The organism is Corallococcus aberystwythensis (assembly GCF_003612165.1).
Taxonomy (GTDB): Bacteria; Myxococcota; Myxococcia; order Myxococcales; family Myxococcaceae; genus Corallococcus; species Corallococcus aberystwythensis.
In genome coordinates this window covers 1-43,959 of record NZ_RAWK01000046.1, presented here as the reverse complement: position 1 = coordinate 43,959, position 43,959 = coordinate 1, and the positions used below count along the sequence as shown (strand labels likewise).

30 protein-coding genes and 2 pseudogenes are annotated in these 43,959 nt (G+C 69.3%); 15 read left to right on the top strand and 17 right to left on the bottom strand.

Going from position 1 to position 43,959, the window contains the following annotated elements; all coding sequences use genetic code 11:
- The 3 genes from D7W81_RS09980 to D7W81_RS09970 all read right to left on the bottom strand — a co-directional run.
- Positions 1-773: glycosyltransferase (locus D7W81_RS09980; protein ID WP_147445414.1), on the bottom strand; the 773-nt coding region annotated here is incomplete at its 3' end.
- Complete coding sequence (locus D7W81_RS09975) at positions 758-1,987, bottom strand: alkaline phosphatase family protein (RefSeq protein WP_120555106.1); 1,230 nt, start codon at positions 1,985-1,987, stop codon at positions 758-760. The genes D7W81_RS09975 and D7W81_RS09980, both read right to left, overlap by 16 nt.
- A 9-nt stretch (positions 1,988-1,996) precedes the next feature.
- Positions 1,997-3,010 (bottom strand): SLBB domain-containing protein, encoded by a 1,014-nt coding sequence (locus D7W81_RS09970; RefSeq protein WP_158621526.1) that lies wholly within the window; start codon positions 3,008-3,010, stop codon positions 1,997-1,999.
- 12 nt (positions 3,011-3,022) lie between these two features.
- Between D7W81_RS09970 and D7W81_RS09965 the strand changes: the two genes are divergently transcribed.
- The 4 genes from D7W81_RS09965 to D7W81_RS09950 are packed head-to-tail and all read left to right on the top strand — an operon-like array spanning position 3,023 to position 6,983.
- A complete protein-coding gene (locus D7W81_RS09965) occupies positions 3,023-3,406 on the top strand; it encodes an STAS domain-containing protein (protein ID WP_158621524.1) in 384 nt (127 codons plus the stop codon).
- A gap of 14 nt (positions 3,407-3,420) precedes the next feature.
- Entirely contained in the window at positions 3,421-5,268 is a 1,848-nt protein-coding gene (locus D7W81_RS09960) for a GumC family protein (RefSeq protein WP_120555103.1), read from the top strand.
- 15 nt (positions 5,269-5,283) lie between these two features.
- Positions 5,284-6,039: a sugar transferase gene (locus D7W81_RS09955; protein ID WP_120555102.1), complete on the top strand. Its 756-nt coding sequence runs from the start codon at positions 5,284-5,286 to the stop codon at positions 6,037-6,039.
- 14 nt (positions 6,040-6,053) lie between these two features.
- Entirely contained in the window at positions 6,054-6,983 is a 930-nt protein-coding gene (locus D7W81_RS09950; protein ID WP_120555101.1) for a nucleotidyltransferase family protein, read from the top strand.
- A 14-nt stretch (positions 6,984-6,997) separates the two neighbouring features.
- Here the strand turns inward: D7W81_RS09950 and D7W81_RS09945 are convergent, their stop codons facing one another.
- Positions 6,998-8,455, bottom strand: coding sequence for a sigma-54-dependent transcriptional regulator (locus tag D7W81_RS09945; RefSeq protein WP_158621522.1), 1,458 nt, complete (start codon positions 8,453-8,455; stop codon positions 6,998-7,000).
- Positions 8,456-8,747: 292 nt separating this feature from the next.
- On the opposite strand from D7W81_RS09945, the gene D7W81_RS09940 reads away from it, so the two are divergent.
- From D7W81_RS09940 to D7W81_RS09930, 3 genes are read left to right on the top strand one after another with little or no spacing between them, the layout of a single operon-like run.
- Complete coding sequence (locus D7W81_RS09940) at positions 8,748-9,302, top strand: acyltransferase (RefSeq protein ID WP_158621520.1); 555 nt, start codon at positions 8,748-8,750, stop codon at positions 9,300-9,302.
- The gene (locus D7W81_RS09935; RefSeq protein ID WP_120555099.1) at positions 9,299-10,441 is read left to right on the top strand and encodes a glycosyltransferase family 4 protein; all 1,143 of its coding nucleotides are present in this window, start codon (positions 9,299-9,301) and stop codon (positions 10,439-10,441) included. The genes D7W81_RS09940 and D7W81_RS09935 overlap by 4 nt, the downstream gene beginning before the upstream one ends.
- Positions 10,438-11,430, top strand: coding sequence for a WecB/TagA/CpsF family glycosyltransferase (locus tag D7W81_RS09930; RefSeq protein WP_120555098.1), 993 nt, complete (start codon positions 10,438-10,440; stop codon positions 11,428-11,430). Before D7W81_RS09935 ends, D7W81_RS09930 begins: the two co-directional genes overlap by 4 nt.
- Here D7W81_RS09930 and D7W81_RS09925 read toward each other — a convergent pair.
- From D7W81_RS09925 to D7W81_RS09915, 3 genes are read right to left on the bottom strand one after another with little or no spacing between them, the layout of a single operon-like run.
- On the bottom strand, positions 11,396-12,883 hold the full coding sequence (locus D7W81_RS09925) for a lipopolysaccharide biosynthesis protein (protein WP_120555097.1): 1,488 nt from the start codon (positions 12,881-12,883) through the stop codon (positions 11,396-11,398). The two genes, D7W81_RS09930 and D7W81_RS09925, sit on opposite strands and share 35 nt — an antisense overlap.
- A 30-nt stretch (positions 12,884-12,913) precedes the next feature.
- Positions 12,914-13,621 (bottom strand): class I SAM-dependent methyltransferase, encoded by a 708-nt coding sequence (locus tag D7W81_RS09920; protein ID WP_208721240.1) that lies wholly within the window; start codon positions 13,619-13,621, stop codon positions 12,914-12,916.
- A gap of 52 nt (positions 13,622-13,673) precedes the next feature.
- On the bottom strand, positions 13,674-14,537 hold the full coding sequence (locus tag D7W81_RS09915) for a class I SAM-dependent methyltransferase (protein ID WP_120555095.1): 864 nt from the start codon (positions 14,535-14,537) through the stop codon (positions 13,674-13,676).
- A 203-nt stretch (positions 14,538-14,740) separates the two neighbouring features.
- Between D7W81_RS09915 and D7W81_RS09910 the strand changes: the two genes are divergently transcribed.
- Positions 14,741-15,814, top strand: a complete 1,074-nt coding sequence (locus D7W81_RS09910) for a glycosyltransferase family 4 protein (RefSeq protein WP_120555094.1) — start codon at positions 14,741-14,743, stop codon at positions 15,812-15,814.
- Here D7W81_RS09910 and D7W81_RS09905 read toward each other — a convergent pair.
- A complete protein-coding gene (locus tag D7W81_RS09905) occupies positions 15,780-16,475 on the bottom strand; it encodes a class I SAM-dependent methyltransferase (RefSeq protein WP_158621518.1) in 696 nt (231 codons plus the stop codon). The genes D7W81_RS09910 and D7W81_RS09905 overlap by 35 nt on opposite strands.
- Before the next feature lie 315 nt (positions 16,476-16,790).
- Here D7W81_RS09905 and D7W81_RS09900 point away from each other — a divergent pair, with 315 nt between their 5' ends.
- From D7W81_RS09900 to D7W81_RS43345, 3 genes and pseudogenes are all read left to right on the top strand, one after another.
- Positions 16,791-20,069 carry a Kelch repeat-containing protein gene (locus tag D7W81_RS09900; RefSeq protein WP_147445413.1) on the top strand — a complete coding sequence of 1,093 codons (3,279 nt, stop codon included), beginning with the start codon at positions 16,791-16,793 and terminating at the stop codon, positions 20,067-20,069.
- 357 nt (positions 20,070-20,426) lie between these two features.
- Positions 20,427-24,731: a Kelch repeat-containing protein gene (locus tag D7W81_RS09895; RefSeq protein ID WP_158621516.1), complete on the top strand. Its 4,305-nt coding sequence runs from the start codon at positions 20,427-20,429 to the stop codon at positions 24,729-24,731.
- A gap of 212 nt (positions 24,732-24,943) precedes the next feature.
- Positions 24,944-25,036: pseudogene (locus tag D7W81_RS43345) on the top strand (MotA/TolQ/ExbB proton channel family protein); the annotation flags it as partial.
- Here D7W81_RS43345 and D7W81_RS09885 read toward each other — a convergent pair.
- Positions 25,035-26,450 carry an FAD-dependent oxidoreductase gene (locus D7W81_RS09885; RefSeq protein ID WP_208721242.1) on the bottom strand — a complete coding sequence of 472 codons (1,416 nt, stop codon included), beginning with the start codon at positions 26,448-26,450 and terminating at the stop codon, positions 25,035-25,037. The pseudogene D7W81_RS43345 and the gene D7W81_RS09885 overlap by 2 nt on opposite strands.
- Before the next feature lie 223 nt (positions 26,451-26,673).
- On the opposite strand from D7W81_RS09885, the gene D7W81_RS09880 reads away from it, so the two are divergent.
- The gene (locus tag D7W81_RS09880; protein WP_158621514.1) at positions 26,674-28,101 is read left to right on the top strand and encodes a Kelch repeat-containing protein; all 1,428 of its coding nucleotides are present in this window, start codon (positions 26,674-26,676) and stop codon (positions 28,099-28,101) included.
- A 260-nt stretch (positions 28,102-28,361) separates the two neighbouring features.
- On the opposite strand, the gene D7W81_RS09875 is transcribed toward D7W81_RS09880, so the two are convergent.
- From D7W81_RS09875 to D7W81_RS09855, 5 genes are all read right to left on the bottom strand, one after another.
- Complete coding sequence (locus D7W81_RS09875; protein ID WP_208721238.1) at positions 28,362-29,942, bottom strand: DUF1501 domain-containing protein; 1,581 nt, start codon at positions 29,940-29,942, stop codon at positions 28,362-28,364.
- 11 nt (positions 29,943-29,953) lie between these two features.
- Positions 29,954-31,000, bottom strand: coding sequence for a hypothetical protein (locus D7W81_RS09870; protein ID WP_120555088.1), 1,047 nt, complete (start codon positions 30,998-31,000; stop codon positions 29,954-29,956).
- Positions 31,000-32,700, bottom strand: coding sequence for a hypothetical protein (locus D7W81_RS09865; protein WP_244227107.1), 1,701 nt, complete (start codon positions 32,698-32,700; stop codon positions 31,000-31,002). Before D7W81_RS09865 ends, D7W81_RS09870 begins: the two co-directional genes overlap by 1 nt.
- Positions 32,701-33,097: 397 nt before the next feature.
- On the bottom strand, positions 33,098-33,517 hold the full coding sequence (locus tag D7W81_RS09860) for an MgtC/SapB family protein (protein WP_244227106.1): 420 nt from the start codon (positions 33,515-33,517) through the stop codon (positions 33,098-33,100).
- Positions 33,518-33,526: 9 nt separating this feature from the next.
- Complete coding sequence (locus D7W81_RS09855) at positions 33,527-35,896, bottom strand: arylsulfatase (protein ID WP_120555086.1); 2,370 nt, start codon at positions 35,894-35,896, stop codon at positions 33,527-33,529.
- 183 nt (positions 35,897-36,079) lie between these two features.
- Between D7W81_RS09855 and D7W81_RS09850 the strand changes: the two genes are divergently transcribed.
- Both D7W81_RS09850 and D7W81_RS09845 read left to right on the top strand, forming a co-directional pair.
- Positions 36,080-36,961, top strand: a complete 882-nt coding sequence (locus D7W81_RS09850) for a bile acid:sodium symporter family protein (protein WP_208721236.1) — start codon at positions 36,080-36,082, stop codon at positions 36,959-36,961.
- A 184-nt stretch (positions 36,962-37,145) separates the two neighbouring features.
- Complete coding sequence (locus tag D7W81_RS09845; RefSeq protein WP_120555085.1) at positions 37,146-39,413, top strand: zinc-dependent metalloprotease; 2,268 nt, start codon at positions 37,146-37,148, stop codon at positions 39,411-39,413.
- A gap of 71 nt (positions 39,414-39,484) precedes the next feature.
- On the opposite strand, the gene D7W81_RS09840 is transcribed toward D7W81_RS09845, so the two are convergent.
- Positions 39,485-40,765, bottom strand: a complete 1,281-nt coding sequence (locus D7W81_RS09840; RefSeq protein ID WP_120555084.1) for a carboxypeptidase-like regulatory domain-containing protein — start codon at positions 40,763-40,765, stop codon at positions 39,485-39,487.
- 238 nt (positions 40,766-41,003) lie between these two features.
- Between D7W81_RS09840 and D7W81_RS09835 the strand changes: the two genes are divergently transcribed.
- Entirely contained in the window at positions 41,004-42,206 is a 1,203-nt protein-coding gene (locus tag D7W81_RS09835) for a matrixin family metalloprotease (protein WP_147445412.1), read from the top strand.
- Between the two features lie 25 nt (positions 42,207-42,231).
- On the opposite strand, the gene D7W81_RS09830 is transcribed toward D7W81_RS09835, so the two are convergent.
- Positions 42,232-43,515, bottom strand: coding sequence for a hypothetical protein (locus D7W81_RS09830; RefSeq protein WP_120555082.1), 1,284 nt, complete (start codon positions 43,513-43,515; stop codon positions 42,232-42,234).
- Between the two features lies 1 nt (position 43,516).
- A pseudogene (locus tag D7W81_RS09825) lies at positions 43,517-43,959 on the bottom strand (TonB-dependent receptor domain-containing protein); the annotation flags it as partial.

The following is a 43,959-nucleotide window of genomic DNA, read 5'->3' as shown; positions in this document are numbered from 1 at the left end:
ATCGCGCGCAGCCCCGCCTCCTGCCGCCCCTGGCCCACCACCGCCAGCCGGCATGGCCGCGTGGTGCGCGCCAGCGCCTGGAACAGCACGTCCAGGCCCTTGCCCGCCGTCAGCTGCCCGGCGAAGAGGAGCAGGTCCTCCTCGCGCGTCACGGGCGGTTGTGGCGCGGGCGGGACTTGCGCGTACAGCGGGATGACGTGCACCCGCTCGCGCTCGAAGCCATGCGCCACCACGTGCCCCGCCATGTACCGCGAGCCCACCACGAACGCGTGATGGCGCCGGGACAGCGCCTGCTCCGCCCGCAGGCTCCGCAGCGAGGCCAGCTTCACCCCGGGCCACGACTCCGAGCGCCCCACGAAGCCGAGGCACGGGTAACAGACCGCGCCCACTGGCTTCGTGCACGGCTCCTTCCCCAGCACCGTGTACTTGTGCTCGCGCAGGCAGAACAGCCGGTGGTCGTGGAAGAAGCGCACCACGGGCGCGGGCGAGTCCAGCAGCGCGCGCTGCGCGGACAGGCTCGCCAGCTGGTGGACGTAGACGACGTCCGGCGCCAGCTCCCGCAGCTGGCGCGCCAGGTCCACGATGGGAAACACGCCCCCGAACGGCGCCTGCATCACCGGATGCGGATCCGGCGTGACGTTCACGTCATAGAAGAGCAGCGACTCCACGCCCCTCGCGCCCAGCTCCCGCGCGGTCTCCCGCACATAGCGCTCGGCTCCGCCCACAGGGGTGGCGCCCTCGTTGAGCCACGCAACCCTCAAGCCCCTGCCCATGGCGTCCTCCCGCCCAGCCCGAGCATCGCGCCCACCCACCCGGCCACGTCCATCAGCGCGCCGCAGCCCTCGGGCAGCACCGTGTCCGAGGCGATGGCGGCGTACGCGGAGGGGCTGTCCACGTCGTAACCGTGCATCCCTTGCATCGCGCCTCCCACGAAGCTGGGCGCGAACAGCGCTCCCTCCCCCAGAACAAAGAGCGCTCGCCCATAGGGCGCGCCACGCACCGGCGCTCGCCGCTCCATCAGCGCCCCTTCGTCCAGCCACCGCCCCCGCAGCCCGTGCGCCGCCACCCGCTCGCGCGCCCGCGCCAGCGCACGGTCTTCTCCCCAGAAACGCATCATCGTGCTGTCCACGAACAGCCGCGTCCCCCGCAGCTCCCGGAGCAGCCGGCGCGGGTCCACCACGTCGCGGATGTCCGCCATCCCGTGGTCTCCCACGACCACCGTCGTCACCTCGCCGCCCCCAGCGCGCATCGCATCCACCGCCCGCTGGATCCGCTCGGAGACGCGGCCGGCCGCCGCCCGCGCTTCCCGGCTGCCATTGCCTGCCCGGTGCAGCGCTCCGTCCAGCTCCGTGGCGTACGCGAACGCCAGGTCCGGCTTCCGTGCCCGCAGCACCTCGCAGGTATGGGCCCAGCGCTGCTCCTCCGGCAGCTGCCACGGCGCCGCGAACACCCGCAGGCCCGCGCGCCTCGCCTCCGACAGGAACGTCTCCTCCCCGCCGATGCGCTCCGCGTTGAACAGGTCCTCCCGCTCCGGCAGGTCGAGCCAGCGGAACAGCTCCGGCGGCACCCGGTACAGGTCCACGTACCCCGTCAGCCCCGCCGTCTTCCTCAACACCTTCGCCGCCGCGCGCCGCAGCCTGCTGCGCTCGTGCACCAGCCGCGGCAACAGCCCCAGCCATTTCAGCGGCGCCAGCACTCCATCCCCTTCGTTCTCCGCGTGGGAGAAGAGGCACATCCGTCCATGCCGCTCCGGCGGCGTCCCGGTGAGGAGCGTCGGCAGCGCGCCGCACGAATAGCCGAGGATGCCGCGGAGGCGGCCCCGGTGGGGGAGCCCGCCCAGCCCTCCGAACGACTCCAGCTGGGACGGGCCCAGCGCATCGACGAAGATGACGAGGACGCGGCGCTGACCGGAGGGACGCGCCGGGACAGGCCCGCTCGCCCGCGCCTCGGTGGCGTCTCCGTATGGACACATCTCATTCCGGGACATGGGGTTGTCTCACTGCGAGAGGGGCGCCGCGTTCAGCTCCATGACCGTGACCGCGGCCGCCCCGACCGCCAGGAGCGGCGTCAGACGTTGCAAGACATCCGCCATGGTCGCGAACCAGTGCCGGGTGACGAAGACGATGTCCCCCCGCTCCAGCACCACGTCCGGAGCCCGGCCCGCCACCACGTCCGCGAAGCTCGCCTGATAGAGCCTCGGTTTGGAGAGCGGACCGCGCACCACCCGGATGTCCGCGGAGTCCGCGTCCACCGTCATGCCTCCCGCGCGCGTGAGCGCATCCGACAGCCGCAGGCCCGAGCGCCAGGAGAGGGCGCGGGCCGACTTCACCTCGCCCAGGATGCGCACCGAGGCCCCTTGCAGCGCCGGGATGAAGAGCAGGTCCCCCGGCGCCACCGGGATGTTGTGCCTCGCGTCTCCCGCGAGCGCACGCACCACGCTGATGGGCAGGGGCGTGCCCTCGCGGAGCAGCCGCGCGGCCTCCAGGTCCGCCAACTCCGCCAGCTCCGCGTCACCCGTCATCACCTTGAGGCCGCCCACCAGCGCGAGGAGCTCCGCGACGCGCGTCGTGCCACCTCCGAGGACGTAGGCGCCCGGCCGCTCCACCGCGCCGAGCACGCTCACCCGGTGTCCCGCCGGCTCCGTCACTGACAGGGAGACGAGGCCGAACCGGTCGTACCGGCGCAGCCGCTCCTGGATGCGCTCCTGGGCCTCCTCCATGCGCAGCCCCGCCACCGGCACCGCGCCGACCAGCGGCGCGTGGAGCAGCCCCGCTTCGTCCACCACGAGGCGCGGCACGTTCAGCGGCGCCGGGGAGATGGTGCCCAGCGAGAGCACGTCCCCGGGCTGAAGCTCGAAGGGCCTGGGTGCCGCGGCGTCCATCCCGGGAGGCTCGGGCACGGGCTCCGCCGTGAAGTCCGGGTCGTCCGAGGGACGCGTGGGCGCATGCGGAGCGTGGGCGCACGCGGACAACGTCAGGCCCACGAGCGCGAGGAAGAGGAGGCGCTTCATGCGGAGGCGCACTTGCCAGAAGCACGCCAGAAGGAGTGCTGGCATTCACCGTGCACCGGGCCCGTCCCCATGGAGCACTCCAACGCCACGGTTCGAACCCTCACCCTCACGGAGAGCGAGCTCACGGGCGTCGGAGTCCTCATTCTGCTCGGGGAGGCCCAGCGGGCCTTCGCCGCGGGAGTCACCACCTTGCTCATTGACCTGCGCCGCGTCTCAAGGCTGGACGCGCGCGCCGCGGACACCCTGGTGCGGCTGGCGCGGCGGGCGCCCGGGCACGTCCGCCTCGTGCTGCTGAGCCCCGCTCCCTCCGCGCGGTTCATCCTCCAGGCACTGAGGCTCGAGGAGATTTTCGAGATCCACGAGGACTCCGCAGAGGTCCTGAGGGCCGCAAGCTGACGGAGCCGTCCAAGATGTTCTCACTGGAAGAAGGCGCGGAGCATGGCGCTCCAGCGCCGCTCGTGCGGCAGGAGCCAGGGCGCTCCGGCCACCCCATCGACCCCCTGCGCATCGCCCGGGTGCTGCGGCGCCGCTGGCGCGTCATCGCTGGCGTCTTCCTGGCGGGCACCCTCTTGAGCGTCGCGCTGGCCAAGACGGTGGTGCCCCGCGAGTTCACCGCGCACACCATCCTGCTGTGGGAACCCGTGCACGTCTCCGCGGTGACGACCGCCGAACGGGAGATCCAGACGTTGATGGACACACTCAAGCTCCCCAACAACCTGGAGGAGCTGCGCAAGCGGACGCGCCTGCCGCTCACGCTCGATGCGCTGGCGCGGCGGCTGGACATCGCCGTGGCCCGCGACTCCAACATCCTCACCCTCTCGGCCATCGCGGACAGCCCCGAGGAGGCCGCGCGGCTCGCGGACACGATGACGCGGGTGTTCCTCGACGGCCGGCGGGACTCGGAGCGGACCCGGGCCGAGCAGCAGCTCCAGGCCGTCACCTCGGAAGTGGACAAGGTCCACGCCCAGCTGGAGGAGGCCCGGGCGCAGTACGACCGCTTCCGCGGGGAAGCCGGCATCGCGGACCTCACGCTCGACAGGCAGGCCGCCATCGAGGAGGCGGCGCAGCTGCGCACCGAGATGAACCGCTTCCGGATTGAAGCGGAGTCCTCGGAAGCCAAGGCCGCCCTGCTCAAGCAGGCGGCCCGCGGGCAGCCCGGCAAGGTGGTGCTTTCGGAGACGGAGAGCCACTACGAGCAGCGCAAGCTGGCCGAGCTGCGCGCCGAACTCACCGCCCGCAAGGCCAGCCTCTCCGAGGAGCACCCGGAGGTGCTGGGGCTCTCCAGCGCCGTCCAGGCCCTGGAGTCCTCGCCGGGCGAAGGCGCCATCTCCGACCGCGTGGTGGGGACCAACCCCGCGTGGACGTTCCTCCAGAACAGCCTGATTGACGTCGACACGCAGCGGGAGGCGGCCCAGAAGAAGTGGCGCTCCTACGCCGAGGTGGAGTCCTCGGTGCGCGACCGCATCACCCGGCTGTCCTCCATCGAGGGCCAGGCCAGCGTGCTGCTCGCGCAGGTCCACATCACCGAGGCGCGCCTGGCCGACCTCAAGGCGCGCCAGAAGGTGGTGGAGAGCGAGGTGCGCCAGCCGGAGGTGGAGCTGCGCGTCCTCACCCCCGCCGCCCCGCCGCTGCTCCCCTCGAAGTCCTACCGCCGCATGGTGGCCCTCCTCCTGCCGCCCCTCTTCGCGCTGCTGGCCGCGGTGGCCCTCGCCGCCTCCGCGCTGCGCGGCCTCAAGTTGTGGACGCCGGCCGAGTTCTCGTTCTGGGCCCACGGCCCGGTGGTGGCCGCCACCACGTGGCCCGCAACCTCCGAGGGCCTGGATGAGCTCGCCGCGGACCTCCGCGCCGCGCTGGACGAGGCGCGGGGCACCACGCTGCTGTTGCCCCTGGCGGCGTCACAAGACGGACGGGCGAAGGAGCTGCTGTCCCGTCTCGGGGCGGGGAACGTCCCGGCCCGGGATGGCATCCCGGAGCGGGATGCGCCGGGGGTGCTGTGGGCGGAGACGGAGCGCCCCATGGCGCTGCGCCGCGCGGCCCGCCAGTGCGACCGGGTGCTCGTGCTCGTGGAGTCGGGCGCGCACTCGCTCTTCGAGGTGGTGGCGCTGCGGCGGTTGCTCGGGAGCGAGGAGCGCATCGGACTGGTGGTGGTGGGGCTCGGCACCGACCTTGCTACCGCTCCGGATCGCGTGGGCGAGGTGGCGGGCTTCTGGTCCGGGCCCGGAGCGTCGAAGGGCGCCGCGAGGTCCCGCGCCGCTTAAGGGAGCCGCAATCACATGAAGACGACCTCTCTCTCCCTCATCACCGAGCCGCCCTCCATCCCCCGGAACTGGGAGGCCCTGCCCCCCGCCCTGCGCGGCCGGACGGCGCGCATGCGGGCTCGGGTGCGGCGCGCGAGCAGGGCGCTGGAGCAGCTGTCCGTCGAGCTGGGTCCCGTCCTGCGGCGGCTCATCGACATCCTGGCGGTGGGCCTTGGCCTGGTGCTCGTCTCCCCGCTGCTGCTGGTGACAGCCCTCGCCATCAAGCTCGACAGCCGCGGCCCCGTCCTCTTCCGCCAGGAGCGGGTGGGCCAGCACGGGCGCCCCTTCCAGATATTGAAGCTGCGCACCATGCGCGTGGGCGCGGACGCGGAGAAGGCGCGGCTGGCCACCCAGGTGCCGGGCGCGGTGGACGGCGGGCGCTTCAAGCTGCGCGTGGACCCGCGCACCACCCGGGTGGGCCGCGTGCTGCGCAAGTACAGCATCGACGAGCTGCCCCAGCTGTGGAACGTGGTGCGAGGAGACATGACGCTGGTGGGCCCGCGCCCGACGCTGTGGATCGAGGTGGCGAAGTACCGCGCCCGCGAACTGCGCCGGCTGGAGGTGCGGCCCGGACTGACGTGCCTGTGGCAGGTGGAGGGCCGCAGCGACCTCTCCTTCGAGCAGCAGGTGTCGCTGGACCTCGAGTACATCGACCGCGTCACACCGCGGCAGGAGCTGCACATCCTGGCCAGGACGATTCCCGCGGTACTCACCGGCCGAGGGGCCTACTAGGGAGTGACACCACCTTGTTCGCCGTCATCCAGCGGAGCGCCGCCACTCCCGGCGCGGGTTTGTTGTCCGTGGCCGGGCACCCGCTCGTCACCCGCCAGCTGCAGTGGCTGCGCGGAGCGGGCTTCGAGAAGGTGGCCATCGACATCGGCTCCGACGCCCGGGACAAGGAGCTGCGGCACGTCGTCTCCCAGCAGGAGGCGCTGGCCCGGAACGTGGTGTTCGTCCCCACGCCCTCGCTGCTCCAGCCGGGCGTCATCGCGGACTCGGCGGGCTTTCCCGCCGACGCGCCCTTCCTCGTGCTGCCGGACGCCGTCCTCGGCAACGCGGACCTGGCGGCCTTCTACCGCCGGGCGCCGGACCGGGGCGTGCGCGTGGGCCGCCTGGCGCCCCCTCCCGCCGTGGAGCCCTTCGCGCCGGCCGAGGTGCACCTGTTCACCGCCACCACCGGCCCTGTCGAGCTGGAGGACCTGCCCGGGTGGGGCACCCGCCTGGATACGCCCGGCGCGGCGCTGCGGCTCGCGTGCAAGGCGTTGCTGGGGCGGCTGCCGCAGCCGGAGGGGACGTCCTCCCTCCTCATCCACGCGGCCGAGCGCGAGCCGGGCGTCTGGGTGGCGCGCGGCGCCCGCCTCCAGCCCGGCGCCGAGGTGTCCGCGCCGGTGCTCATCGGCCCCGGCGCGCTGGTGCTCCGCGGGGCGCGCATCGGCCCGGGTGCCCTTATCGGACGGCGGTCCATCATCGAGCGCGGCGCGACCATCGTGAACGCGGTGGTGGAGGCGGAGACCGTGGTGGGCGAGGGCCTGGAGGTTCGCGGCGCCATCGCCGCCCCGGACGGGCTGGCTCCGCTGGATGGCACCGGCCCCCTGCTCCCGCTGGGAGACCCCTTGCTGCTGGCGCAGCGGTGGCTGCTCGCCCAGAGGGTGCTGCGCCTGCTTGGGCTCACCTGATGACGGGCGCCGCTTCAGGAATGCGGCCGGCTGGAGACCCGGGAGAGCCGCTCCTCGGCCCCAGGCTCCGGCGAGATGCGCAGCTCGGCGAGCCGGCGGTAGAGCGTGGCCCGGCCCAGCCCCAGCAGCTTGGCTGCCTGGGTGACGCTGCCCTTCGTCACCGTCAGGGCCTTGAGGATTTCCCGGCGCTCCAGCTCGCGCAGCGGCACCACCGCGTCGGGCGGAAAAGACGGGCCCGCGGAGACGGCGCTCCCGGGCGTGTGCGCGGGCGCGGCGGGGATGGGCGGAAGCACCAGGACGCGAAGCTCCGGGGGCAGGTCCGCGAGCTCGATGTGCGTGCCGTCACAGGACAGGACGGCACGCTGGACGACGTTCTGCAGCTCGCGCACGTTGCCGGGCCAGCGGTGGCACAGGAGCGCCTCGCGCACCTCGTCATTCAAGCTGAGCGCCGAGCCGCCGAACTTCTCCAGGAAGTGGTCGACGAGCGGCAGGATGTCCGAGGTCCGCTCCCGCAAGGGAGGCACCTGCACCGGGTACACCGTCAGCCGGTAGTACAGGTCCTCGCGGAAGCGCCCCGCCTTCACATCGGCCATCAGGTCCCGGTGGGTGGCGGCGATGATGCGCACGTCCACGCGCACCTCCGTGGTGCTGCCCACCCGGCGCAGCACCCGCTCCTGAAGGATGCGCAGCAGGCGCACCTGGACGGCGGGGCTCATCTCCCCCACCTCGTCCAGGAACAAGGTCCCGCCCTGCGCCTGCTCGAAACAGCCGCGGTGCGTGGACAGCGCGCCAGTGAAGGCGCCGCGCTCGTGACCGAAGAGCTCCGACTCCAGGAGTGACTCGGAGAAGGCCGCGCAGTTGACGGCGACGAAGGGCCCCCGGGCCCGCATGCCCTGTTCATGGACGGCATGCGCGACCAGCTCCTTGCCCGTCCCCGTCTCGCCCAGGATGCACACCGGCACGTCGGACTGGAGGATGCGCTCAAGCTGGCGCGCCAGCGCCCGCATGGGTGCACTGCGCCCCACGAGACCGCCAATGAAGGGCCCCTCGCCGCCCTCCTTGGCGCGCCGCAGCGCCAGCCCGCGCATGCGGCGGGCTTTCGAGGCATTCTGCAGCGTCAGCTCGAGCCGGGCCGCGGCCACGGACTTGTCGAGGAAGGCGAACGCTCCCAGCCGGGTGGCCTCCACCGCGGTGTCGAGCAGCAGGTTGCGCGTGAGGACAATGACGGGGAGCGTGGCGTCGCGCGCGCGCAGGTGCCGGAGCACGTCCATGCCCGCCATGTCGTCGAGGTCCAGCTCCAGGCAGACCGCCATCCACTCGGCGCTGTCCTCCTCCAGCGCCCCGCACCCCATGGCGTACTCGCGCACCGCGTAGCCCGCGGCTTCGACGCAGGCCCTCAGACTGCGTCTGGCGAGGTCATCCCTATCAATTATCACCACAGGGGACTGCCGGTTGAAATCCACGACGTTCACGGTAGCGGGTCTCCTGATGCGTGGTGATGCGCAAGCGGCACATCCAACACGTCTGTTTGCACACGCCATTCCTGCACGCTGAGACGCCCGGTTCTCTGTTCCCGTCAACGCCCCCCCGGCACATGCCAATTCCTGACGTTTCTTGTGCCTGAAATACCTCAACATTCTCAACCTGAGACATCTCAACTTGAGACATCTCAATCCGAGACAACCAAGCGCTCCCAGGCCCCCGCGCATGGCGATACCAGGCGCACGTGAGCAGTGGTTTCCGCATTGCAAGGGAAGGCAACCCATGCCCTTGCTTTCAGAATCAGTGCACGCGTGTCTGGAGCCGCTGCGCTTCCTGCGTTCGGATGGGGGCCGCGTCGTGGACGCCGTGCGGGCCCGCGGAGCGCGCTTCCCCAAGGCCTCGGCGTTGGCGGACCCTTCCTTGTGGGTGGTGGGCCTGCTGCGGACGGCCGCCGCGCTGCGCAGGGGCCTGGGCACGTCGCTGGGCCTGTCCACGGTGCTGCGCCTGGGCTTCCACATCGACGTGTGGACGGACGACATCGGCCCCGGCCTGCGGCTGCCGCACCCCTTCAACATCGTCATCGGTGACGGGGTGGAGATTGGCCCCGGGTGCACCATCCTCCACGGCGTCACCGTCCAGCGGGGCGCGGGCACGCGCATCGGCCGGGGGGCGGTGCTGGCCAATGGGACGACGGTGCTGGCCGGCTCGACGGTGGGCGATGGGTGCCTGGTGGGCGCGGCCAGCGTGGTGCGCGGCAGGATTCCGGCGGCGTCCGTGGCGGTGGGAGCGCCCGCACGCGTCGTGCGGGCGTCCCGGCCCGGGGAGGCGGCGCCATGAGGCTGGCCGTCGCGCTGGGGGGGACGGACTGGGGGCGCTCGGGCATCGGCACATACGTGCGCGCCGTGGTGCCGCGGCTGGCGCGCGGGCTGGCGAAGACGGGGGGCCGGCTGGTGGCGCTCGGCACGGCCAGGGACTTCGCGGCCTATGCCGGCGAGCTGGGGGAGGCGGAGCGCGCCGCCATCCTGGACGTGGTCGACCGGCCGGCGCTGGGTGCGTCGTGGTACCTCGCCCGCTCCGGTGCACGCGCGCGCGCGGCCGGCGCGGACGTGCTGCTGCTTCCCGCCGCCAACCGCCGCGTCGCGCTGCGCCCGAGCCTGCCCACGGTGGGGGTGGTGCACGACCTCGCCCCATTCACCGTGCCGGACAAGTACGACCGGCTTCGCACCGCGTACGTGCGGTGGCTGCTGCCCAAGGCGTTGAGGTCCTTCGCGGCGCTCACCGCCGTGAGTCACGCCACGCGCAAGGACATGGCGAGCTTCCTCTCCTGTGCGCCCGAGCGGATCCACGTCATCCCCAACGGCGTGGACGCGGACCGCTTCGCGCTCGCGGATGACGGCCGCGCCAGCGCGGCGCGCGAGCGCCTGGGCCTGACCACGCCATACCTGCTGTACCTGTCACGGCTGGAGCACCCGGGGAAGAACCACCTGCGGCTCCTGCGGGCCTTCGCCGCGTCTCCGGTGCGGCACAGCCATTCACTGGTGTTTGCCGGCGCGGACTGGGGCGCCGGGGGACTCATCCAGGAGGAGCTTCAGCGCCTGGGCCTCCAGGAGCGCGTGCGGGTGCTGGGCTACGTGGAGGACGCCGCCGTCCCAGCACTGGTGGCAGGGGCGCGGGCCGTCATCGCGGTGGGGCTGTGCGAGGGCTTCGGCCTGCCCGCGTTGGAGGCCATCGCCGCGGGCAAGCCCGTGCTGGCGGCCCGGGCGGGCGCACTGCCCGAGGTGGTGGGTGAGCTGGGAGTGCTGTGCGACCCGCTCGACGAACAGGACATGGCGGCGGCGCTGACGCGGGTGGTGGGTGACGAGCCCCTGGCCGCGCGCGTGCGTCGAGAGGGCCCCGGGTACGCCCGGCAGCGCAGCTGGGACCGCGCGTGTGACGAGTTGCTGGCCCTGTGCCGCTCCGTGGGAGGGGGACGATGAAGCCCCCCCTGCCACGTGCACTGCTGCGCGATGTCCTGCGTGGGCGGGCCCCTCTGGTCGGAGCCCGCTTCAATGAGGCACTGCCACGCGGCTACCTCTCGCCGGTGGAGGCGCGCTGGCTGCTTGGCGTGCCCTATGGAGACCTCCCCGCCGATGAGGCGCGCTACCTCGCGGTCCGCACGCCAGCCAGGGACTTCGGCGTGATGGTGCGCGCCTCGGTGGCCCGCGCCCTGGCGCCGCCCAGGGGCGCCGAGCCCAAGCTGCGCCCGTGGATTGTCTCCGCGCACGTGGACAACCTCACCATCGAGCAAGCGGTGGAGCAGATCTTCACGCCCGCGGAAGGCCGCCGGGCGAAGCTGGTGCCCTTCGTGCACCCGCACGCGCTGAACCTGGCGGCCCGCGACAAGGCGCTCTCGAAGACGCTGGCCGAGGCGGACCTCGTCTTGCCGGACGGCATCGGCATCCGGCTGGGCGCGGCGGTGCTCGGGGTGGCCATGCGCCACAACCTCAACGGCACGGACCTGCTCCCGGTGCTGTGCAAGGAGGCACGGGCGCGCGGGTGGCCCATGGTGCTGGTGGGGTCCGCCCCCGGCGTGGCGGACACCTGCGCGGAGAAGCTGAAGGAGGCCCATCCCGGGCTCGCGCTGCCCATCGTCTCGCACGGGTTCCTCCCCGACGCCGAGTCCCGCGCCCTGGCGGACTCCATCTCACGGCTGGGTCGCTGCCTGGTGCTGGTGGGAATGGGCAGCCCGCTGCAGGAGCTGTGGGCGCGCGAATACCTCTCCGGGGTCGCGAACGCCGTCGTCCTCACCGTGGGCGGGCTGTTCGACTTCTACTCGGGCCGGATGCCGCGCGCGCCCATCGCCTGGCGCGAGCTGGGCCTGGAGTGGCTCTACCGCCTCCTGCAGGAACCCCGGCGGATGGCCCGCCGCTACCTCTTCGGCAACCTGCTCTTCATGCTCCGTATCCTCTTGCAGAAGCGGCGCTGAGCGCGGGGGACGCCCTCCCCCGCCACCAGAGCAGGAGCGCCATGCTGGTCCCGAGCAGCGTGACGAGCGAACAGATGAGCGCGCTCATCAGCGGGCCCCGGGCGGCGAGCGGCGCGAGGCTCCAGCCCGCGGCGAGCGACACGAGCACCGCCGCTCCGGCCGGGGCCAGCGTCCGGAGCACTTCCCGGAAGGGCCACTGGAGCAGCGCGCCCAGCTTGCGCCACACCATCACCGCGATGAGCGCGTTCCCGCAGACCGTGCCTCCGGCCACCGCCCAGACACCGGCATACCCCACCCCGAGGACGGACACGGCGACGTTCAGCGCGTGGCCGAGCATCACGGGGTTGGCCACGTCCCACGGCGTCGCGCCGCTCACGGTCAGGGTCACGGACGCGGCCTCCTCGGTGGCCGCGATAATGGCCGCCACTCCCAGCAGGCCCACCGCGAGCACGATGACCCGCTCATGCGCGAGGCCTCCCACCCAGGCCTCCAGCAGGGCGGTGCCGTCGAAGGCCAGTGCGATGACTCCGCTCGACACCAGCGCGCCCATCACGGCCGTCCCCAGCCGCAGCGCCTCCGCGCGATGCTCGGGGTTTCCGAGCCGGTGGAGAAGCCATCCGCTCATCAGCTTCCCGCCAGCGAGGATCTGCTCCACGGCCCGGGATGCCACCTGATACGCGCCCACCATGCTCAGGCTGGCGGAGGTGGTCAGGATGAAGACGTCCGCGCGCACGGCGGCGGCGACCCCGATGTTCATGGCCAGGGCTCCGGCCCCCTCCCGGAAGGCGTCACGCACCTGGGCCCTGTCCGCCGGCCAGCCCGGCCGGAAATCCACGCGCGGATCCACGCGCCTGGAGGCCACCGCGAGCAGCAGCAGCTCCGCCGCGGCGCTCACGAGCACCCCCATCGCCGGAGCGAACAACGAGCGCGAGCTGCTCAGGAGCGCCACGGTCAGCCCGACCTGGATGGCGGCCGAGAGGGCTCGCGCCCAGGCGAGCGCGGTGAAGGCCCCGCGCATCAGCAGGAACGAGCGGAAGGGAGAAGCGAGCGAGCCCACCCACCCGGCGGCGAGCACCGGAAGCGCGGCACGGGCGATGTCCGCGCGGAGCGCCTCGGTCGCGGACGGGAGCTGGAGGAGGAACGCGTAGGCACCCACGCCCAGGCACGGACAGACGACGGTCACCACCAACACCGTGAGGCGGAGGATCCGGCGTGTGGCGTCGTCATCCGGCCGGGCCGCCGTGCGCTGCACGACGACGCCGAGGCCCAGGTCCGACAACCCGAGCAGGAAGCCCGTGGTGCCCAGGACGGTCCAGGCCCCGAGGCTCTCCGGGCCCAGCATGCGGACCACGAGCGCGACCGTCACCAGCCCCGCCGCGATCTGCGTGACATGCCGGGCGCACGTCGAGAGCAGATCCACCATCATCCTCAGGGGCGACCGCGCGTGCGTCATCGCGCCCACCGGTGCAGCATGTATGCCGCTTCACCGTGACTTCACGGCGCGGACGCCGGTGGTGACCTCGTAGTGCGGATCATGAAGGTCCAGGTCCGCGGCCCGCAGGTCCTCCCGGGCCAGGCCATGCAGGGCCGCGACGGCGGCGCGAACGTTCCCGAAGGACTCCACCCGCACGTTGCCGGTGCCGAAGGACTCTTCGAAGAGCCGGTGGACGGACTGGGAGGTGAACCGCCAGCAGTCCGGCCAGCGCTCCATCGCGCCCCGGTCGACCTTGATGATGCCCGGGACCGTCACGAGCGCCACGCCGCCCGGTTCGAGGATGCGGTGCATCTGGCTCACGGCGGCCCGGACGTCGAAGACGTACTGCAGCACCTGGGTGAAGAGGAGGCAGGCGAACGCGTCATCCGGGATGCCGGGCGCCTGGGCGATGTCGCCCACGAAGGTGGCGGCCGGGTTTCCAGGAAGCGCGTGGAGGATGTCGGACCGGGTGACGCGGCTGGCGCCGAACTGCTGCGTGTACCGGGCATCCCCGACCTCCAGGACCCGGCCCTGGATGTCGGCCGCGTGCTTCGCGAGGAAACGCTCGATGTAGTAGCGATCGACGGGCTGGCCGCGGTCGTGCCCCCACTGCGCGCTGATGGGCGTCGTGCGGGCCAGACTGCCCCAACGCACCCAGCCCCTGGCGACCCGCCGCTGGTGCTGGGACAGCCATTGGTACAGGCCCTCGGGCACCACGGTGCGGAGGAGTCTCTTTGCCCCTGCGGGATTCATTGTCGCCCCTTTCCTCTCAGGCCCGAGCCGGACGCGCGCAAGCGGAGAGCCAGTCCTTGCGCTGTCCCGTCCTCGCGGTAGGGCTCAGGTGGACCTTCACGATCCTTCCCAGCAGCGCCAGGGTCCTCGGGAGGGGCTCCCTTGCCTTGCCCCGGTGCATCAGCAGACGCCGGGTGTCCCCGACCAGCTCCCGGAGGTTGACGGTCCAGTCCACGTTGACGGGGGTGATGGACTCGATGTCGAAGCCTGTCGTCTGGAGCAGCCGCCGCATCGTGGCCTCCGAAAAGAAGTACAGGTGGCGAGGGACGTCGGTGACGCGACTCACCGGCATGAGCTCGCGGAACTTCGCCCCGTCCGCGTTGGGGACGAGGAGCTCCATCCGGCCGCCGGGCGCGAGCTTGCGGCGCACCTCCCGCATCATCCCGGTGGGCGAGGACGCGTGCTCCAGCACGTGGGACAGCCGGACCCGCTCGAAGTAGCCGTCCGGCAGCTCGTGGAACTCCCGCACGGCGCGCAGTCCGTGGGCCCTGGCCGCCTCCACGGCTCGCGCATCCGCGTCCAGCCCCCACACCTCGTGTCCCTGGAGCTGCTGGTGGAAGAGCCACTCGCCGGAGCCACACCCGACGTCGAGGACCTTCTCGGGCCGCTCGGCGCGCGCCTGCCCGTGCTGGGCCGGCCGGGTGTCATAGGGACGGAAGCTGTAGTAGCCGTCCGTGTAGTAGTCCGTGGCGGCGCCCACCCGGCTCATGTCGGTGAAGATGCAGTCGCACCCCCGGCACTGCCGCAGTTCATACGGATGGCCATCCGCGCGCTGCGCGACGTTGTAACTGATACCCAGCAGCTGGGAGTCGGTACCACCACAGAGGTCACAAGGCGTCATGAGATGACGGATGGGCTAGGCAAGCACCATGCCGCCCGGATGCATGGGGAAGCAGCCGCCCGGCGTCTGCTCTTCCGTTTTCGAGACGCGGTTCATCTCGACTTGAGACAGCCGGGACACGCTCGCGGCCCGGGCTTCGTGCTCGCGGCGGCGGCGCGGTTCGTGCTCTCGCCGCCCGTCCAACCCAGAGCGAGGCGTACCTCATGAATCACTTCCAGGACGGAACGAAGGACCCGGAGAAGGTGCGAGTCCTCTTCGTTGCCTGGTTTCTGCGCGAGGACCGGCGGTGGCTGGGCGAGTTCCTCCCTCCAGAGCGCTTCGAGTGCTCCTACGTGGGCATGGAGGAGCGTGTCGATTCGACCCAGAGGCGCACGCCCGGGAAGAAGTGGTGGCAGCTCTTCCGGCTGGCGCTGAAGGCCCGGCGGCTGCTGGCCCGGCATCCCCAGGACCTCATCGTCACGGCCTTCCCGCAGGTGGGCTTCACCGTGGGGCTCGTGAACCTGCTGACCTTCGCGCGCACCCCGCACGTCATCTGGTACTTCAACTGCGGCCATGAGTACCGGGGGCTGCGCAAGTGGCTGTCGCGGCTCGCCTACCGGAGCGTGGGCCGGTGCCTCGTCTACACGCGGCACGAACGCTCGGTGTATGCGCGCGTCTTCGCCCTGCCCGAGTCCCGCTTCCAGTTCACGCACCTGACCGGCGCGGAGCTGAAGGCGGAGGACTTCCGCGGGGCGCGTGAGGACTTCGGGCTGGCACCGCGCTACATCGCCGCGCTCGGCTCGTCGGGCCGCGACTACGGCACGCTCCTGCGGGCCGTGGAGGGCCTGCCCATCCAGCTGGTCATCGTCGCGCACCCGCATGCGCTCCCGTCCGGCCCCGTGCCTCCGAACGTCAAGGTCCTCACCAGCATCCCCCAGCAGGACTACCTGCGCGTCATCGCGGAGGCGGAGCTGGTGGCCATCCCCGTCAACAACCGGGAGACGGCGAGCGGACAGATGACGTTGATTCAGGCCATGGCGCTCGGAGTCCCGGTGGTGGCCACGCGGTGCATCGGGACCGAGGACTACATCCGCCACGGCGAGAACGGCTGGTTCGTGCAGATGGGGGACGTGGAGGAATGGCGGCGCACCCTGCGCTCCATCCTGGACGACCCCGAGGAGCGGCAACGGCTGGCCACCGAGGCCCTGCGCTTCGCACAGGAGCGATTCACGGACCAGACCGGTGCCCGGGTGCTGGCGGCGCTCACCGGGGAGCTGTGCCCTCGCGGACCGCGATGAGCGACTTGGTCAGCGGCCCGAGGCGCTCGCGCAGGAGGGTGGCTTCCGGAAACAGCGCGGACAGCATCCTGGCGTCGAGGAGCCGGAACTCCTCGACCTTGGACATCGCGTCGTCGATATCCGGCGAGCGCACGAGGTGCCCCAGGCCGGTGCGCACCAGCAGCGCCGCCTGCAAGGGGCTGGGCAGCCAGTGAAACCCTGGCGTCATGAGGTGCGGCTCGACGGGGAACCAGAAGTTCGGCGTCTGGATGAAGAGCGCGGGCGCCAACCGGCGTGCCTCACGGGCGAACTGCCTCATCCGGGCCCATGAGCCCAGGTGTTCGATCATCGAGTTGGAATGGACGATGTCGAATTGATGGTCGGTGAAGCGTGACAGGTCGCAGGCGTCGGCGCCGACCCATGAGAACCCGGAGCCCAACTCGGGAGCCGGGCCGCCCGGCAGGTTGACCAGGGTGATGGCGACGTGGTGCTCAGCCAGGAACCCGGGCGGGAGGATGTCCCAGTACGCGAGGGTGCCGCCGACATCAATGATGTCGACGCGGCCGCGCCGACGGTGGACCGCTTCGATCATCGCGAGCAGAGGCGCCAACCGGCGCCGCCGCAACAGGCTGCTGACGCCGTGTGAAATCCGTTGCTGGGTGGACCCGCTGGACATGCCCATGGTCGGTTGTTGCTCCTTTGGAGGAGGACTCCAGGAACAAGATCCGTGCCGGAGCGGAGGCGCAGGGGCCGGGTCCCTTTTGAGTCTCCATTTTTCAGTCATTCACTGAAACACTGACCTATCCTGTTTTGCATTACTTTTAATCTCACCGCCTCCGCGCGAGATTTCTTGAGGCCCATTCCTGTCGTTGGGCCGTCGGGGTGGGGCCGCAATTACTCCCCATGTTTCAGGACACCCTCCCCCGGCGTTTGCCTTGTGCGTCAAAAGCAGAGGCCCCGTTGCTTGTCCGACACATTCCAGGCTCTAAAGCGTCTCATGCACAAAGCCAGACTCTCCCTTCTCCTGCTCAGCGCGCTCGCGCTGGGCAGCTTGAGTTGCAACTCAAAGCCCGCGAGTCCCACGCCGGCCGCCACCGCGAAGTCCCGGGCGGCCCTCACCACGGGATGGCAGGCGACAGGCTCGATGAGCCTGCCCCGCAGGCTCCCCACTGCCACCGTGCTCGACTCCGGCAAGGTGCTCGTCGTGGGCGGCTGGGACCGCGATTTCCTCGCCTCGGCGGAACTCTATGACCCGAACTCGGGCACGTGGCTCCCCACGGGGGCCTTGTCCCTTGGACGAGAGGGGCACACCGCCACCCTGCTGTCCTCTGGAGAGGTGCTTGTCGTCGGCGGGGAGATTGGGTCCGATCCGGGCTCCACCGCCACCGCGGCGCTCTATCAGCCGCAGACGGGCCTCTGGACGGATGCTGGCTCTACCTCCCTGGCACGCGCCTACAGCACGGCAACGCTGCTTCCCTCCGGCAAGGTCCTCGTCGCAGGTGGCGGCAACACCAATGGCTCCCATGCTCGGGTGGACGTGTATGACCCGGCAGGGGGCTGGTCCACCCTGCCCTCCACGATGAACGACGAGCGCAGGCGGCACACGGCGACGCTGCTGCCGTCCGGCAAGGTCCTCGTCACCGGCGGGCGGGGCTGGCGCATCTTCGAAACGGCGGAAGCGTACGACCCAGGCAATCCGCAAGCGGGTTGGGCCTTTGTCGCCCCCATGGCCACGCCCCGCTACGACCACACGGCGACGCTGCTGCCCTCCGGCAAGGTGCTCATCGCCGGCGGCAGGAATACAACGGGCCCTCTCAACACGTCCGAAGTCTATGACCCGGCGACGAATAGCTGGACCGTCGCGCAGATGGCCACGCCTCGGACGCTTCACACGGCGACGCTGCTGCCTTCCGGCAAGGTGCTCGTCGCTGGAGGCGAGACGTCCACCCCGCTGGATACGGCGGAACTCTACGACCCGGAGACGAACACCTGGTCCGCCAGCATCACCCTGCGGACTCCGCGCAGGCTCCACGCCGCCGTCATGTTGAACGCCCTCTCCAAGGTCATCGTGCTGGGCGGGGAGAATGTTGTCGCGGGTCAGACCGCGCGGCTCAACACCGCGGAGCTGCTCGACACCTGCGAGACGGTCACCTGCAACACCGCGCCGAGCCAGTGTCACAGCTCGGCCGGCGTCTGCTCCAACGGCGGCACCTGTACCTACCCGCTTCAACCGGCGGGATTCAGTTGTAACGACGGCAGCGCCTGCACGGGCAATGACGTCTGCGGCAGCACCGGCACCTGCTCTGGCACGTCCGTCGCCTGCGAGGCCCCTCCCGGCCAGTGCTACCAGAGCGCGGGCACCTGCTCCGACGGCTCCTGCTCCTATTCCTACAAAGCGGCGGGGACGCAGTGCGATGACGGGGATGCGTGCACGCTGAGCGAGACGTGCAACGGGTCTGGAGGATGCGCTGGCACGCCGGTGAGCTGCACCACTCCGCCCGGCCAGTGCTACCAGGCGGCGGGCACCTGCAGCGGTGGGGCATGCACCTATGCGCCGAAGACCGCGGGTGCCACCTGCAATGATGGCAACGCGGGCACCATCAACGACGTGTGCAACGGAGCGGGGGCCTGCGCGGGGGTCCCGGCATGCACGACGCCTCCGAGCGCGTGCCATGACTCCCCGGGCACGTACGCCAACGGGGCCTGCACCTACCCGGTGAAGGCGGCTGGGACGGCATGCGGCGCCGGACAGGTGTGCAACCCGGCGGGCCAGTGTCTGAGCGGGTGCTGGATTGGAGGGGCGTACTACGCGGCAGGGGTCACCAACCCGAGCGTGGCATGCCAGGAGTGCAACCCCGGCGTCACGACGAGCGGTTGGAGCAACAAGGCCGTGGGCAGCACGTGCGCTGCCCCCACGAATGGAAACTGGGGGAGCTGCGATGGGTTCAGTGACACGTGCGATGAGACGGGGAGCCAGTCGCGCACGGTGACGGCGTATGCCTGCACCAGCAGTGGGGCGTGCGGCTCCTCCGCCGGCACGGAGTCTCAGGCATGCACGCGCAGCACGGGCGGCACGGCTTGCGGCACGAGCTACGGGGGTTGGGGAAGCTGCGAGGGCTTCGATAACTACTGCGACACGACGGGAACGCAGTCGAGGACGGTGACGGGGTCGACGTGTGGCTCCGGGACGTGCAACGCGTCGAGCACCAGCACGGAGACGCAGCCGTGTACGCGAGCGGCGCCCAACACGAGCTGCGCGGCGCCCAGCTACGGGGCGTGGGGCGCGTGCAGCTTCAGCGATGCCTGCGCGCAGACGGGGACGCAGTCGCGGACGGTGACGACCTCCAGCTACAGCTGCGCGACCGGGCAGTGCGTGGCGTCCACGAGCACCGAGACACAGTCCTGCACGCGCAACACGGACGGCAACAACTGCGGCACTCCCAGCTACGGAGGCTGGGGCACTTGCAGTGGCTACAGCGGCACCTGCGACGAAACAGGGACGCAGTCACGCTCGGTGACCTCGTATAGCTGCTCCAGCGGGACGTGCCGTTCCTCCACTGGTACGGAGTCGCAGACGTGTAACCGCAACAGGGACGGAGTGTCTTGCGGTACGAACACCGGAGCATGGGGGAGCTGCGGAGGCTTCAGCGACTTCTGCGACGCGTCGGGGTCTCAGTCGAGGACCGTGACGGATTACGAGTGCGGCAGTGGTTCGTGCGACGTCGCGAGCAGCGACACGGAGTCGCAGACGTGTACGCGGACGCCTCCCGGCCCCAAGGCCTGCCCCCCGAGCTATGGGAGCTGGAGCGCATGCGGTGGGTTCAGCGATGCATGTGACGCGACGGGCACGCAGTCTCGCCAGGTGACCTACTACACCTACAGCTGCGCGACAGGACAATGCACGCCAACAGCCAACGGCTCGGAGACGCAGACGTGTACGCGGACGCCTCCCGGGCCTCAGGCGTGCCAGCCGACAAGCTACGGGCCGTGGGGCACGTGCAACCGCGCCACCCCCTGCGGGCAGGGGTACCAGGAAAGGACGGTGACTACCTACAGCTACAGCTGCGCAAGCGGGGCGTGCGGAGCGACCACGACCACGCAGACGCAGGACTGCTCACTCCCCTCGTATCCTGGTTGGACGCTGTGCGGCACCACGTGCACGGTTCTCGATTACGACTCCGACAACTGTGGCTCTTGTGGGAATGCGTGTACGGGCCCCAAGTACAATATTTGTATGGAGGGGAACTGCTGTAACTCGCCAAGCAATTGTTTGTAGGTCCTCGCTCTGCATCATGACGTGAGGACAGGCGCAATTCCTGTCGGAGTCACTCGCCCTGCTTCCCAGCTCCGTGGAAGCAGGGCGTTTTTCTGTCCGCTAGCGCCCAGGTCTGCGCCTCGCCCCCCTTGAGGTCGAGTCAGAGAGCGGCGCGTCAAAAAGCGTAGGCCTGTTGCCTACTCAACACATTCCAGGTTCTAAAGGCACCTCATGCACAAGATTAGACGTCCCCTTCTCCTGCTCAGCGCGCTCGTGCTGGGCCTTTTCAGTTGCAACCCAAAGCCCGCGAGTCCCACGCCGACCGCCACCGCGAAGTCCCGGGCGGCCCTCACCACGGGATGGCAGGAGACAGGCTCGATGAGCCTGCGCCGCAGGTTCCCCACAGCCACCGTGCTCGACTCCGGCAAGGTGCTCGTCGTGGGAGGCTGGGACAATGGCTTCCTCGCCTCGGCGGAACTCTATGAGCCGAGTTCAGGCACGTGGCTTCCTACGGGCGCCCTGTCCTCTGGACGGCAGGGGCACACCGCCACCCTGCTGTCCTCTGGCGAGGTGCTTGTCGTTGGCGGGGAGATTGATCCCGAGCCGGGATACCCCGGCTACACCGCCACGGCGCTGCTGTATGCGCCACAGACGGGCCTCTGGACGCAAGTGGGCTCCACCTCCCTGGCACGCGCCTACAGCACGGCAACGCTGCTGCCTTCCGGCAAGGTCCTCGTCGCAGGTGGCGGCAACGGCAATGGCTCACATGCCAGGGTGGACGTGTATGACCCGACAGGGGGCTGGTCCACCCTGCCCTCTGGGATGAACGACGAGCGCCAGCGCCACACGGCGACGCTGCTGCCATGCGGCAAGGTCCTCATCGTCGGAGGGCTGGGCTGGCGCCCCTTCGAAACGGCGGAACTGTACGATCCGAACGAGCCGAGCGACCCAGGCACCCCGCACTCGGGCTGCACCCCGGTCGCCCCCATGGCCACGTCCCGCTACGACCACACGGCGACGCTGCTGCCCTCCGGCAAGGTGCTCGTCACCGGCGGCAGGAACGAAACGGGCCCTCTCAACACGTCCGAACTCTATGACCCGAAGACGAATAAGTGGACCGTCGCGCAGATGGCCTCGCCTCGGACGCTCCACACGGCGACGCTGCTGCCCTCCGGCAAGGTCCTCGTCGCGGGGGGCGAGGCGGTCACCCCGATGGACACGGCGGAAGTCTACGACCCGGAGACGAAAACCTGGTCCACCAGCATCCCCCTGCGGACTCCGCGCAAGCTCCACGCGGCCGTCATGCTGAACGCCACCTCCAAGGTCCTCGTGCTGGGAGGTGAGAATGTTGTCGCGGGTCAGACCGCGAAGCTCAACACAGCTGAGCTGCTCGACACCTGTGAGACGGTCGCCTGCAACACCGCGCCGAGCCAGTGTCATTCCTCGGCGGGCGTCTGTTCCAACGGCGGCACCTGTACCTACCCACTTCAACCGGCCGGCTCTAGCTGCAACGACGGCAACGCCTGCACGGGAAATGACGTCTGCGGCAGCACGGGCGCCTGCTCCGGCACTGCCGTCGCCTGCGAGGCTCCTCCCGGTCAGTGCTACCAGAGCGCGGGCACCTGCTCCGACGGCTCTTGCTCCTATGCCTACAAGGCAGCGGGGGCCCAGTGCGATGACGGGGATGCGTGCACGCTGAGCGAGACGTGCAACGGCTCTGGCGGGTGCGCGGGCACGCCGGTAAGCTGCACCACTCCGCCCGGCCAGTGCTACCAGTCGGCGGGCACCTGCTCCGATGGCACCTGCTCGTACTCCCTGAAGCCCGTCGGCACCGCCTGCAACGACGGCAACGCCAGCACCCTCGGAGACGTTTGCGGCAGCACCGGGACGTGCGCCGGAACGGCCTGTAACACCCCGCCCAATACCCAGTGCTACAACCCGACGGGTACGGATTCCAACGGCACTTGCAGCTACACGCCCAGGTCCGCCGGCACTGCCTGCGATGACGGCAACGCCACCACGCGCGGCGATGTCTGCAACAGCACCGGGACGTGCGCCGGGACCGTGTGCAACACCCCGCCCGACGCCCAGTGCTACAACCCGATCGGCACGGACTCCAACGGCACCTGCGTCTATACGCCCAAGGCCAACGGTACCTCCTGTAACGACAGCAACACCTGCACCCAGAGCGACACCTGCCAGAGCGGCACCTGCTCCGGCTCCAATCCCGTCGTCTGCACCGCTTCGGACCAGTGCCATACCGCCGGCACCTGCAATCCGCTCAACGGTGTTTGCTCCAACCCCCTCAAGGCCGCCGGCAGCACCTGCAATGACGGCAATTCCACAACTGTCGGAGACGTGTGCAGCAGCACCGGGACATGTGCCGGGACGGTGTGCAACGCCCCGCCTAACTCCCAGTGCTACAACCCGACGGGCACGGATTCCAACGGCACCTGCGTCTACACGCCCAGGGCTTCCGGCACCGCCTGCAACGACGGCAACTCCACTACGCGGGGCGATGTCTGCGACAGCAGCGGGACGTGCGCAGGAACGGTGTGCAACACCCCGCCCGACACACAGTGCTACAATCCGATTGGCACGGACTCCAACGGCACTTGCGTCTACACGGCCAAGGCCAATGGCACCTCCTGTAGCGACGGCAACGCCTGCACCCAGAGCGACACCTGTCAGAGCGGCACCTGCACCGGCTCCAACCCTGTCGTCTGCTCCGCGTCGGACCAGTGCCATACCGCTGGCACCTGCAACCAGAGCAACGGCGCCTGCTCCAACCCGCTCAAGCCCACTGGCAGCACCTGCAACGACGGCAACACCACCACCATTGGAGACGTGTGCAGCAGCACCGGGACGTGCGCCGGGACGGCGTGCAACACCCCGCCCAACGCCCAGTGCTACAACCCGACGGGGACGGACGCCAACGGTACCTGCGCCTACACACCCAGGGCTGCTGGCACCTCCTGCAACGACGGCGACGCCACCACTCGCGGCGACGTCTGTAACAGCACCGGGACGTGCGCCGGAACGGTGTGCAACACCCCGCCCGATACCCAGTGCTACAACCCGATTGGCACGGACTCCAACGGCACCTGCGTCTACACGGCCAAGGCCAATGGCAGCTCCTGCAACGACAGCAACGCCTGCACCCAGAGCGACACCTGCCAGAGCGGCACCTGCACTGGCTCCAACCCAGTCGTCTGCACCGCCTCGGACCAGTGCCATACCGCTGGCACCTGCAGTCCGCTCAACGGAACCTGCTCCAATCCCCTGAAGGCCGCGGGCAGTACCTGCAACGACGGCAACTCCACCACTGCCGGAGACGTGTGCAGCAGCACCGGGGCGTGCGCTGGGACGGCTTGCAACACTCCGCCCAATACCCAGTGCTACAGCCCGACGGGCACGGACTCCAATGGCACCTGCGTCTACTCGCCCAGGGCTTCCGGCACCGCCTGCAACGACGGCAACCCCACCACGCGCGGCGACGTGTGCAACAGCACCGGGACATGTGCCGGGACGGTGTGCAACACCCCGCCCAACACCCAGTGCTACAACCCGATTGGCACGGACTCCAACGGCACCTGCGTCTACACGCCCAAGGCCGCTGGTACTTCCTGCGGCGACGAAAACGCCTGCACCATGGGCGACTCCTGCAATGGCGCTGGCTCGTGTATCGGAACGCCGCTGAGTTGCTCCACCGCCAGCAGCACCTACTGCAGCGGCAACAACGTCCGGCGGTCCACCGGCACCGGTACTTGCAGCGGCGGCTCCTGTGGCGCCACCGACTCCTTCGTCCGGACGTGCTCCGTCTCGAGCAGCACCTTTTGCAGCGGCAACAACTACTACGAGAGCGTCAATGACGGCTGCAGCAATGGCGCCTGCGATTCATACCAGCAGCTCCTCCAGACGTGCTCCCCCTCGGACAGCTACTCCTGCAGCGGCAACACCGTCCGGAGGACCACCAGCGGCCTCTGCACCGGCAGCGGCTGTACTGGCACCAGTATCACAGACGGCCCGACGTGCTCACCCTCGTCCAGCTACTCCTGCATCGGAAACACGGTCCGGAAGACCACCAGCAACCTCTGCAGCGGCAGCGGCTGTACTGGAACCAGTGTTACAGATGGCCCGACGTGCTCACCCTCGTCCAGCTACTCCTGCATCGGAAACACCGTCCGGAAGACCACCAGCAACCTCTGCAGCGGCAGCGGCTGTACTGGGACCAGTGTCACAGACGGCCCGACGTGCTCACCGGTAGACAGCTACTCCTGTGTCGGAAACACCGTCCGGAAGACCACCAGCAATCTCTGCAGCGGCAGCGGCTGTACTGGCACCAGTATCACAGATGGCCCGACGTGCTCCCCCGTGGACAGCTACTCCTGCAGCGGCAACATCGTCCGAAAGACCACCAACAACCTCTGCAGCGGCAGCGGCTGTACCGGCACCATCACCATCGACTTCAAGACCTGTGGCACTGGAGAGACGTGCAGCAACGGAGCGTGCGTCGCCACCAGTGGAGTATGGACCAACACAGGTCCGTGTGACCCCGTTAACCGCCCCTGCCAGTATAGCAACTGCAACAACTTCTCCGCATGGGGTCCTTGCTCGCCGCTGGGCGGCACTTGTGTTCTTTTCTTGCAAAATTTTAGTACTTATCAATTCGTGTGCCAGTAAGGGCCGACCCACTTCCGGTTGCATCCAGCGCTGACGGTTCCGTGCTCCAACACGGAGTCGTAGTCCGGACGGGGTGTTTCCCTTTCGGATGAGAGGAAACTGAAGGACCCAGGCCGGAAGCCGCTGAGACCCAGCGGTTTCCGGCCTCGGTGTTTTCAGGCTCCTTCGCTTCTCCAGAATGTCTCCAAACTGGAGACTCGCCCCGCCCCTCTTCCAGCATTCGAAGCCTGGAGCGCCAGGCCCAGCGCGAGGTGCAGAGCCTCAAGCGCGGCCGGAGCCACCTGGCCACCGTGGCCACGGCGGCTACCCCGTGGACTTCTGGACCGGGACAGGGCTTGGACGCGGGGGCGTGAGAGGGGGAGGCCGTGTCTCTGTATTCGCCAGCCGCTCGAGAGGGCGGAGGAGCGACATGACGCCATGGCCCAACACGGGCAAGGCCACGGAGGGCTGGAGAACCGCCTCCAGCCCCGCGTGCAGGTGCAGTATCCGGTAGAACTGGCGATGGACGTGTGCGTCGGTCGACGTGCGCTCCATCAGCCGCAGGAGGTACCAGTGCAGCAAGCCCAGCCCGAAGGGCCGCTTCCCGACGGCCTGCGGATACAGCAGGTCCATGCCCGTGCCCAACAGCCACGGGAGCCGGATGACTTCAGGCAGCCGCTCGCGGAAGCGCTGCGCCAGGCCCGATAGCTCGCCTCGTTCGGCCTGCTCGCGAAGGCAGGTGTCCAGCAGCTCGGCGCCAAGCCCCGCCACCGACATGCCTTGCCCGTAGAGGGGGTTGAAGGCACACGCGGCGTCTCCCAGGATGACCAGCCCCTCGGGAAAGCGGGGCAGCTTCTCGTAATGCCGCCACCGGCAGTCCTTCACCTTGTGCTGGGAGATGGGCCCTATCGGCGTGGCCTCTTTCAAATAGTTGTACAGGTCCGGACGCGTCAGTGAGCGCGCGTACTCGAGGAACCCCGCGTACTCGGTGGGCGCGTGCTCCCCGAAGTAGCCATTGAGGGTGACGAGCCACCGGCCTCCCTCCACGTGTGAGATGAAACCCGCGCGCCAGGCCTTGGGAGGACTTGGATAGAGGAAGAGCGCCTTCCATTCCTTCTGGAAGTGGGGCGGCGGCTCGTGCAGGCACGTCGTGTAGGAAAGGTCCACGATGACCTGCTCTTCCTCCGGGCGCGCGTAGCCAATGGCTTCCAACCACTGAGGCATCCGCGAGCCCCGGCCACTGGCATCCACGACGAGGTCCGCCTCCCATGACTCCTCGCCCTGGGGTGTCTTGACCCGGACGCCCGTGATGCGCCCCGTGCCCTTCTCGTCGGAGATGAGCCCTTCAATGGAGCAGCCCTCGCGCACCGCGACGTTGGGCCGCGCCTTCACCCGGCGCAGGACGTTCCACTCGAGCAGGGGCCGGGTGCACAGCAGCCCGGGGATACCGCTGGTGCGGCGCAGCTTCCACACCCCGAAGTGGTGCCAGGCGAGGTCTCCACTCGAGTCGATGAGCTCGGCGCCCTGGACCTGGAGCTGCTCGAACAGGTCCGGGAAGTACTTGTCGAGGATGCGCCGGCCCGTGTCCAACAGCACGTGGATGTGCGGCCCTTGCGGAACACCCTTGCGCGCGGCGGGCCCCTCCCCCCGGACATCCCGCTCCACCAGCGTCACCTTGTCGAAGTGGTCCGCGAGCACCCGCGCGCTCAGGAGCCCCGCCATGCTGCCGCCGATGACCACTGCGCTTCCGAATCTGCGTCCAGGGGTTTCCAAGTCCCAAGCCTCCAAGGTTCCATGTCGTGGCGCTGCGGGTCAGAGGGGTCCGCCTGCCCCAGAGCCGCTCGCCCCCGCCGGGGAGATTGCACATCACCGGTCTGACATGCCCTCTCGGACCCGGGGCTCGATTTCGATTGGCGTCAGACACCCTTGTAATGCTCGCGAGCTCCCCCCCCAGGAGCACCGCATGTCCCTGTCGTCTTGGAAGGCATTGGTTGTTGTTCCCCTGTTTCTCTGTTTCGCGTGCAGCCCCGAAGTCGAGCCCGTGGAGACGGAGGCACCCGCCGTCGAGGCGTCCCAGTCCTCCGCGCTCACCGTGTATCCCGCTGGCTCCCTGCTGACGGCGCGTTATCAACACACCGCCACGCTGCTCTCCAATGGCAAGGTGCTGGTGGTGGGCGGCGGGACTCCCACGGAGACCGCGACCACGGAGCTGTATGACCCGGCCACCGCCACGTCGAGCGCCGGTCCCTCGCTGAACTTCGCGCGCCGCTCGCATACCGCCACGCTGTTGCAGGACGGCAGCGTGCTCATCGTGGCCGGCATCGGGCCGAGCGCCATCCTGTCCTCGGTCGAGCGCTATCAGCCCGCCACGAACACCTGGACCACCGTGGCCCCCCTGCCCCGCATCAGCTACGGACACAGCGCCACGCTGCTCTCGGACGGGCGGGTGCTGGTGGTGGGCGGCGTGGGCGGTGCGTCGGGCGGCACGTCGGCGCACATCTACGATCCGGTCGCGAACACCTGGACCGCCACGGGCTCGCTCCCCTCCGCGATGGGCTTCCACTCCGCGGTGCGGCTCGCGGATGGGCGCGTGCTCCTTTCGGGCGGCGGCTCCACCACCAGCCTCGCCCAGCTCTGGACGCCCTCCACGGGCACCTGGACGGTCGTGGCGTCGATGAACTACGCCCGCGGTGACCACACCCTCCACCTGCTCTCCAACGGGAAGGCGCTCGCCGTCGGCACCGAGCAGATGACGGAGGCGTACGACCCGGCCACCAACGTCTGGACGAACACCGGGAACACGGCGGTCCAGCACTTCTCCGCGCCGTCCGTCATGCGCCCCAACGGCACCATCGTCCTGGCCGGTGGCTCCTACAACAACACCACGGTGGAGCTGTACACGCCCACCACCGGCACCTGGGGCACGGTGGGGTCGCTCGCGCAGTCGCGCAGGAACCATCCCACCGTCGCGCTGCCGGACGGCCGCGTCCTGTTCCTGGGAGGAACGGGCACCAGCAGCACGGGCTCCATGGTGCCGCTGGGCAGCATCGAGAAGTTCGACCTGTCCCCTCCGCCGTGCACGCCGACGACGTGCGCCGCGCAGGGCAAGAACTGCGGCACCCTTTCCAACGGCTGTGGCGGCACGCTGAGCTGCGGCACCTGTGGCTCGGGGCTGACGTGCACCAACAACGTCTGTGGAACGGGCGCTCCCGCCTCCTGCTCCCACAACGTGTGCACGTCTGGCACCGCGCTGAGCAATAGCTGCGGCACCTGCGCGAACAAGGTGTGCACGATCGATCCGTTCTGCTGCAACTCGGCCTGGGACAGCATCTGTGTCAGCGAGGCCAACAGCCATTGCGTCATCACGCAGCCCGGCTGCGTCGCGCAGTAGCCACGGGCCCGACGAGTCCGGCCAACTCACGGATGCGTAGGGCCGCTTCACCCCGGGCCTGGAGCCACTGGCGGCACGGCGATGTCCCGCGCCCCTTAGCGGCACAGCCGCTCCAGGCCCTGCCTGCCGCGGGGTGCCGTCCTCCTTCTGAACGCCGGGGAACGGCGCTGGGAGGGGCACCCCAGGGCAACATAATCAACCAGAAATAACGCCCAGGGTGCTTTCCCTGCACCCTGGGCCATCCACTCGCCCGGTCGGGACTACGCCTTCCGGAGCCCCACGACCTCGCCGTAGCCGCCGGGGATGAAGAACTCGTGCGCCTCCATGCCCAGGATGCGCAGCGCGGTCGTCACCGCGTCCGCGGAGCGGGGCACGCGCTTCGAGGCCTGGCCGTTCTCCTCGATGATGTCCACCGGGACACCGAGCCCGCGCGGGGTGTACGAGCCCACCTGCCGGTTCCCCGCCACGTTCCCGCCCGCGAAGCAGATGGACGTGTAGGGGTGGTGATCGTCCGGCAGGTAGTAGCTGCCGTCGCTGCTCCGCGAGGCCCAGCTCCGGCCGAACTCGCTCATCACCAGCACGAGCGTGTCGTCGAGCAGCGTCTTGCCGGGCTTGCCGGGCGCGGGCGCGGCCTTGAGCTCGCCGAGGAAGCGCGCGACGTTGTCCATCATCCCGCGGCCGTGCGCGCAGCTGAAGCCATGGCCCAGGCCGCTGTGCGTGTCGAAGTCCTGCTGCAGCGAGACGTGCACCGAGGTGCTGAGGTCCGCCTTGAGCAGGCGCAGCGCCAGGTCCATGCGCGGGTCGAGCCCCGTGAGGTGGAAGTTCGCGAGGCCGAAGGTGTACGTGAACGACTGGTTGGACAGGTAGCTCGACAGGTACGCGGGGCGGTTCGAGGTCATCATCTCGATGCCCTTGGTCTTCTCCAGTACGGACACGACGTCCGTCGCGAGCACGCGCGACACCGATGACAGCGAGCCGTGCAGCCCCTCCAGGTAGTTGTCCACCTTCGCCGTCGAGCGGCCCAGGAGCTGCTGGGCGCGCGTCAGCGAGAAGCGCTCGATGGCCGTCGTCTTCAGGTTGCCCCCGGTGGGCTTCCCGCGCGCGTCCAGCTCGGGCGCCTCGGTGCGCGCGTCGAGCCCCGTCCACCACGGGTTGTCAGAGGGCTTCGCCGAGAGCATCGGCTTGAGCGCCTCGATGGACGGCACGCGCAGGGGCGAGGCGTGGGAGGGCAGCCCCATGCCCACCGGCGTGCCGCGCTCTCCGGTGACGACGACGAAGGGCAGCGGCCGGCTCTCGCGGTACTTCTCGTACAGGTGGTTCGCGATGACCGAGTGCACAGCGGGCGCCCGGTAGTCCGCGCCGGCGACACCGCACATCGAGGAGATGAACGCGCTCGAGTGGTCGTTGGTGCCCTGGTCGATGCCGTGCAGCACGCTGAGCTGATCCGCCAGCGCGAAGTGCGTGTAGCCGTACATGAGCGGGCTGTAGGTGCCGCGCGCGGCCGGGTCGGCGGGGTTCCACGACTGCCACGTCCGCAGCGGCTTGTAGGAGCCGTTCGGAGGCGCGAGGTTCACCAGCTGGTTCGCCTGGAAGAAGACGGGCTCGCCGCTGTGGTTGGAGGGCGTGGGGACGCAGAGCGGGATGTCCGCGTCCTCCATCGGGGTGAAGTAGTACGCCGGCCGGTAGCCGCCGGGGATGTAGAGCACCACGAGGCGCGAGGGGACGTCGACGTCCGAGGCGTGCGCGGTGCTTGAACCGAGGAGCCCCGCGCGATCGAGGAGCGCGAGCTGTCCCGCGCCGAGGGCCCACTTGAGCAGGGTGCGACGAGAGGTGTTCGGCATGGTGTCCTCGCTCAGTAGGTGATCCACATCGGGTGACGGATGAGCGCCGCGCAGACGCCAATCCAGGCGAGGCGCGTGTTCTGCGCCTCCAGCGGCAGGTAGACCTGCTCGTACAGCGCCTGGGCCTCCGCGTCCGAGGGCGGCTGGCCGAGCATGCGCAGGGAGAGCGAGCGCAGGTTCTTCTGCACCGCGTCCGGGTTGCTCTTGGAGGTGTCGGCGAGCGTCACGTAGCGCAGCACTGCCGGGTTGTTTTTCTTGTCCACGGCACGCGCGCACCACGCCTGGGACATCTGCACCAGCGTCTGCGCGGCGGACGGACCGAAGCCCACGTCCCGCTTGCGGTACAGGAGCGAATTGCCGCCGCCGAGCGCCTCGAAGCGCTCGACGCTGCGCGAGTCGGAGACGTACTCGCCCGAGATGCCGGGGGCCCAGTCCCCGGGCCAGATGAAGAACTTGCCGCCGTTCGCCACGTACGGCTTGTTGCGCCAGTTGGAGTCGGTGGTGCTGACGAAGTCCTCGAGGGTGAGCCCGAGCTGCTCCATCAGGCTGATGATCATCTCCTCGGCGGTGAGCCGGCGGACGCTGAACTCCTCGGCCACGGGGGCCTCCAGTTGCGCGGGCGTGGCCGGCAGGTTCCGGATCCAGTCCTCCACCTGCGCGATGGTCAGCGTGACGCGGCCGTTGCTGATGAGCTCGTTGTACGGCTGCCCGGGCGGCATCTGGGGATAGCTGCCGGGGGCCACGCCGTTCAGCATCTGGATGAGCATGCTGTTCCCGGGGTCGCCGCGCTTCACGTACTTCTCGTTGTAGACGAGCCCGCTCTCGAAGGCGGTGAGCGAGGCGAAGAAGGGCTTGTTGCCGGTGAGGTGGCAGCCCTGGCACGCGGGCGCGAGCGCGAGACGGATCTCGTCGTTCTTGCTCACGGCCGCGCAGCTGTCGCCGCCCGGGTCCTCCGTGGAGTCACCGGGAGCGTCCGAGATCTTCCCGACGCAGCTCACGGCGAGGAGCGCGACCGCGGCCAGCGCGGCGCCCATCAGGGTCGAACGCAACGTGTTCATCACAGGCCCCTCCGCAGCTCGGGCTGTTCGAAGAGGTATCGGATGAAGGGTTTCAGCTTCCGGTCGCCCGCGACGAACTCCCGCGCGAGCTTGTCGATGAAGCCCTTCTCCGTGGCCGGGTTCAGGTCGCGGCCGATGAACATCGAATACATCTTGCGCGCGACGCAGCGGTCGAACTCGCCGGAGCGCACGACGAGCTTCCCGAAGCCGAGCGGGCCCATGGTGCCGTCGCCGTGCTCGCCGAGCAGCGTGTACGTGTCGGGCATCGTGTCGAGCAGCACCGCCTCGGGGTTGGCCTTCACCTGCTCGGGGGTGACGGGCGTGAGGATGGTGTTGGGGACGAACGCGTTCTTCCAGCGGTAGCCCGGTGAGGTGCCGATGTACGGGTACTGCCCGGACAGCCACTCCTTGGTGATGCGGTAGCGGCCCACGCCCGGCATGAAGGGCCACGGGACGTAGGAGCTCTGGGCCGGGTTGAAGTCCCAGCGCTTGAAGGAGATGGCCGCGGGGTCGAGCGTCCGGTGGCAGTGCAGGCACGTGCCGCCGGTGCCGGGGTCCACCTCCAGGGGCGGGAAGTGCACGTCCGCGGGCGGTGGCGAGAAGCTCTGGCAGGCGAACATCTCGAGGAAGCGCGCGGCCCGGACGCGCTCGCGCGGGAAGGACGACAGCGAGCCGATCATGGTGAGCACGCCCGCGGTGGGGATGCCCTGGGGCGCGTCGGTCGTGGTGCGTGGGTCGAAGCGGTAGGTGCGGTCGATGCTGCCGGAGCGCGCCCGGTTCGGGGTGAGCGCGAGGTGGAAGGGCTCCAGGTCCTCGACCACGAACTCGCGCCACGCCTGCGGATCATCCGGCGTGGGGTGCAGCGGGTCGCGCGGCGCGTTGTCCGCGTCGGGACGCCACCACGTGGTGTTCTTGTCCAGCGCGCCGTTGCCCATCTGCCGGCCGAAGCGCACGTACAGCGCGCGCAGCCAGTTGGTGCCGACCGAGTAGTTCCCGAGGATGAGGTCCGAGAGTGGCCGGTCGTGCCACGCGAGGTGCGCGAAGAGGCGCGCGGGCTCCTCGTAGGGGTGCCGGCGCTGCATGCCGAAGTCGTAGTTGCTGTTGCTATGGAGGCCAAAGAGCGGGCTGCACCACACCAGGTTCGGGCCGCAGCCGCACGCGGGGGGCAGCATGGGGTCGTAGTAGCCGCCGTTCGCGAGGCCGCAGTCGACCGGCTGGCCCTTGCTGTCGGTGACCTGGGTGACGTCGGAGCCGGCCTTGCCGAGCACGGTGACGGTGGTGCCCGGCGCCCACCAGGGCTCCACCTGGTGCACCTCGGGCACGGCGGGGTTGCCGTCGGCGTCCTGGTCCTGGCACTGCCTGGCCGGGTCCTTCGAATCGCCGAACTCGTGCACGGCGTAGTACGCGCCCGCGTGCGCGGTGTTGGCGTCGCACTTGAAGAGGTGGCCGGACATGTCGCCCTGGTAGGCGTCACCCGCCGCGCCGGTGGTGTATGCGCCCACCGCGAGCCACTCGTGGCCGAAGTTCACCATCCGCTCGTAGAACTTCGGCGAGGCGAGCGCGGCCTCGAGCATGGAGCGCAGGATGGATTCCCGCGCCTCGGGCGTGGTCGCGGCCGCCATCGCCTCGTACTGCTCGACGGTGGGCGTCGTCCCCGTGAGACCGAGGACGAGGCGGCGCAAGACCCGCGTGCCGCTCATCTGGTCATTGAGAGGGACGGCGGGGGGAGGTGCTTCGGGGCCACATTGTTGTGCGTGCGCGTCGACTCCGGTGAGCCCGAACGCCGCGAAGAGCACAGCCAGCAGGGCCGCGCGCTTCAGGTGCAAGTGCCAGTGCATATGCACGAACAATACACCGGGAGCATGACTCCATGACACAGGAAGCGCGCTCTGGGCTCAGCACGTATCCAGCAGTGACACGGTGGCCGGCAGCGGGTGGCGGGGAGGAGGGGACTTCGGGTGACAGCCGGGACTGGCGGGAACTGCCCCGTGGGCTCGACGTGCACCGATTCACTCGCGATTTCTCGAAAGGCGCGTGCCATCGCGGGTTTAGGGCACCTCTCCTCCGTGGATTCGAATCCTGTCGGGGACACTGAAGTCAGGTGTGTTCCTTGAACGGCTTGAGCAGCTGCAGTGCAGCCACGGTCGTGAGCGACAGAACCGCCCCGAGCCAATAGAGCCGATAGGCGACAGCAGCTCCGACCGCGGCGGTGATCCAGATGCTCACGGCGGTCGCGATCCCCTGGATCTCTCCCCTGCCCTTGACGATGACACCGCCTCCAATGAAACCAATGCCGCTCAACACGGCCTGAAAGACATAGCCCTGAGCGCGCGCCTCGCCGGGGAAGGCATGCTGGCCGATGAGCAGGAATGCACACGCTCCCATGCCGACGAGCGGAAACGTGCGCAGTCCGGGCGAGAGCGCCCGGTGGTCCCGCTCCCAACCCACGGGCAGCCCCAGCACGAAGGCCAGCGCGAGGCGCAGCAACATGCTCAAATCGAAGCCGAGTCCTTCCACCGTGAAGCCTCAATCCTGATGGAGCTGTTCCTCGATCAGCTCCGCCATGCTGCGTGGCGCGGCCTCGCCCAGCTCGAACTCCACCCGGTCGATGGTCCCGTTGAAACGGAAGGGCAACCGGTCGCGATAGCCGGGCCAGACCGGGGACAACGTGTCCTCTCCGACATCGAGCGTCTCACCGAGGCCGAAGTACCCGGGCACCTGCCTGGCAATCCGCCCCTCCCCCACCGCGGCGCCGTTGCAGAAGAGCCGCACCACGGCCGGCCCTCCTGGAGTCCCCGGCGTCTCACAGGTGAACTCCATCCGAAGCTCAGCCTCGCCGCCGGGCAGCGCTGTCCTTGAGAGGACGTCGAAGCGCTCGAACCCGAACCAGTTGTAGTGATAGCGCAGCCGCCCGTCCTCCACGAACAGGCTCCATCCCGCGGTATCTCCGCCCAGGCACACCAGCACACCCTCGGCGCCCTTCACGGGAAGCCGCGCGTGGAGGGTGATGGCATGATCGACGTTCGCCAGCGTGAGACCGCTGCTCTCCGGCAGACGCACCATGCCCGGATAGAGGGTCAGCCGCCTGCGGCCGGCGAAGAAGCCCGGCCGCAAGCTCACATCCGCCCGCTCCGCGAAGCGATCATCCAGCGGAAACACGTCGTGCTTCGCCGCTTCCAGCAGGAACAGGTCTTGAAGCTCGCGCAGCTTCTGGGGGTAGCGGGCCGCCAGGTCCTCGGACTGACTGAAGTCCTCATCCAGGTGGTACAGCTCCCAGGTGTCCTCATCGAAGCTGGCACTGCCCCGGGTGACCCAGGGCAGCCGCCCGTGACGGCAGCAGGCAGTCCAGCCGTCGTGATAGAGCGCGCGGTTGCCCAGCATCTCGAAGTACTGCGTGGTGCGCGGGCTCTTCGCCTCCGCGTGGGCCCGGTCGAAGGTGTACGCCATGCTCACGCCTTCCAGCGGCTTCTGCGGCACGCCGTCGACGCTGACCGGCTCGCGGATCCCGACGGCCTCGAGGAGGGTGGGAACGACGTCGACGACGTGGTGGAACTGGAAGCGCTTCTGGCCCTTGTCCGCGATCCACGCGGGCCAGCTCACAATCATCCCGTTACGGGTGCCCCCGAAATGGGACGCCACCTGCTTCATCCACTGGAACGGGGTGTCCCCGGCCCAGGCCCAGCCCACCGCGTAATGCGGCGTGGTTCCTGGCAGCCCCCACTCCCCCATCCGCGCGAGACTTGCCTCGATGGGCGGCTCAATGCCCTGCATGGTGGCGGTTTCGTTGGGGGTCCCGGTCAGCGATCCCTCCGCGCTCGAGCCGTTGTCGCCGAGGATGTAGAGGAAGAGCGTGTTCTCGAACTCGCCCAGTTCCTCGAGGGCGTGGACCAGCCGGCCCACTTCGTGGTCGCAGTGCTCGAGGTAGTCCGCGTAGTTCTCCGCCTGGAGGCGGAGCAGCGCCTGCGCCTCGGCATCGAAGCTGTCCCAGGCCGGCAGCTCCTTGGGCCGGGAGGTCAGCCTCGTGCCCGGGGCGATGACGCCCAGCTCGAGCTGCCGCTGGTAGACGACTTCGCGGTAGCGGTCCCAGCCCATGTCGAAGCGGCCGGCGTTGCGCCCGCGCCAGTCGAGGGGCGGCTGGTGGGGGCCGTGCGCCGCGGCGGGGGCGAAGTGCACGAAGAACGGTCGCTCCGGGGCGATGGCCTTCTGCGTTCGCATCCAGGCGATGCAGTCGTCCGCGAGGTCCCGGGTGAGCTGGTAGCCCTGTTCCGGCGTGCGCGTGGGATGGACGGGGGTCGTGTCGCGGTAGAGCGCCGGGTAGAACTGATCCGTCCCTCCGCCGAGGAACCCATAGAAGTAGTCGAAGCCGCGCCGGGTGGGCCAGTGCGTGAAGGGCCCCGCGGCGGAGGCCTGGTTCAGCGGAGTGGTGTGGTTCTTTCCCCACCAGCCGGTGGCGTAGCCGTTGGGGGCAAGCACCTCCGCGATGGTCGCGCAGCTCCGCGACAGGATTCCGCTGTAGCCCGGGTAGCCGGTGGCCATCTCCCCCACCACCCCGAAGGAGGCCGAGTGGTGGTTGCGGCCGGTGAGCAGCGCCGCCCGTGTGGGCGCGCAGAGCGCGGTGGTGTGGAACTGGCAGTAGGTGAGGCCCTCCCTCGCCAGCCGCTCCGAGGTGGGCATGCGCACGAGCCCGCCGTAGCTGCTCGGCCACGCGTAGCCCACGTCGTCCAGCAGCACGAGCACGATGTTCGGCGCGCCCGGCGGCGCCCGCTGGAAGCCAGGGGAGTCTGGCTCCGAGTCCTTCCAGGTCATCCCGATCTTCGCATTCGGGAAGCGGTGCTCGGGCCTCGGATAGCTGTCCCGCTCAATCCGTTTCGGCGTCCGCCCCTTCTTCTTCGCCATCGCCGCGTGCCTCCACCCGAGAGATGAGGACGATGAACGGAACCGCAAGCCGCGCGCTCTGCTCGGACCTCCGCCCGTGTGACGCACACGCGGGGCGCGCAGGCCGGTCCTTGCCTGGCAGGCCGGTTGCGCGGTCGTCCCGGAAGGCTTGCCGTTTCGTGCGGGCACCGTGACCTTCAACCCATGATGGCCGGGCTCCTTCAGGCGCTGTCGAGCATCGGGATCCTGGTGTTCTCCGTATGCACCATGCTCGCCGTCGGACTGGGCCACACGCTCCGCGACATATTGAGTCCGCTGCTCGACGCGCGTGGGGCCATCCGTGCGCTGGTGGCGAACTTCGTCCTCGTCCCACTGCTTGCGTACGGCGTGGTGCAGGTGGTGCCCCTGGACAGCTCCTATGCCACGGGCTTCATGCTCATCGGCACGGGGGCGGGCGCTCTCTTCCTCATGAGGCTCACCGCGGTCGCGGGCGGCAACATGCCGTTGAGCGCGTCACTGACGGTGCTCCTCATGCTGGCCACCGTCCTCTACATGCCCCTGGTGGTCCCGCTGTTGGTGCCGGACGTGAGGGTGCGTCCGGCGGCAATCGCGTTGCCGCTGCTCTGGTCGATGATTCTTCCCCTGTGCGCAGGGCTCTACGTCCGGGCCCGGCACCCGACGCTGGCGGAGCGGCTCCGGCCCGGGTTGGGCAAGCTCGCCATGGTGGCGTTGGCCGTGCTGGTCGCCGCAACCCTTGTGGCCAACTTCGGGGGCGTCGTGCGCATCATCCACACAGGCGCCATCCTCGCCCCGCTGCTCCTGATTCCAGGCGCCTTCGGCATCGGCTGGGTCTTCGGCCGCGAGTACCGCGGAGGACACGTGGTGTTGGGGCTGGGCACCGGGCAACGCAACATCGCCGCGGCGATGGTGGTGGCCACCCAGGGGGTGGGGGATCAGAACGCAGAAGTGATGGTCGTCGTCTCCTCGCTGGTCGGGTTCGCCGTCCTCTTCCCGATTGCGTGGCTCCTCGCGCGGCGCAGCCGGCGGCAGCGGCCCCTGCGGCACGGGGGCATGGTCCGCGCCTGAGCGATGGGCAGCCAGCGCCGCGCGCAAGGGGAGAACCAGGCCGGCATATCGCCCGGGCTGAAGGTCATTGCGTGGCGGAGGGCATCTTCCGGAGCCTGGGGTCCTCCCGATACGCCACTCCCGAAATGCACTTCCTCCAGCGCAGCGGCGGCGCGATGCCGCCCCACCCCCCTGGAGTGATTCGATGCTTGGACGGACGTGGTCTTCGCGGCGCCGCTGGTGGGGCGCCGCGTCGCTGGTGGTGATGTTGACGGGCGGCGGCTGTGACACCACCGGGCCCGTGACCGGAACGGAAGCCCCCGAAGCCTCGCTGGCCGTGAGCCTGGAGGACGCCTTCGTGGCGGTGCCCCGGGCCACGAGCACGGAGCAGCGCCAGCAGGTGGAGCAGCGCCTGTCCGGCATCGTGGAGGACGCGGGCACCCACTTCTACCTGGCCATCAAGCGCAGTGAGCTGGGCCAGAAGTGGTTCCTGTCCGCGTTCCTCAAGCAACTCCATCCCAGTGGGGTGGACGCCGGCGCTGCCAGTTCGATGGGCACGCGGGTGGTCTCATTCCAGGAGCAGAACGGCCGGCTCTTCGTGCTGGATGTGGACGGCCGCAAGAAGCTCAGCGACGTGTTCGACCCCCAGGTGCTGGTGGAGGCCTACCCCGTCGTCACCGACTACGGCCCCTTCAACCGCCTGCGCAACGCCGGCCAGTACGTGCTCATCGACCCGTCGGCGGGGCTCAACCGTTTCGGCGTGATGGGGGACTTCCTCGCCCGCACCACGCGCTTCCAGACGGAGCTGAGCTTCGCGCAGCGCTTCCACCCCGTCACGGACGGGATTGCCTTCGAGCAGGTCTTCACGGGCTACTCGGAGGTGTCCGACCCGTTCGCCGTGGAGTACCTGGAGCCCAATGGCTACCGCCTCTCCGGCACGCTCGGCCTCGCCCTGCGCCGCTACAAGGAGGGGCCCGGCTACACGCCCACGGCCATGCCCGAGCAGACGCTCTACTTCGCGGGAGCGCCCAGCTTCATCACCAACTCCGGTGGCTGGACGGACACCCCGGCGGTGAAGTGGAACATCCACCCCGGGATGAAGCCCATCCGCTGGTTCATCACCCCCACCGTGAACTCGATCCAGGCCGACCCGCGCTTCCAGGCCTATGACCTGACGGGCGCCATCAAGCGCGGCGTGGAGGGGTGGAACCAGGCATTCGGCTTCAAGGTCCTGGAGGCCACGGTGGGCGGCGCGGGGCTCGACTACGCGGATGACGACAAGAACGTCCTCATCTTCGACCCGGACGAGGGCGTGCCCTTCGCCTTCGCGAACTTCCGCATCAACCCCAACACCAGCGAAGTGCGCGGCGCCAGCGTCTACCTGCCGGCCTTGTGGCTGGTGCTCGGGGACGAGCGCTTCGAGAGCGACCCCGGTGCGTTCGCCGCCGCACGGGCACGGACGCGCCCGCCCGTGAGCCTGTCCTGGTCCGGGATGAAGGCGGAGTCGCTGTGCGACCTGAACGTCCTCGATCGCTTCGGCGACCCGGAGGCCGGCCTCGCGTCGTCGCTGACGGCGCTCACGCCCCAGACGAAGAAGCAGAAGGTGGAGGCCTACCTCACGCACGTGGTGTTGCATGAGATTGGCCACACGCTGGGCCTGCGCCACAACTTCGCCGGCTCGCTCGCGTATGACGGCACGCCCACGGGCCTGCGCAGCAGCTCCGTGATGGACTACCTCGTGGACGAGGACTCCATCATGGACAGCGCGCCGGGCCCCTATGACGTGCAGGCGGTGCGCTACCTCTACGGGCTGGACACCCAGCTTCCCACCTGGGAGTTCTGCACGGACCAGGACCGGTTCACCGACCCGCGCTGCGCCATCAGAGACAGCACGAACGACCCGTTCAGCTTCACGCTGGCGGACTTCAACGTCTACGCACAGAGCTTCCTCACCACGGCCGCGGTCACCAACAGACTCAACCTCACCCTCAGCAGCCGCACCAATCAGGTCCTGGGCTTCGTGCGGGCCGGGACGGAGCAGGTGCGGGCGTACCAGGACATCCTGGCCCAGGTGCGGCCGCCGCTCGTCGTGCCTCCGGGCGCGCCCGCGGTCTACGCCTCCCGCGCGGATGAGCTCGCCCGCCGCGTCCTCGCGCGCCTCTACCTGGATCCGGTGGCGTCGCGCGGCGGCATCTTCACCGCGGATGCGCCCACCACGCCGCAGTTCACGGCGCCGGTGATGGCTGACGTGCGCGGCATCCTGCTCAACGTGGACGGAGTGCGCGGCTACGCGGCGCGGCGCGCCATGGTGGACATCCTGAAGCAATTCCAGACGCTGTCCGCGTACTCGGCGCTGCGCGAGGCCCGCGACACGCTCACCGCGCAGCTCCCGTCACTCACGGGGGAGGAGCGGTTGCAGGCCGAGGACCTGCTGGCGCGCATCACCAGCGCGCTCTCGCCCTACTACCGCTGACCCGCGGGCCCAACAGGGGAAGGCGGCAGACGGGCCGCCTCCCCTCTCACTTCAAGGACTCCGGCCCCGCGTCAGTGCGGTTGATAGATGGAGTAGGCGAAGTGGTAGAGCAGGGAGCTGGAGCTCGCGAGGTCCGCCTGCATGCCGACGGAGGCCAGGTCGTAGTAGTGCATGCTGATGCCGTTGTCATAGCTCTTCCTGCCTGCGGCCGCCGGAAGGTTGACGTAGACGGAGAAGTAGCCGTTGGCCTGGCTGACCCCGCTGACCTGCGACTGCGATTGATAGGTGCTGGGGGTATAGACCACGACGGTGACCGGGGCATTCGGAACACCATTGCCGAACTGGTCGACGACGCGTCCGCTGACCGTGGCCGTCCGGTACACGCGCCAGGCGTCTCCGTAGCCATAGTTGAGATAGCCCCCATTGCCGCCATCGGTGGTGACGCTGCTCAGGGTTATCGCGCTCCCCGCGGAACCGATGCGCAGGGTGTAGGACGTCCCCGGAGTCACCGTGTCGAGCGAGAGCACCCGCACATACCAGGTGCCTGCCGGAAGCTGGTAGTTGGCCTGGGTATTCTTGCTGACGGTCGCGGCGGGAGCCCCATTGGGGTTCGAGAAGATCTGCACCTGGTACGTCCCCGTGGCCGCCGTGTTCAGTGAAAACGCATAGGTATTCTGCTGCGTGACGGTGAGGACACGCCAGTCCTCGTCAAAGGCATTGTCCAGGGTGCGCGTCACGCTGACCGCCGTGCTGAGGCTCTTCGCCTGCCAGGGGTTGTCATCCGGCTCGTCGCTGTCGGGCGTATTGGAGGACAGCACGGCCAGCGTGTACGGATTGACCGGATCCGCGCCCTGGTACGCATTCACCATGATGAAGTAGTAGTCACCCGCGGTCGCGGTGGTGCTGGCCTGCTCGTAGTGCGCGGGGCCATAGAAGGACTGCGCCTGGAGCGTCAGGGTGCCGTCCAGCGGATTGAACTTATACAGGTACAGGTCGTAGTCGACGCTGGTGTTGCCGACGGTCTGCAGGAAGGCGGTGACCTTCCCATTGGCGGGGACGTAGACGTAGTACCAGCCCTGCGCGCCCTGGGTGTCCAGCGTGTCACTCCACTGCGTGTTCAGGTCGAGGTACTGGGCGGTGCCCGGGTCGGTGTTCGGACCTTGCAGGCCCATTCCACCGCCTGGAGTGAAGCCGCGCGGAAGCGCGTCACGGGAGATCCTGGGTGCCTCGATGCTCTTGGCCGGCGCCATCGCCGCGGAGCCAGATGGCTGCTGCTTGAGGCGCATCAGACCTTCATCAAGGCGCGCGGGGCTCGCCGCGACGGCGGACGACACCGTCAGCAGCATGACCACCAGGGGCTTCAGGACAGCACGGCTGCATGCCTCGTGACCAAGCAATCTCATTCAATCCTCTCAATGCGCCAGGATTTGACGCATGCCTTTATAGAAAGGACATGGATTGATTTGAATGTCCAGACCCCCATCCCGGGTACGGGATTCCTCGTAGTGAAGACAGTCCTGCATCGTTTTCCCCGTCGTGGACTCCTCCCTCAACAGAGTGAAGCGGAGGATCCAATCGATGAAGAATTCCATGCCCCTGGTACGCGCCGCGATTGCAATGACCCTGGTCTGCGGAGGCTGCGGCGACGCTCCGGACGCGGCGCACGACAACGACACGCTCCGGACCTCCGGGCCGGCCATGACGTTCGAGGCGTTTCTCGGCACCGTCGAGCAGGGCCCGCTGGGAGGGTACATCTACGACGGCGACATGCCGGCCCGGGACATGGAGGAACTGAGGCAGGCCTGGGAGCGGCTGTACCCGCCCGGCGGGGCCCTGACCGTCGCCCGTTACAGCCAGATCGAGGAGAATGTCTGGCAGAACGGACAACAGCTCAACCTGACCTATTGCGTCAGCAATGACTTCAACGGGCAAAAGCAAAACGTCGTCAACGCCCTGAACACGGCGGGGGCCGCGTGGGGCGCGCAGGCGTCCATCCAGTTCGTCTATCGCCCGGATCAGGACGCCAACTGCACCAACACGAATGGGAGCGTCGTCTTCAACGTCGCCCCCTTCACCAGCACGACCGTCCTTGCGAAGGCATTCATGCCTCGCAGTGCTCGCGAGCATCGCACGCTCTATATCTCGAACATGGCGTTCGTCAGCGGCAACGGCTGGCCCCTGCTGTCAGGGCTCCTGGCGCACGAACTGGGGCATGCGCTCGGCTTCGTCCACGAGTTCGTCCGGACCGGCGCGTGCGCCGACGACTTCGGAGGATCCTGGCTCGCCGTCACGCCCTCCGACGCCGGCTCCATCATGAACTACCCCTTCTGCGGCGGGACCAACACCACGCAGCCGTCCTCGAGCGACGTGGAGGGGGCGGCCCAGTTCTACGGCAGCCGCGTCTGGGCCAGCGCGAGCGCCCCGGCGGGGTGCGGCCAGCTGCCCGCCGGCAAGGGACTGGACCGGGGGCAGGTGCTCTGGTCCTGCGACAGTTGGCACTACCTCCAGCACCTGGTGGACGGCGGCCTGCGGCTGGTCAAGATGACCCCGGGGCCCAGCGGGTCCACCCACGTCACCACGTGGTCTTCCGGCACCGGGGGGAACGCGGGCTACGGCACGTACATGCAGAGCGACGGCAACCTGGTGATCTACTCCGGCCTCGGGCGGCCCATCTGGCACACCAACACCTATGGAAACCCGGGCTCCAAGCTGGTGCTCCAGAACGACGGCAACATGGTCATCTCCTCGCCGCAAGGGCAGGTGCTTTGGAGCACTGGCACCGCTGGGCAATGAGACGGCCATGAGCCCGCGTTGAAGCTCATTCAAAGAGGGACACCTCGGAGAGGGTATAGAACTCGGCGGGCTGGGGCGTGCCGCCGTAGGCAAGGGTTTCCACGGACAGCCGCACGAAGCGCACGGGCCCGGTGCCGGAGAGGGGCACATCCTGGAAGACCGGCTCCTGGACGCCCAGGTCCAGCCGTCCGTCTCCAAAGGGAGAATCCCCTCCGGCCGCCTCGGTGTAGAAGCCGAACCGCGCGTCGCGCAGGTTGCGCTCCAGCGGGCTCATGTCCCGCAGCAGGACGCGCGCCAGCGGTTGCCATTGCTCTCCATCCGCGCTGCCCTCCAGCACGAGCCAATCCTTGCCACCCCCACCCTGCAGGAACTTCAACCCACGCACCACCGCGCGGCGGGGCAGGCCCGGCTGGGGCAGCGTGATGACGACGCCGAAGGCCCGCGGGTCGGTCTCCTTCTCGAAGAAGTCCACCGGCGTGAGCAGGCCATCCGTCCATGGACAGACCTCCGGGAAGGACGGCTCGCACGCCGCGCCGCGGCTCAAGGGGCGCAGTGTCCCCGGGGGCAGAGGCTCCGCGCCGGTGCGCCACTCCTGCCGGAAGTCCACGGAGCTGGACTCGCCCCCCAGCGGGGAGAACAGCCACGTGCCCACGCTGGCCGCGCGCAGGTGCACCTGGGGCGCGGCGAAGTCCTCCAGCACGTACGGGCTGGGGGTCCATGGGGAGACCGTGCCGTCCTGACGCCAGAGCAGTCCGCCGCCGGCCGTGACCCACAGCAGGGGCACGGGGTCCGTGGGAAGGAGGGGCACGAAAACTCCGTCCTCGGTGACCAGGTCCAGCGTCCGCGCCGTCTCCGGCAGGGGGGGCACCGGGGGCGCGGGCGGGAAGGCCACGGTGGGCCCCTGTTCGCTGGTGCCCACGAGCGGATGGGCATCCCAGGGCTGGAGCGCGGGCAGCTCCACGTCGTCCTGCATGTAGAACGACAGGAAGGTCCCGCTGCCGTCCGCTTCCAACGGCAACGTCGCCCGCAGCCGGTGGACGCTCCGCGAGTAGACCTTGTCGATGACGGCATCCCCGGAGAGCAGCTCGAGGGTGTAGTCGCCGGAGGACTCCGTGGTGGCGGTGCTGAACGGCTTGAAGACGTCGTCCCCATCCTCCATGCGCTCGATGGGCAGCGCGAAGCCCGCGCGCGGTGTGCCGTCCCGATGGAGCACGCGGCCATAGGCGAAGATGGGGTCCTCGGGATAGCGCTCGCATCCCGCGGTGGCGAAGGCCAGGAGGCCCAGGGAGGTGACGAGTGCGCGTCGCATGTCAGTAGGTCGCCTTGAGCCCGAAGAGGGGGAGGATGACGGGGATGCGGACGGGAGAGCGCACGGGGCGGATGTCCTTGTGGGGAGAGCCCTCGTAGTCGCCGCCCTCGAAGCGGTACTCGTAGGCCACCACCTCCTGCCGCGCGGAGATGTTGAGCACGTCGAGCGACGCATCCAGCGTGAAGTCCTGGTAGGCCCACGACTTCGCGATGCGCGCGTCCACGCGGAAGAACGGCGCCAGCCGCTGCGTGCGGTCCAGATCCTGCCGCACCCATTCGGTCGAGCCGTTGCCGTCCGTCACCCAGCGCTGTGTCTGGGAGGTGATCTGCCCCGTCTCCGGACGGCCGGTGTTGAAGTGCACCACCGTGCCCACGGTCCAGTTGTTGCCGAACTTGTAGCTGAGCGCGGCGTTGAGCGTGTGCGCCTGCTCGAAGGCGAAGGGCA

Coding starts and splice junctions, on each gene's coding strand:
- D7W81_RS09975 (WP_120555106.1), bottom strand. CDS start 1,987: ATGTCCCGGAATGAGATGTGTCCATACGGAGACGCCACCGAGGCGCGG.
- D7W81_RS09910 (WP_120555094.1), top strand. CDS start 14,741: ATGAATCACTTCCAGGACGGAACGAAGGACCCGGAGAAGGTGCGAGTC.
- D7W81_RS09940 (WP_158621520.1), top strand. CDS start 8,748: ATGCCCTTGCTTTCAGAATCAGTGCACGCGTGTCTGGAGCCGCTGCGC.
- D7W81_RS09870 (WP_120555088.1), bottom strand. CDS start 31,000: ATGAACACGTTGCGTTCGACCCTGATGGGCGCCGCGCTGGCCGCGGTC.
- D7W81_RS09830 (WP_120555082.1), bottom strand. CDS start 43,515: ATGCGACGCGCACTCGTCACCTCCCTGGGCCTCCTGGCCTTCGCCACC.
- D7W81_RS09960 (WP_120555103.1), top strand. CDS start 3,421: ATGTTCTCACTGGAAGAAGGCGCGGAGCATGGCGCTCCAGCGCCGCTC.
- D7W81_RS09900 (WP_147445413.1), top strand. CDS start 16,791: ATGCACAAAGCCAGACTCTCCCTTCTCCTGCTCAGCGCGCTCGCGCTG.
- D7W81_RS09845 (WP_120555085.1), top strand. CDS start 37,146: ATGCTTGGACGGACGTGGTCTTCGCGGCGCCGCTGGTGGGGCGCCGCG.
- D7W81_RS09850 (WP_208721236.1), top strand. CDS start 36,080: ATGATGGCCGGGCTCCTTCAGGCGCTGTCGAGCATCGGGATCCTGGTG.
- D7W81_RS09875 (WP_208721238.1), bottom strand. CDS start 29,942: ATGCCGAACACCTCTCGTCGCACCCTGCTCAAGTGGGCCCTCGGCGCG.
- D7W81_RS09905 (WP_158621518.1), bottom strand. CDS start 16,475: ATGGGCATGTCCAGCGGGTCCACCCAGCAACGGATTTCACACGGCGTC.
- D7W81_RS09880 (WP_158621514.1), top strand. CDS start 26,674: ATGTCCCTGTCGTCTTGGAAGGCATTGGTTGTTGTTCCCCTGTTTCTC.
- D7W81_RS09915 (WP_120555095.1), bottom strand. CDS start 14,537: ATGACGCCTTGTGACCTCTGTGGTGGTACCGACTCCCAGCTGCTGGGT.
- D7W81_RS09925 (WP_120555097.1), bottom strand. CDS start 12,883: ATGACGCACGCGCGGTCGCCCCTGAGGATGATGGTGGATCTGCTCTCG.
- D7W81_RS09935 (WP_120555099.1), top strand. CDS start 9,299: ATGAGGCTGGCCGTCGCGCTGGGGGGGACGGACTGGGGGCGCTCGGGC.
- D7W81_RS09855 (WP_120555086.1), bottom strand. CDS start 35,896: ATGGCGAAGAAGAAGGGGCGGACGCCGAAACGGATTGAGCGGGACAGC.
- D7W81_RS09930 (WP_120555098.1), top strand. CDS start 10,438: ATGAAGCCCCCCCTGCCACGTGCACTGCTGCGCGATGTCCTGCGTGGG.
- D7W81_RS09970 (WP_158621526.1), bottom strand. CDS start 3,010: ATGAAGCGCCTCCTCTTCCTCGCGCTCGTGGGCCTGACGTTGTCCGCG.
- D7W81_RS09835 (WP_147445412.1), top strand. CDS start 41,004: ATGCCCCTGGTACGCGCCGCGATTGCAATGACCCTGGTCTGCGGAGGC.
- D7W81_RS09865 (WP_244227107.1), bottom strand. CDS start 32,700: ATGAGCGGCACGCGGGTCTTGCGCCGCCTCGTCCTCGGTCTCACGGGG.
- D7W81_RS09955 (WP_120555102.1), top strand. CDS start 5,284: ATGAAGACGACCTCTCTCTCCCTCATCACCGAGCCGCCCTCCATCCCC.
- D7W81_RS09895 (WP_158621516.1), top strand. CDS start 20,427: ATGAGCCTGCGCCGCAGGTTCCCCACAGCCACCGTGCTCGACTCCGGC.